Source organism: Cryobacterium sp. 10I1 (genome assembly GCF_035019805.1).
Classification (GTDB): domain Bacteria; phylum Actinomycetota; class Actinomycetes; order Actinomycetales; family Microbacteriaceae; genus Cryobacterium; species Cryobacterium glucosi.
Genome location: NZ_JASJVF010000004.1, coordinates 1 through 48,431, shown reverse-complemented (window position 1 = coordinate 48,431; position 48,431 = coordinate 1). Strand labels below are relative to the sequence as shown.

Annotated in this window: 44 protein-coding genes; 12 read left to right on the top strand and 32 right to left on the bottom strand. The window is 64.6% G+C overall.

All coding sequences use genetic code 11. From position 1 onward, the window contains the following. The 3 genes from QN345_RS01280 to QN345_RS01270 form a co-directional block, all read right to left on the bottom strand. Positions 1-320 (bottom strand): metal-sensitive transcriptional regulator (locus tag QN345_RS01280; RefSeq protein WP_134449034.1); only part of this gene is annotated, 320 nt, incomplete at its 3' end. Position 321: 1 nt separating this feature from the next. Further along, positions 322-624, bottom strand: coding sequence for a rhodanese-like domain-containing protein (locus tag QN345_RS01275; RefSeq protein WP_134560445.1), 303 nt, complete (start codon positions 622-624; stop codon positions 322-324). After that, positions 621-2,390: an FAD-dependent oxidoreductase gene (locus QN345_RS01270; RefSeq protein WP_323504249.1), complete on the bottom strand. Its 1,770-nt coding sequence runs from the start codon at positions 2,388-2,390 to the stop codon at positions 621-623. Before QN345_RS01270 ends, QN345_RS01275 begins: the two co-directional genes overlap by 4 nt. Before the next feature lie 92 nt (positions 2,391-2,482). Here QN345_RS01270 and QN345_RS01265 point away from each other — a divergent pair, with 92 nt between their 5' ends. Together QN345_RS01265 and QN345_RS01260 are read left to right on the top strand one after the other, a co-directional pair. After that, positions 2,483-3,787 carry an O-antigen ligase family protein gene (locus QN345_RS01265; RefSeq protein WP_323504250.1) on the top strand — a complete coding sequence of 435 codons (1,305 nt, stop codon included), beginning with the start codon at positions 2,483-2,485 and terminating at the stop codon, positions 3,785-3,787. A 68-nt stretch (positions 3,788-3,855) separates the two neighbouring features. Next, the gene (locus QN345_RS01260; protein WP_134560451.1) at positions 3,856-5,172 is read left to right on the top strand and encodes an O-antigen ligase family protein; all 1,317 of its coding nucleotides are present in this window, start codon (positions 3,856-3,858) and stop codon (positions 5,170-5,172) included. Between the two features lie 8 nt (positions 5,173-5,180). On the opposite strand, the gene QN345_RS01255 is transcribed toward QN345_RS01260, so the two are convergent. Continuing rightward, positions 5,181-6,359 (bottom strand): glycosyltransferase family 2 protein, encoded by a 1,179-nt coding sequence (locus QN345_RS01255; protein ID WP_323504251.1) that lies wholly within the window; start codon positions 6,357-6,359, stop codon positions 5,181-5,183. Between the two features lie 39 nt (positions 6,360-6,398). Then, positions 6,399-7,661, bottom strand: a complete 1,263-nt coding sequence (locus QN345_RS01250; protein WP_134449040.1) for a lipopolysaccharide biosynthesis protein — start codon at positions 7,659-7,661, stop codon at positions 6,399-6,401. A gap of 67 nt (positions 7,662-7,728) precedes the next feature. On the opposite strand from QN345_RS01250, the gene QN345_RS01245 reads away from it, so the two are divergent. Then, positions 7,729-8,640: a glycosyltransferase family 2 protein gene (locus tag QN345_RS01245; protein ID WP_134449041.1), complete on the top strand. Its 912-nt coding sequence runs from the start codon at positions 7,729-7,731 to the stop codon at positions 8,638-8,640. A gap of 28 nt (positions 8,641-8,668) precedes the next feature. Here QN345_RS01245 and QN345_RS01240 read toward each other — a convergent pair whose 3' ends face one another. From QN345_RS01240 to QN345_RS01220, 5 genes are all read right to left on the bottom strand, one after another. Beyond that, positions 8,669-10,699: a hypothetical protein gene (locus tag QN345_RS01240; RefSeq protein WP_323504252.1), complete on the bottom strand. Its 2,031-nt coding sequence runs from the start codon at positions 10,697-10,699 to the stop codon at positions 8,669-8,671. Between the two features lie 111 nt (positions 10,700-10,810). Next, complete coding sequence (locus QN345_RS01235) at positions 10,811-11,794, bottom strand: glycosyltransferase family 2 protein (protein WP_416347648.1); 984 nt, start codon at positions 11,792-11,794, stop codon at positions 10,811-10,813. A 91-nt stretch (positions 11,795-11,885) separates the two neighbouring features. Continuing rightward, the gene (locus tag QN345_RS01230) at positions 11,886-12,302 is read right to left on the bottom strand and encodes a DUF2304 domain-containing protein (protein ID WP_323504254.1); all 417 of its coding nucleotides are present in this window, start codon (positions 12,300-12,302) and stop codon (positions 11,886-11,888) included. 2 nt (positions 12,303-12,304) lie between these two features. After that, the gene (locus QN345_RS01225) at positions 12,305-13,045 is read right to left on the bottom strand and encodes a glycosyltransferase family 2 protein (RefSeq protein ID WP_416347598.1); all 741 of its coding nucleotides are present in this window, start codon (positions 13,043-13,045) and stop codon (positions 12,305-12,307) included. Position 13,046: 1 nt separating this feature from the next. Further along, entirely contained in the window at positions 13,047-14,222 is a 1,176-nt protein-coding gene (locus QN345_RS01220; RefSeq protein WP_323504256.1) for a glycosyltransferase family 4 protein, read from the bottom strand. A gap of 218 nt (positions 14,223-14,440) precedes the next feature. Between QN345_RS01220 and QN345_RS01215 the strand changes: the two genes are divergently transcribed. Beyond that, entirely contained in the window at positions 14,441-15,868 is a 1,428-nt protein-coding gene (locus tag QN345_RS01215; protein ID WP_323508369.1) for a DUF2142 domain-containing protein, read from the top strand. A gap of 32 nt (positions 15,869-15,900) precedes the next feature. Here QN345_RS01215 and QN345_RS01210 read toward each other — a convergent pair whose 3' ends face one another. From QN345_RS01210 to QN345_RS01185, 6 genes are all read right to left on the bottom strand, one after another. Then, on the bottom strand, positions 15,901-17,946 hold the full coding sequence (locus QN345_RS01210; RefSeq protein ID WP_323504258.1) for a hypothetical protein: 2,046 nt from the start codon (positions 17,944-17,946) through the stop codon (positions 15,901-15,903). A 221-nt stretch (positions 17,947-18,167) separates the two neighbouring features. Continuing rightward, positions 18,168-19,751 carry a glycosyltransferase family 2 protein gene (locus tag QN345_RS01205; protein WP_323504259.1) on the bottom strand — a complete coding sequence of 528 codons (1,584 nt, stop codon included), beginning with the start codon at positions 19,749-19,751 and terminating at the stop codon, positions 18,168-18,170. Continuing rightward, positions 19,748-20,107, bottom strand: a complete 360-nt coding sequence (locus QN345_RS01200; protein WP_323504260.1) for a hypothetical protein — start codon at positions 20,105-20,107, stop codon at positions 19,748-19,750. Before QN345_RS01200 ends, QN345_RS01205 begins: the two co-directional genes overlap by 4 nt. A 74-nt stretch (positions 20,108-20,181) precedes the next feature. After that, complete coding sequence (locus QN345_RS01195; protein ID WP_323504261.1) at positions 20,182-22,725, bottom strand: glycosyltransferase; 2,544 nt, start codon at positions 22,723-22,725, stop codon at positions 20,182-20,184. Between the two features lie 66 nt (positions 22,726-22,791). Next, the gene (locus tag QN345_RS01190; RefSeq protein ID WP_323504262.1) at positions 22,792-23,538 is read right to left on the bottom strand and encodes an ABC transporter ATP-binding protein; all 747 of its coding nucleotides are present in this window, start codon (positions 23,536-23,538) and stop codon (positions 22,792-22,794) included. After that, positions 23,535-24,371, bottom strand: a complete 837-nt coding sequence (locus tag QN345_RS01185; protein ID WP_323504263.1) for an ABC transporter permease — start codon at positions 24,369-24,371, stop codon at positions 23,535-23,537. The genes QN345_RS01190 and QN345_RS01185 overlap by 4 nt, the downstream gene beginning before the upstream one ends. A 69-nt stretch (positions 24,372-24,440) precedes the next feature. On the opposite strand from QN345_RS01185, the gene QN345_RS01180 reads away from it, so the two are divergent. Beyond that, complete coding sequence (locus QN345_RS01180) at positions 24,441-25,328, top strand: glycosyltransferase family 2 protein (RefSeq protein ID WP_323504264.1); 888 nt, start codon at positions 24,441-24,443, stop codon at positions 25,326-25,328. A 63-nt stretch (positions 25,329-25,391) separates the two neighbouring features. Here QN345_RS01180 and QN345_RS01175 read toward each other — a convergent pair whose 3' ends face one another. The 4 genes from QN345_RS01175 to QN345_RS01160 are packed head-to-tail and all read right to left on the bottom strand — an operon-like array spanning position 25,392 to position 29,009. Then, the gene (locus QN345_RS01175) at positions 25,392-26,417 is read right to left on the bottom strand and encodes an NAD(P)-dependent oxidoreductase (protein ID WP_323504265.1); all 1,026 of its coding nucleotides are present in this window, start codon (positions 26,415-26,417) and stop codon (positions 25,392-25,394) included. Continuing rightward, positions 26,414-27,160 carry a glycosyltransferase family 2 protein gene (locus QN345_RS01170; protein ID WP_323504277.1) on the bottom strand — a complete coding sequence of 249 codons (747 nt, stop codon included), beginning with the start codon at positions 27,158-27,160 and terminating at the stop codon, positions 26,414-26,416. The genes QN345_RS01175 and QN345_RS01170 overlap by 4 nt, the downstream gene beginning before the upstream one ends. Before the next feature lie 5 nt (positions 27,161-27,165). Then, positions 27,166-28,422, bottom strand: a complete 1,257-nt coding sequence (locus tag QN345_RS01165; protein ID WP_323504266.1) for a nucleotide sugar dehydrogenase — start codon at positions 28,420-28,422, stop codon at positions 27,166-27,168. A gap of 26 nt (positions 28,423-28,448) precedes the next feature. Beyond that, positions 28,449-29,009 (bottom strand): GtrA family protein, encoded by a 561-nt coding sequence (locus QN345_RS01160; protein WP_323504267.1) that lies wholly within the window; start codon positions 29,007-29,009, stop codon positions 28,449-28,451. 106 nt (positions 29,010-29,115) lie between these two features. Here QN345_RS01160 and QN345_RS01155 point away from each other — a divergent pair, with 106 nt between their 5' ends. Then, complete coding sequence (locus tag QN345_RS01155) at positions 29,116-30,423, top strand: hypothetical protein (protein ID WP_323504268.1); 1,308 nt, start codon at positions 29,116-29,118, stop codon at positions 30,421-30,423. A 169-nt stretch (positions 30,424-30,592) separates the two neighbouring features. On the opposite strand, the gene rfbA is transcribed toward QN345_RS01155, so the two are convergent. Both rfbA and QN345_RS01145 read right to left on the bottom strand, forming a co-directional pair. Continuing rightward, positions 30,593-31,459 (bottom strand): glucose-1-phosphate thymidylyltransferase RfbA, encoded by an 867-nt coding sequence (gene rfbA, locus QN345_RS01150; RefSeq protein WP_323504269.1) that lies wholly within the window; start codon positions 31,457-31,459, stop codon positions 30,593-30,595. A 2-nt stretch (positions 31,460-31,461) separates the two neighbouring features. Then, a complete protein-coding gene (locus tag QN345_RS01145) occupies positions 31,462-32,070 on the bottom strand; it encodes a dTDP-4-dehydrorhamnose 3,5-epimerase family protein (RefSeq protein WP_134558227.1) in 609 nt (202 codons plus the stop codon). A 74-nt stretch (positions 32,071-32,144) separates the two neighbouring features. Between QN345_RS01145 and rfbB the strand changes: the two genes are divergently transcribed. The 3 genes from rfbB to QN345_RS01130 are packed head-to-tail and all read left to right on the top strand — an operon-like array spanning position 32,145 to position 35,127. Beyond that, positions 32,145-33,134, top strand: a complete 990-nt coding sequence (gene rfbB, locus QN345_RS01140) for a dTDP-glucose 4,6-dehydratase (protein WP_323504270.1) — start codon at positions 32,145-32,147, stop codon at positions 33,132-33,134. After that, positions 33,131-33,985, top strand: a complete 855-nt coding sequence (gene rfbD / locus QN345_RS01135) for a dTDP-4-dehydrorhamnose reductase (RefSeq protein ID WP_323504271.1) — start codon at positions 33,131-33,133, stop codon at positions 33,983-33,985. The genes rfbB and rfbD overlap by 4 nt, the downstream gene beginning before the upstream one ends. Continuing rightward, complete coding sequence (locus QN345_RS01130; RefSeq protein WP_323504272.1) at positions 33,982-35,127, top strand: glycosyltransferase family 1 protein; 1,146 nt, start codon at positions 33,982-33,984, stop codon at positions 35,125-35,127. The genes rfbD and QN345_RS01130 overlap by 4 nt, the downstream gene beginning before the upstream one ends. Positions 35,128-35,199: 72 nt before the next feature. On the opposite strand, the gene QN345_RS01125 is transcribed toward QN345_RS01130, so the two are convergent. From QN345_RS01125 to QN345_RS01110, 4 genes are all read right to left on the bottom strand, one after another. Continuing rightward, positions 35,200-36,444 (bottom strand): hypothetical protein, encoded by a 1,245-nt coding sequence (locus QN345_RS01125; protein ID WP_323504273.1) that lies wholly within the window; start codon positions 36,442-36,444, stop codon positions 35,200-35,202. A 558-nt stretch (positions 36,445-37,002) separates the two neighbouring features. Further along, the gene (locus QN345_RS01120; protein ID WP_323504274.1) at positions 37,003-38,364 is read right to left on the bottom strand and encodes an LCP family protein; all 1,362 of its coding nucleotides are present in this window, start codon (positions 38,362-38,364) and stop codon (positions 37,003-37,005) included. After that, positions 38,361-38,828 carry a 5-(carboxyamino)imidazole ribonucleotide mutase gene (purE, locus tag QN345_RS01115; RefSeq protein ID WP_323504278.1) on the bottom strand — a complete coding sequence of 156 codons (468 nt, stop codon included), beginning with the start codon at positions 38,826-38,828 and terminating at the stop codon, positions 38,361-38,363. Before purE ends, QN345_RS01120 begins: the two co-directional genes overlap by 4 nt. Before the next feature lie 104 nt (positions 38,829-38,932). Beyond that, positions 38,933-40,069, bottom strand: a complete 1,137-nt coding sequence (locus QN345_RS01110; RefSeq protein WP_322189442.1) for a 5-(carboxyamino)imidazole ribonucleotide synthase — start codon at positions 40,067-40,069, stop codon at positions 38,933-38,935. 122 nt (positions 40,070-40,191) lie between these two features. Here QN345_RS01110 and QN345_RS01105 point away from each other — a divergent pair, with 122 nt between their 5' ends. Further along, on the top strand, positions 40,192-40,716 hold the full coding sequence (locus QN345_RS01105; protein ID WP_322136414.1) for a GtrA family protein: 525 nt from the start codon (positions 40,192-40,194) through the stop codon (positions 40,714-40,716). Here QN345_RS01105 and QN345_RS01100 read toward each other — a convergent pair. Together QN345_RS01100 and QN345_RS01095 are read right to left on the bottom strand one after the other, a co-directional pair. Further along, on the bottom strand, positions 40,672-41,232 hold the full coding sequence (locus QN345_RS01100) for a PH domain-containing protein (RefSeq protein ID WP_322136415.1): 561 nt from the start codon (positions 41,230-41,232) through the stop codon (positions 40,672-40,674). The two genes, QN345_RS01105 and QN345_RS01100, sit on opposite strands and share 45 nt — an antisense overlap. Positions 41,233-41,239: 7 nt before the next feature. Then, complete coding sequence (locus tag QN345_RS01095; RefSeq protein ID WP_322189441.1) at positions 41,240-42,121, bottom strand: biotin--[acetyl-CoA-carboxylase] ligase; 882 nt, start codon at positions 42,119-42,121, stop codon at positions 41,240-41,242. 175 nt (positions 42,122-42,296) lie between these two features. Between QN345_RS01095 and QN345_RS01090 the strand changes: the two genes are divergently transcribed. Both QN345_RS01090 and QN345_RS01085 read left to right on the top strand, forming a co-directional pair. Further along, positions 42,297-43,910, top strand: coding sequence for an acyl-CoA carboxylase subunit beta (locus tag QN345_RS01090; protein ID WP_416172932.1), 1,614 nt, complete (start codon positions 42,297-42,299; stop codon positions 43,908-43,910). Between the two features lie 9 nt (positions 43,911-43,919). Next, positions 43,920-44,183 (top strand): hypothetical protein, encoded by a 264-nt coding sequence (locus tag QN345_RS01085; RefSeq protein ID WP_322189440.1) that lies wholly within the window; start codon positions 43,920-43,922, stop codon positions 44,181-44,183. 254 nt (positions 44,184-44,437) lie between these two features. Here QN345_RS01085 and QN345_RS01080 read toward each other — a convergent pair whose 3' ends face one another. The 4 genes from QN345_RS01080 to QN345_RS01065 form a co-directional block, all read right to left on the bottom strand. Further along, a complete protein-coding gene (locus QN345_RS01080) occupies positions 44,438-45,478 on the bottom strand; it encodes a hypothetical protein (protein WP_322140663.1) in 1,041 nt (346 codons plus the stop codon). After that, complete coding sequence (locus QN345_RS01075; protein WP_322189439.1) at positions 45,478-46,794, bottom strand: sensor histidine kinase; 1,317 nt, start codon at positions 46,792-46,794, stop codon at positions 45,478-45,480. The genes QN345_RS01080 and QN345_RS01075 overlap by 1 nt, the downstream gene beginning before the upstream one ends. Then, positions 46,781-47,485, bottom strand: a complete 705-nt coding sequence (locus tag QN345_RS01070; protein WP_322189825.1) for a response regulator transcription factor — start codon at positions 47,483-47,485, stop codon at positions 46,781-46,783. Before QN345_RS01070 ends, QN345_RS01075 begins: the two co-directional genes overlap by 14 nt. Positions 47,486-47,602: 117 nt before the next feature. Then, the coding region (locus QN345_RS01065; protein WP_416347647.1) for a class I SAM-dependent RNA methyltransferase at positions 47,603-48,431 on the bottom strand (829 nt) is incomplete at its 5' end.

The following is a 48,431-nucleotide window of genomic DNA, read 5'->3' as shown; positions in this document are numbered from 1 at the left end:
CAGGCGAGGGTGAGGAAGAGTTTCTCGAGCTCGTCGACCGTGAGCGCGTTCGGGGTGTCCGGGTTGTCGATGCAGTCGCGCATCGCGGTGGACACGATCACGAAGCCCGCCTTGTCGAGGGCGCTCGACACCGCGGCAAGCTGGGTCACGACGTCCTTGCAGCTACCGCCGGATTCGACCGCGGCGATCACCGCGCCGAGCTGGCCCTGGGCCCGGCGCAACCGGTTCAGGATCTTCTTCTGGTTCGCGGCGTGCGCGGCCCCCTGCACAGCGGTGGGCTGAACGGCGGCATCCGCTACGGCGACAGTTTCAGTAGTCATCTCAGGCCTTTCCGGAAACGGGCAGCCCGGCGCGCTGCCACGCGTCCATGCCGCCGACGACGTTGATCGCGTCGATGCCCTGCGCCGCGAGGAAGCCGGTCGCCTGGGCGCTGCGCCCGCCGAGGTGGCACACCACGTAGACGGGGCCCGTGCGCGGCACCTCGTCGACGCGCTGCACGAGCTCGCCGAGCGGGATCAACCGCACTCCCTCGGCGTGGACAGTGTCGTATTCGGACTGTTCGCGCACGTCGACGATGGCGGGGTGGTCGAGCGCGGCGAGTTCCGTGACAGTGATTTCCTTCATGCGACGATCCTTTCGGTGGAGAGAGTGGGAACTACGGGGGAAATAGGAGGAGCAGGAGCGACCGCGGCGCGGGGCGACGCGGCGAGCGCCGCGGCCCCCGCCGCCCAGGTTTTGTAGCCTCCATCGAGGTTACGCACCTCACGGCCGAGCTGGCTGAGCAGCCGCGCGGCGGTGTGCCCGCGCTGCCCGACCTGGCAGTGCACCACGAGCGGCCCGGCCGGCAGGTCGCCGAACCGGTCGCGGAGCTCGTCGAGCGGCACATTGATCGCCCCCGGGATACTCCCGGCCGCGAACTCGCCCGCCGTGCGCACATCGACCAACGCCTCGCCCGCGGCGAGCGCCGCGGCCAGTTCGTGCCACTGCAGGCTGCGGGTGGTGCCGGCCGCGAGGTTGTCCGCAACGTAGCCGAGCTGGTTGATCGGGTCCTTCGCCGAGCCGTACTGCGGCGCATAGGCGAGCTCCAGCCGACTGAGAGCGGATGCCGTCAGCCCGCCGGCCATCGCCGTGGCGATCACGTCGATCCGCTTGTCGACCCCGTGACCGCCCACGATCTGAGCGCCGAGGATCGCGTCCGTCGCGGCATCAACCAGGAGCTTGACCGACATCTGCTCGGCCCCCGGGTAGTAACCGGCGTGGTCGCTCGGGTGGGTGTGCACGACCCGGTGCCCCCGGCCGGAGGCCAGCAGGCGCCGTTCACTCCAGCCGACCATGGCGACGGTCGTGCCGAAGACGCCGACGATCGCGACGCCGAAGGCCGGCTCCGCGGCGACGGAGACCCCGGAAGCGCCGGCTGCGCTGTCGGCAATGCTGTCCGCGGCGGCGCGGCCGTGCCGGTTGGCGAGCCCGGCCATCGCGATCCGGGTCGGCCCGCCGCTGATCGCATCGATCTTCTCGGCGCCGTCGCCGACGGCATAGATGAGCGGGTCGCTCGTCCGCTGGGTGTCGTCCACCCAGATCGCACCGCTCTCGCCGATCCGCAGGCCGGCCGCAGCGGCGAGCGAGGTGTCCGGGAGCACTCCGGTCGCCTCGATGATCAGGTCGGCCGCGACATCCGTTCCGTCGCTGAGCAGCACGCGCCCGGCGGATGCGCCCCGCACCGAGGTGTCCACCCGCACGTCCACGCCGTGCGCTTTCAGCACCGCGGCAACCGGGGCCGCCATCTCGGGGTCGAGCGGCCCGAGCACCTGGCCGGCGAATTCGACGGCCGTGACCTGCACGCCGCGCAGGACGAGGTTCTCGACAGCTTCGAGGCCGATGAAGCCGGCGCCGATCACGACGGCGGCGACCGTGGCGGCGGGGCCAGTGACGGCGGAGCCCGGCCCGGACGCGCGCGTGAGGAGCGCGGTGATCTGGTCGACGTCGTCGACCGTGCGTAGGGTGTGCACCGGCAGGTCCGACCCGGCAGGGAGCACGCTGCGGGTCGTCGCCCCGGCCGCGAGCACCAGACGGTCATAGCCTTCGGTCGTGACGGTCCCCGTCACCGTGTCCCGCACGCTGACCGTCCGGGCCGCACGGTCGATGCCGGTGACCTCGTGGTCGATGCGCACGTCGAGGCGGAAACGACTCGCGAGTGACTCGGGCGTCTGCAGGAGCAGCGCCGACCGGTCTTCAATGAGGCCGCCCACGTAGTAGGGCAGCCCGCAGTTCGCGAAGGACACGTAGTGCCCGCGCTCGAATACGATGATTTCTGCCGCTTCGTCGAGCCGGCGCATCCGCGTCGCAGCGGACATGCCGCCCGCCACTCCGCCCACAATAAGAATCTTCATGGCTGAACTATACCCCCATGGGTATAAAAATGTCTGGGTGGCTGTGTGCTCGACAGCAGCCGGGCGGGAACCCCGGCAGTACTCTAGGACTCATGCCCGCCGTACAGAGCCGTTTCGTCGTCCGGTCCTTTGCGACGCTCGTGTTCTTCACGGCCCTCGCCGGTCAATTCTGGCGCAACCTGCTCGGCTGGTGGGGCTTCGGCGCCATCGCGGTCGTGGTTCTCGTCGGCAGCGTGGTGTTGCTCGTGCGCCTGAAGCCGGACTGGGTCTGGTCGAAGTTCCCGCGCTCGATCGGCGTCTTCCTCGTGATCACGACGCTGTCCATCGCCTGGTCCTTCTACCCGGGCGCCTCGGCCATCGGCGTCGCCGTGCTCTGGGCCACGACGATCGCCGCGCTCTTCCTCGCCCTCGTGCTCAGCTGGGCCGAACTGCTCCGCACCCTGGCCGCGGCGCTTCGCTGGGTGATCGCCCTGTCGCTGCTCTTCGAAGTGATCGTCGGCGCCTTCGTGCGGCAGCCGGTGCTCCCGCTCTGGGTGTCCTACCCCGGCGAGAAGATCCCGGACGCGTTCTACTGGTCCCGCGGCCTGCTCTTCCACGGCGGCCCGATCGAGGGCATCGTCGCCAACCGCAACCTGCTCGGTTTCGTTGCTCTCCTCGCGGTCATCGTCTTCGCGGTACAGCTCGCCGCCCGCACAGTCCGGCGCGGCTGGGGCATCGCCTGGCTCGCCGCCGCCGCGGTCGTGCTGGTGCTGACCCGCTCTGCGACCGTGACCCTCGCCGCAGCCTTCGTCGCGATCGTGCTGATCTTCGCCCTCTGGACCCGCAGCCGCGGCCCGCAGCGCCGCCGTCCCGTCTATGTCGCCGCCACGGGCCTCATCGTCGCCGGCGGGGTCGCGGTGGCAACCCTGTCGCCGTGGCTGCTCAGCCTCTTCGGCAAAAGCGAGGACCTCACCGGCCGCCTCGACATCTGGGCGAGCGTCACCGGCCTCGCCGTGCAGCGGCCGGCATTCGGCTGGGGCTGGGTCAGTTACTGGGTGCCGTGGGCCGAACCCTTCGCGGGCCTCGCGAACCGCAAGGGCGTCGTCTACCTGCAGGCGCACAACGCCTGGCTCGACGTCTGGTTCCAGGTCGGGGTGATCGGCCTCATCGCCTTCGTCGCGATCGTCGCCGGCGCCCTCTGGCGGTCCTGGTTCCTCGCGGTCGACCGGCCGCGCACGACCGTCTCCGACACCGCCCCGTACACCGTCTCCGCCCTGCTCCCGCTGCTCCTGATGGCCGCGCTCATCGCCCAGAGTGTCGCAGAGAGCCGGCTGCTCATCGAATACGGCTGGGTTCTCCTCGTGCTCGTCAGCGTCACCACCAAGAGACAGCAGGCCTTGAACCGGCCGATGCCCTAGGCATCCGTGTGGCTGCGAAACACGCCAGACCGGGCGGGGCGGATGCCGGCGGGTAGCCTAGGAAGCCCATGAACTCCCGCGCGCACTCCCCCGAACTACCGAGGGCACTCATGCGGCTCTTCCGGGGCCCGCACTTCGCCACGGCGCTGACCCAGGCGACGATCGCGACAGCGTTCGGCTCGGTCTTCCTGCGCGGGCTGGTCGGCTGGCCCGGCCTGATCGGCGTGCTCGGCGGACTCGTCGTGCTCGCCGCGTTCTCCCTCGTCGCCCGCAGGAAACAGATCGAATGGCACGGGCTGCTGCCGATCTCGATCCTGGTATTCCTCGGCTGGTGCGCACTGTCCTTGCTCTGGACCGGGTACCCGTTCGCGACGGCGATCGGGCTCATCTACCAGCTCGCCTTCGCCTTCCTCGCGCTCTACATCGTGCTCGCGCGCACCATGATCCAGATCGTGCGGGCGACAGGGGACGTGCTCCGGGTGCTGCTCGCGACCTCCGTCGCACTCGAGATCGTCGCCGGACTGCTGCTCGACGCGCCGATCCGGTTCCTCGACATCCAGGGGCATCTTGACGAGCTCGGCCCGATCCAGGGCATCTTCGGCTCCCGCAACGCGCTCGGGTTCGCTGCCCTCATTGCGGGCGTCACCTTCGTCATCGAGCTACGGACCCGGTCGGTGCGGCGCGGGGTGGCGATCGTCTCGCTGATCGGGGCGACCGCCTGCCTCCTGCTCACCGGGTCTCCGGTCATCTTCATCGTCGCGGTCTTCGTCGGTCTCGCCGGTCTCGCCCTGACCTGGCTGCGCAACACCCCCCAGCCGCGCCGTCGGCTGCTGCAGTTCGCCCTCCTCGGCGTGACCGTCGTCGCCGGGGTCGTCGCGTTCCTCACCCGCGGGGCCATTGTCGAAGCGCTCAACGCCCGCAGCGAATTCGGCGTGCGCGCGACCCTGTGGCGGGAGATGTGGCGCCTCGTGGGGCTGCACCCGCTCGAGGGCTGGGGCTGGTCGGGCCTGTGGCCGGGGACCGCGACCCCGTACGGGTGGCTCGACTTCAGCACCCGCCGACACTACGAGACCGGACTGAACGCGTTCCTCGATGTGTACTTCCAGCTCGGCCTGATCGGCTTCCTGAGCTTCCTGGTCCTCGTCGTGCTCGCCTTCTGGCGGTCCTGGGTGCTCGCCTCCAACAAGCGCACCCTCATCTACGCGTGGGCGCCGCTCATCCTCGTGGTGCTGATCGTCACGAGCCTCGCGGAGAGCACTGTTCTCGTGGAGGCCGGCTGGCTACTGCTCCTGATCTGCGCCCTCACGGCCGCGCAGGGCAAGAGCTGGCGCAGCGGACTTCAGCCCAGGCCCCGCCCGCCCGAGACCGACGACGGGGCCGAGTAGAGCTGTCGCTAGCGGGGGCGACGGATGTCGATGGACAGGATCCCGAGGAACATCCCCGACATCGCGGTCTGGAACCCGAGCATCATGAACAGGGCGGCCGGAACCGCGAGCCGCATCGTGTCGACGGGGTCCTGGGCGCCGAATCCGGAGGCGGCCCAGACGCTCAGCTGGAGGATGGCAACGGCGAAGCCGATCACGAAGAGGATCAGGCCGACGATCACGCCGCTTTCGAGGCTCGCCCGCTGGGCGAACCGTTCGAAGGCCCGGCTGCGCGGCAGGTGGAAACCCTCGTGTTGCGCGTAGAGCTTCGTCAGAAGCGCAAAGAGCATCGCCTGGTAGCCCACGACGGCGAGCGCTGCGAGATAGACCTGGCTGGACACGTCGAGGCCCACGGTGCCGATCTGCACCGGTCCGAAGGCGAGCAGGATGGAGCCGAGGATTCCGAGGGCGAACGCGACGGAACCGGGGATCAGGAACAGCCAACGCGGGTTGAAAAGCAGCAGGAACCGGAGGTGGCGCCAGCCGTCGTGCCAGCTGCGGAGGTGCGGCGGACGGCTGCGGCCGTCCTTCTTGAGCGTCGTGGGCACTTCGCTCACCCGGAGGCCGTCGAGGGTCGACTTGACGACGATCTCGCTGGCGAATTCCATGCCAGTCGTGATCAGGCCGAGGTCGAGGATCGACTGCCGGTTGAAGCCGCGCAGGCCGCAGTGGAAGTCGCGGATCTCCGAGCGGAACAGCATCCGCCCGATGGTCGAGAGCACGGGATTGCCGAGATATTTGTGCAGGGGCGGCATGGCGCCGGGCTCGATGCCGCCGCGGAACCGATTGCCCATCACGAGTTCGTCGCCGGCCCTGAGCCGTTCGACGAATTGGTCGAGGGAGCTGAAGTCGTAGCTGTCGTCGGCGTCACCCATGATCACGTAGGTACCTTTGGCTGCTTCGATGCCGCCCATCAGGGCGTTGCCGTAGCCCTTGGCCGCGACGTCGACGACGCGGGCGCCGTGCTCGATCGCGATCTCCTGCGATCCGTCGGTGCTGCCGTTGTCGGCGATGACGACTTCTCCGCGGACTCCCGACCGCGCCAGGTAACCCTGGGCTTTGTCGATGCAGATCGCCAGCGTCTCGGCCTCATTCAGGCACGGCATGACGATGGACAGTTCGAGCTCGGCGACAGACGTGTCGGACATCATTTCCTTCGGGACGGCGGTTACAGCTAATCCTTCACCCTAGACGAGTGGAACACGGATGCCGCGCGGGGCATCCGCCTGCACGCGCCCGAACGATGCGGCGATGACCCACACTGCGGTCACGGTATACCCGGAGATGACTCCGGCCACGGCCGCCCACGACCCGGTCAGGACCGGCGTGCCCGCGACCATGACGATCAGGCCAACGACCAGGCCGACGACCGAGGCGGCCGTCGCAACCCGGGTGCGCCCCGTCGTCAGCAGGTATGCCGTGGCGACCAGGGAGATCGAGAAGGCGAAGACGCCGATCAGGAGGAAGGCCATGATCGGTGCGGCTTCCCGGTAGGTCGCGTGGAAGACGACGTCGACGACGATCGGGCTGGCGAGGGCGACAGCTCCGAAGACGGCGCCGAGGCCGAGGAACATCACTCCGAACACCATCAGGTACCGACGCCGCGAGGCGACCCGATCGGCCGCCACCCACTCGGTGAAGCGCGGGATGAGCACCTGGGTGATGGCCTGGCTGAGCATCGACGCGGGGGTGGCGAGCGACATCGCCGCGGCGAACAACCCGGCCGTGAGCGGTGGCTCGACGATGAATACAAACACCATCGCGAACTGGATCAGCCCGTTCGAGGCGAGCAATCCGAGGGAATTCCAGGAGATGAACTTCAGGATGCGCGCCGGCTCCAGCCCGCTCTCCTGCCGGAGCTCGTCGTGGCCGAGGTGTGCGCCACGGAGCGAGTGCAGCGCGAAGACGGCGTAGCCGATCGCGATCGGCCAGAGGAGCGCCCCGGGAAGGCGTGTCACCAGGACGATCGTGAGGAGCCCGATTGTCGTCGCCGAGGAGATCACGTCCCAGATTGCCGCAGACGTGATCCGGCCGAGGCCGACCTCGATCCCCCGCGCGAGGACATAGCCGGACCACGTCACGATCAGCACCCCGATCGCGATGGTGTCGCCGATGTCCGCCCCGAGCGCGATCATGGCGACAGGAAGCCCGATCAACAGCATTCCGGCGCAGGAGATCCAGAACGAGCGCTGGATCAGGCGGAGGGCGGGAACAGGAGAATGGCCGAGTGCACGCTCGTGCGCGAGGAAGTGCGCTGCCGCGTTTCCCGCCCCGGTCGGCCAGAGCAGCGAGAGGATCAGGGCCAGGGCGATCCAGGCCGAAACGTGAGCCAGATCCTCCGGCCCCATCACGCGGCCGATCAGCACCGTGTAGGCAAAACGGGCCAGTCCCTGAGCGAGGACACCACCGGTGGAGATGGCTGCCTGGGACATGAGCGAAGATGGTTTCACCTGTGAATGCTACTCGGCGAACACGGAAGCAGCGGTTCCGAAACCGGATGCCGCGAGGGAGAACCGCGTGACACTCGACATCATGATGCCGTTCTACGGCCGCGTCGACCATTTCCGCATTGCCGTGGAGAGCGTCCTCGCGCAGACGGATCCCGACTGGCGTCTCGTCGTCATCGACGACTGCTATCCCGACGTCACGGCCGGCGAGTGGCTCGTCGGCCTCGCAGATCCGCGGATCGTCTACCGGCGCAACCCGGTGAACGCGGGCATCAACGTGAACTTCCAGGCCTCGATCGACCTGGCCGTGAACGAGTGGCTGACCATCTTCGGCTGCGACGACGTGATGCTGCCCGGCTATGTCGCCCGGGTCAAGGCGCTCGGCCAGGCGCATCCGACCGCGGACTTCATCCACCCGGGCACCCGGGTCATCGACGGCGACGGCCGGGTCTACCGGCCGCTCGTCGACCGGATGAAGGCGCTCTACCGCCCGCACGTGCGCGGCACCATCGAGCTGGGCGGCGAGAAGCTCGCCGTGAGCGTGACGAGGGGCAACTGGATGAACTTCCCCGCGATCGCCTGGCGCCGCTCGGCCGTTGCCGCGGTGGGGTTCCGGCCGAACCTCTCGGTCATCCAGGACCTCGGCCTCGCCCTCGACGTGGCGTTCCAGGGCGGCAGCCTGCTGCTCGACGACGAGGTCGTCTTCGAGTATCGCCGCCATGCCTCGAGCGTCTCGTCGTGGCGGGCGGCGGAGGGCAGCAGGTTCGTCGAGGAGCAGCGCTTCTTCCGGGCACTCGCGGCCGAGTTCGAGGAGCACGGCTGGCCTCGGGCGGCCCGCACGGCCCGCTGGCACATCTCCTCGCGGATCAATGCCCTCACGCGCCTGCCCGAGGCCGTCTCCGCCCGTCAGACGGCCGGCATCCGCATTCTGGCCAGGCACGCCCTCGGCCTGAGCCTCGCAGAGCCAGCCGAACGCCGGTAGGTGCCGGCGAGAGCCGGGCGGCGTGTTTCTAGCGCGGGACGACCTGGTAGATCTCCAGGGTCGCCTTCGGCAGCTCGAAAGCCTGCACGGGCTTCAGGCAGGTCGAGTCAAGACGGTGATCGTCTGCGAGCACGTAGCCCACGTTCGCCTGTGCGAACACGGAGCAGGCGTCGAAGGTGACCCGGATCTGGTCCTCAGCGGGATTGGAGACCACGGGCTCCCCGGGGCCCGCGACCCAGCTCACGCCGGCGAGTCGGTTCCACTGGAAGGCGTACTGGTTCGCCGGGTCGATGACGCCCCACATCGCGCGGGAGGGTGCACCCTGGAAGCCGTTCTCCGCACGCACGCCGGACTCCAGCAGCACCGCAGTCGTGAGTCCGCCGCCGATACCGACCCAGGTCTTCGGCGCCGAAGCGTCGAGGGCGACGACGGCCCTGGACACCGCCGTCTCGCGCAGATCGAGCACCCCGCTGTAGATCGGGTTGGTCAGGCCAGAGCCGGCGATCGTCACGATCAGGAACGCGGTCGCGGCGAGCCTCGGCTGACGCCGCGCGGCGAAGTAGATGGCCGCCGCTGAGAGCAGCGCCCAGAGCCACCAGAGCTGCACGGCCTCGAGCATTCCGGGGAGGTGCCGGATGGCCACGTATCCGATCGCGGCCTGGGAGAGCGCGAAGAGGCCGGCCGAGATCGCGGCGATCCAGAAGCCTGCGCGCACCCGGTGTTCGTCGAGGTAGCGCAGCACGTAGGCGAGCAGGCCGAGGGACGCAAGCCCCATGCCCAGCCGCACGCGGTTCTGGCTGGTCTTGTCGAGCAGCAGGAGCCGTGCGATCGCATCCCATCCGGGCACGTACAGGTAGGCGAGCAGCAGCAGGACCACGGCGGTGAGCCCGATGAGCGTCCAGGGCAGCATCCGCTTCGCCCTGGCCTGCCTGAACACGATCCAACCGACGACAGGCAGCAGGTAGATGCCGATGTAGAAGAAGGTCGACGCTTCAGAGCCGTTCGCTCCGAGCAGGCCTGGGCGCTGCGCATTGAGAGTCTGCGTGAACGAGGATCCGATCGCCGAGGCGAAACTCAGCAGGCTGCCGCCACCGGTCGGTGTCACCCGGTTGCCCGGGTACGTGGTGCCGAGGAACGCCTCGACGGTCGTGAGTTTGGTCGCGAGCCAGAGAACCGTGACGGCGGATGCCGCAACGCCGGCCACGAGCACCGGTCCGACCCGCGAGAGCACTGCCCGCAGCCCAGGGTTCTCCCGGCGACGCTCGACCACGAGGCCGATGGCGAAGAACAACACGACAAGTACCGCCGGAACGATGAAGGGCACGTAGATGCCCGTCGCCATGACCACCGTGAGGAAGCCCACGAGGGCCGCCCAGCCCCATCGGGACCGCAGGGAGCTGCTCGAGAACGCGTGCATCAACGCCGTCATGGCGGTGAGTGCCCACACGACCGGCCACAGCGTCGTGGACAGGTACCACCACTGGAAGAGCGGGCTGTAGAGGAATCCGACTGCGATCATCGCGGAGACGCCGGGCCGCCTGGGCAGCAACGTGACGAGGAACATGTACGCGGCGGCCGCGAGCGCGAGCCCGGGCAGCCACCACTTGAAGGCGATCGCGTGGTCGACGTCCATGACCATGAATCCCCAGAGGTGCGGCCGGAAGGCCACCGTCCAGTCCACCCGGGGCAGGTCCTGCGGCAACGTCGCATCCATCCCGCCGGGGAACGTCTCGTTCACGAGCGGAAGCCCCTGCTGCACCTGGGCGATCGCCCACACGGTCTGCACGTTCCATTCATCGGACCTGGTGAGCTGTGGCGTGCCCGCGATCAGGCTCGAGTCGCTGCCGTAGGCGATCTGGCTGTGGAAGACGCCCGAGGACGACCCGTTGATTCCGAGTGCGACGAGCACGATGCCCAGGATCAGGAGCAGCGCGGGGAAGGCGAGGAGGACCCGCGTGCGCGGCAGGCCGTCCGTGCCCGGTTCGGTGAACCGCCGATAGCCGTCGCGCCAGGCGTGCAGTCGCGATCGCCCGACAACGGGCGTCAGATCCTGTGGCACGGCGAGTTCCTCCATCACTTGCGCGGAATACGTCCGCATCGGGGCCACGGGCACCCCCGGCGCCGGCCCTCACCCAGAGTAGACGATTGGTGACAGAGCCATCGAAAGGGCCTAGACGGGCTGCACAAGGTCGCGCAGCACGTCCTGGGCGCCACGCCCGAACCGGGCGTAGCGTCCGGTACGCCACTCACGGACAACGGGGAGGATGCGCGCCGCGTACGCTGCGGGCAATGAACTGCGCACGACTTCGTGGGCAAGCTTGCCTTCGAGCAGGTACAGGACGCTGGGTTCGGCGGTCGGCCCCAACAACGACGGCGCTCGCTCGGCCAATGCCCGAGCACGCGCAAGGAGCCGCCTGTTCCGCTCCGTACGTGGCGCTCGGAGCCTGCCGAGCCGTCCGGCGGTGTCGAGATTCGTGACGCCGATCTGGTTGGCATCGTGCTGGCGGTAGTCCACGAGTTGCTCGTCGAGCAGATCCATCGTTCCCGTCAGCGCCGCGACCATTGCCAGCCATTCGTCGTGCACCCAGGCCGCCGGAAACGGCCGTGCCCCCTCGAGGAGCTCGCGACGCACCATCATGGTCGCCCCCGTCACGATATTCCGCTGCACCAGCAGCTCGAGGGCCCGCCCGTCGTGTTCGAGGGCTTTGGCGACGTCGGCGACACCGAGGGTCTGCAGCAGGGTCATCCCCAGCGGATGCCCGTCGCCGTCGACCAGGCGGGCGTCGGTGTGCAACAGCACCAACTCCGGCCTGCGGGTGAATTCTGCCGTCATGAGTTCGAGCCGACGTGGATGCCAGATGTCGTCCTGGTCGCTCAGCGCCAGAATATCGCCCGAGCATGCGCCGAGGGCCTGTTCGAAGTTCCCGGTCACGCCGAGCCCGCTCGCGTTGCGAATCACCCGCACCTCGATGGCGCTCAAGGGATTGCGGGCACGCCACTCCGTCACGACGGACTCCACGAGTTCGGGGGTCCCGTCAGTCGACGCGTCGTCGGAGACCACGATCTGGGCGGGAGGCCGAGTCTGGCCGAAGATGCTCCGGAGCTGCTCCGTTACGTATGCCGCCCCATTGAACGTGCACATGGCAACCGACACGGGCGATCGCGACTCAGCGCTCGTCACCTCGGATTCCCATCACGTGGGTGACGGGCGGGCGAAATAAGGGAATCACAGTGAGCGCGCACGGTCACTTCTCCGGTGAATCAGGATTCACGCTTCGTGTGTCCGATTCCGACCCGGACTCTCCAGAAGACAGCTCTCCTTCGACTTGGCGCAAACGGAGCTCCAAGAGCGCCACCGATTCCGCGAGATTGCGGCACCTTTCCTCGACACGGGTCAGTTCCGAGCTGTGCTGGAGGCACACCAGGAACAGGATCGCAATACTGACGAAGAACACCAGATTGGTCGGAATCTTGATTCCGACCAATTGAGCCGCCCACTCGAGCGTGACTGGAAAGACACCCGCGAGGAGTGCCAGCAGTCCCGCTCCCAGCCACCAAACCGCGTGCCGTTCGCGCAGCTGCCGTCTGCGGAGTAGCTCGACAACGATCACAAGAATCACGAGCGCTGCCGCTATCCCGAGATAGTAGCTTGTAATGGTCATGGTCAATCGACGCTTCCGTGCGGGAGGTGCGCCGGTCTGATCAGTGCGAACACCAGTGCGATCATTGCGCGGCCGAGATAGACCGCGGATCGTGCCGGACTGTGCGAGGCGACTCCGCCCGAACGGGGTCGCATCGACACGGGAACCTGAGCGATCCGACAGCCCTCGCGAATGGCGATGACGAGAGACTCGATCGTGTCACCCAGATACTCCGCAGGATAGTGATCGGCGAACAATTTCACCGCTCGCGGACCGCTGGCGCGCAGGCCAGACGTCGTGTCAGTGAGCCTGGTGTGGGAGATCCGGCTCAACATTGACGAGAGCGTGAGCATCGCCCACCGGCGGGGGCCGCTAGCCTCGTAGACTCCGGCTCCCGCGAATCGCGCGCCGATCACGAGGTCCGCTTCGTCGAGCTTCGCCAATAGTGGACGGACGTCGGCCGGATCGTGCTGGCCATCCGAATCGATTTGGACGACATTGGCATAGCCGTGTTCGCGGGCGTATTTGAAGCCCAGCCGCATAGCTCCGCCGACACCCAGGTTGAAGGGAAGAACGGCAACGATTGCTCCTGCGGCACGTGCGGCTTCCGCAGTGGTGTCCGAGGACCCATCGTCGACGACTAGGCAGCCGACGCCGGGGAGTTGACTGAATACCTCCTGGACGACGTCGCCGACGGATTCTTCTTCGTTGAACGCCGGCATCACTATCAGTGTTTGCTCCAGCGTCGTCTTCACAGGGTCCATCCTAAGGTTGGCCCGCGTGGTCGGCAGGCGAGCCGAGCGCCGAGGTCGCACTCGCGACGACCGCGAGGTACTCTTGCGCGCGGGCGTGCCAGGACCAGCGCGCCTCCAGAATGTCCCGGGGAATGAGCGGCAGCGGATGCTTCAGGGCCTCCACAACCGCCCCGACGAGGGCTTCATAGGAGGAATCTGCAACCTCGCGGATCGGTCCGCCGTCTGCGCGGAGCGGCTGAACAGAGGGGACAGGGAAGGATACGATCTGCGCGGCTGTCGCCGTGGCCTCGAGGAGGGTGATCTGGAAGCCCTCAGCAAGTCGGCTGGGGTTCACGAGCACCGAGGAGTTCAAGACCGTCCTGATCGTCTCGACTGGGGCATGTCCGTGAAGCGATACGAACGTATCAATTCCTCGAGACTGGATTCGCGCCTTCAGCGCGGGCAGGTCAGGCCCGTCACCCAGGATATGCACCGACAGGTTGTTGAACCCCTTTTCGTCTATCAGTTCCGCGGCCAGGTCGATGAAGTCTTCCCAACCCTTGCCACCGACGAGGCGGCCGAGGAAGGCGATCCCTGTTGGTGCGCGATTCGCTACGACGACAGGCCACTCCTCAAGCCGGAGCGCGTTGTGAAACACCTCGGCCTTCACTCCCGCGAGCACGTCAACGAACTGGATGACGGGCTCGGAAACGGCAAGGACACAGGTAGCGCCCCGGAGCACGGCGCGCCCGAATGTGAGATCGACGATCCGGGAGGCGAGCTGAATCGCCCTCGACGGTGACTTGACGAAACCCGCGCCATGCTCGGTGTGGATCACGGGGACGCCCATTCGGCGTGCCGCCCGCAGCCCGACGAAGGACATCGGAAAGAAGCGGGTATGGGTCGAGACCACCGTGACGCCGAGCCGGCCGAGCTGGCGGCTCAGCCGTCGTGAAGTACCCCACATGGGAAAAGAAATCACGGATGCGATCGGCAGGTGCATCCGGAGCCTGATGACCCGGACGCCCGCCTCTGTGACGTCCGAAGCCTCGGGAGCGAGAGAAACGACCGTGACGGTCGCCCCGGCGTCCTTGAGTTCGTTCGCCAGTTGGAACACATGACTCTCGAGCCCCCCCAGTCTGGGGGGGTAACTATTGACGATAATCGCAATGTGAACGGCTTCACTATGGGTGTCTTCGACGTCCAACGTCTACATTCCCCCTGCTTTGACCAGCCTCGGAACGATTCTATAGGTACGGCCGCGAGCGCGACGCTCATCATTACAATGGAATGACTGCGGAGGCAACAACCCTTGCTACCGACCGAGGATGCGCCGGCCGGTAAGCTCACGACGTGACTCAGGCGACGCAGCAACGCACTCGAACGAGACTTCTGGCAACGATTCTGACACCGATCATCGGACTTATGGCGCTCCTGAGCTGGGCAGTGGCCTCACCGGTTGGGGCTAGCCCGGATGACGACTACCACCTGAACAGCATCTGGTGCGGAGACGGCATCCGCGAGGGACTCTGCGCGCCCGGTCCGACGGATGACGAGCGTGTCGTCCCCGTACCTCTGGCGGCCTCGCCCTGCTTTGCTCTCAAGCCGAATCTCAGCGCTTCCTGCCAGAAGGACGGGCTGACCTCCGGCGGTTACGCGTCGGTCGCGACCAAACGCGGCAACTGGACAGGCGACTACCCGCCGCTCTTCTACGCGGTGATGGGCGCCTTCGCCGGTCAGGACATTCCCCTCTCCGTCATTCTTATGAGGGTGTTCAACGCTGTGCTCTTCGTGGGCATAACCACTGCCCTCTACTTTCTGCTGCCGTTCAGGAGACGCCCGATTCTGGCGTGGAGCCTCGCTATCACGCTGGTGCCCCTTGGCATGTTCCTTATACCGTCCACCAATCCCAGCAGCTGGGCCCTCATCTCTGCGGGAACGCTCTGGATCGCTCTACTGGGATTCTTTGAATCGAGTGGTCAACGACGCCTCGGCCTCGGTCTTTTGGCTACCCTGGCGACCGTGATCGGAGCCGCAGCCCGTGCTGACGCCGCCATATACGCCATCCTCGCGATCGGCGTGGTCGTGATGCTCTCGGCACGGCGCGAACGACGATTCATCGTGTCGTTGGCACTGCCCATTGCGCTCGTGTTGATCGCAGGGTACTTCTACTTGTCGTCCGGCCAGTCCTCGATCGTTGAATCCGGGCTCGTCTCCGGCAACGTTCGAGGAGACTGGAAGCAACTGCTATTCGTGAACATCTTGAACGTGCCGACCCTCTGGGCGGGCGCCCTGGGTTTCTGGGGAATCGGCTGGCAGGACACTGTTCTCCCAAGTGTCGTGTGGGTTAGCACGATCGCAGTCTTCAGCGCGCTCGTCTTCACCGGAATGCGCACTATGGGTCGACGAAAGGGTTTGGCGACGGCTGGAATCTTCGGGGCCATGTGGGCCATCCCCACGTATGTCCTTGTCCGCTCCCATGCCTACGTCGGTGAGCAATTCCAGCCCCGATACATACTGCCGCTGATGATCTTGCTCGCCGGGCTCGCCCTCTTCAACTCGAATGGCCGTGTCTTGAAGCTCGCCAGATTTCAAACGATCCTCGTTGTCGTGGCCCTGAGCCTGGCCAACTCAGTCGCCCTGCATTTCAACATCCGCCGCTACGTCACCGGCGCCGACGCGATCGGCTGGAATTTGAACGCCGGCGTCGAATGGTGGTGGGCCGGCGCGCTGTCGCCGATGGCCGTCTGGGCCATCGGGTCAGTCACATTCGCGGGGGTGGTCGCGGCGTTGTTCTGGCGCCTCCTCTCACCTGCTCAAGCAGAGACGCATACGTTCTCGCGGGTGAACTAACGACGAACGGGACCAACTCGGCCTTTCTCGTCCTATCCCGTGACAACTTTACAGCCGAGGAGCGCGTTCGAACCGGGGCCGACATTGATTGCGTACACGCAAACGTTGTGGGATCCGAGAGTGATCGCGGTGGTGAAACCGTAACCATGATTGGGACCGTATGCCGGGTAGACGGCTGCGAAGTCCAGACGTTCGTTGGGCGCCGTGATCGGCGTTCCACTCGCATCGACGTAAATGTGCACCGGGATCGGCTGAGCGGTATCGGGGTCATAGGCCCACCCTGAAACCGAGAGCTTTCCGTTAGTGGCGGAGAGCGAATCGATGACGCCGACCGGCGAGCCGCTCATCGCCGTCACTGTTTTGCAGCCCAGCTCCTGATTCCCTCCGGGACTCACGACATCGATTCCGTAGGAGCACACTCGATGGACGCCGGGCGTTGCTGCGAAGGTGATCGCGTAGCCATGCGACGAGCCGTAGCCGGGGTAGGCGGCGGCGACATCGGGCCGTGATCCTGTGGCCGAGCCTGCAACTCCGCTCGAGTCAGAGTAGACGTGCACGGGTATTGATGCCGTTGTATCGGGATCGAATGCCCACCCGGCTGCGGTGATCGTTCCGGGGCCGACGGACACCACGTCAAGGGTTCCAACTGGCGCGCCACTGAGAACTGTGACGGTCTTGCAACCCAGGAGGGTGTTGGACCCGATTCCGGCAGATTCAATCCCGAATGCACAGACCGTGTGCACCCCCGGGGCGACAGTGAGACTTCGACTGTAGCCGTGCTGTGGCCCATACCCGGGATAGATCTGAGCAACGTCGGAACGGGAGTCGTCTGCAACGAAAGCCGCACCTGCGGAGTCTACATAGATGTGGACTGGGATCGATGCCGACGTGTCGGGGTCAAAAGTCCAGCCCGTCACGGTGATGGCGCCCCGGGACGCGCTCACAGAGTCAAGGACCCCCTGTGGGGAGCCCACCTGAGCGACGAGGTCGCTACACGTGAACAGCGTATTTGTTCCCGGGCCCTGATTGATCCCGAAAACGCATACGTGCTGATTGCCCGCTGTGGTCGTTTTGAGCGTGACATCAAAGCCGTGCGCGGACCCGGCCGACGGCCACATCGCGCCGACGTCTGGTCGATTGTTGCTCGCAACGATCGCCGTGCCGACACCGTTGACATAGACATGCACCTGGATGGAATCCGATGTGTCCGGGTCAAACGCCCAGCCGGCGACCCGGATGCCACCGGGTACGGTCGTGAGAATATCGACACTGGCGACGGGGTTCCCCGCCGAGTTGGGCGAACCGAACCAGTTGTTGTAATAGACCCAGAAATTGCGATTTCCATAGGAGGAACAGCTGTCGCCGGTACCGCCAAGGTTTGCCAACGCTGCGGCGTCCGGCTGATATGGCGTGTAATAGTACAAAGCTGCCGTGGCGTTGTTCTTGATCTGAATCGGGCTCGATCCACAAGCAGTATTGGGGTGGTACTGAATGTTTGACATCTGTCCAACGTGCAGTGAAGTGTGGGATCCGAGTGGATTGCCGTACCAGGCAAATTGCCGAGCGGCCGAGAACACCTGGATGAAGAATCCGTAGTAAGCGGAGTCACACGGCGCCGTATCCGGGCAGCCCTGCCCGAGGGCATTTCGAAGTTCCGAAGCAGAGGGAGCATTGTCCGTCACCAGACCTTGTTCCTTCTGCAACGTGACCAACAAGACCTTCGCGCTGATCGTGCAGGCCTGCTGAACCTTGTAGATGATCCGCGCAGCAGACTCGCCGGCTTCGCCTGAGTATGTTGCGCAGGTGCCGAAGCTGAGTGTCGTTGTAGGGGTGTCCACCCGAAGCACGTTCAGACACAGCGAATTCTGGCAGGTTCCAACCTTGGCATCCAAAAAAGCCTGGATCTGATCCTGTGACATTGCGTCGCGGACATAGAAATTCTGGTCGGAGATGATATATCCGGGATCGAACTGGCTGCCGCTGAGGGCTTGCGCAGGTTGCGGCATAGCCGTGAGAACAGTCCCGATCAGGCCGACGACCACGAGGGCAGTCAGCATTCTTCGTGCTTTGTCGAGCATGTCCGTGCCTCCGGTACCGACCGTGCGTCGTCAGCACGGCATCAGGTGGGCAACATTCTCTCGGGAAGGAGGACACGACCGCACGGGCAACACTACGCGAGGGGAAGCACATTTGGGGACTTCCCAGGCTGGGTTCCCCCGCTTAGGGGGTATGGTCTACCACCGACCCTGAGGGCACAAGCAAGCTGTCCTCGCCACGGGAAGGTACGAACACCCTGAAGCTAAAACAGGTAGGGATCTCGTCCCGGCCGACCCCATCGCTCGAAGATCATCTTGTCCTCAAAGGAATGCACCGTCGGGTTCCGTGACCGTGACTCAAAGTGGAAGAGCTCCAGGTTCGCGAGCCACACCAGCCGGAAGCCCGCTTGGTCAACCTTCTTGCAGAGGTCGACGTCGTTGAAGCTTCCGGGGAACAATTCGGAGAAACCGCCGATGGCCGTGAAGACCGAACGAGGCATCGCTACGCACGCAGCAGTGAGGCCCGACGATTCACGGTTGACGATGAGGGAACAAAATGCGCCGAAAGAGTCCTGCTCTGAGCCCATGTACGCATGTGTGAACTGACCCATGTGATGGAGGTGTCCCGCATGCTGAATGAAACCATCCTCAAACAGCAGTTTTGCACCGGTCATTCCCACGTCCGGCTCGTTGAGTGGAGAGATCAAGTCGCCGATGAACTCGTCGCTGATGACCTGCGTATCGTCGTTGAGAAAGATGAGCACATCCCCGCGTGCCGCAAGAAAGCCTTCGTTGCATTTGCGGCTGAAGTTGAACGGACGATCGAAGGGCACGAGCGTGAGCCTGTCCCCCGCAATCTCGACGAGGTCCGTGAGCACTTCAGCAGGGGTATCGGTGTCATGGACCACGACGATTTCGAGGTCCTCGTGGCGCGTCTTGGCAAGCACCGAACGCACAGCTTCGACAACGAATACCCGCCGTTGGCCCCAGACAAAGCCAGCAGTTCCGCGGGTCGGGATGATTACGCTCACAGAACGCTTGAGCTCTGGCTCTCGCTCGATCCGATATGTGCCTGAATTCACCCCTCGGTAGGCAACGCCAGCTATACCGACTCGAGCGAGGTGGGCGTTGACGGCGCGAACGCCGGCATCCCACGTGTATGGCTTGTTCGCAGGGTCAGCGGCCGTCGAACCGGCAATGACACGCCAATGGTAGAGGACCTCTGGGATGTGGACGATTTGGCGAGCCTGTTCCGTCACGCGTAAAACAAGGTCGTGGTCCTGCGAGCCCTCGAACTCTGATCGGAATCCGCCGACTTCACGGACCAGGTCGGTGCGCAAGACAGAAAGGTGACCCGTGTACATCTGACCGCGAAGTCTCTCCGGGGACCAGTCGGGCTTGTCAAACTGGTCGTAATACTCCCCTCCGGCTCCGAGCTTGTCTTCGTCAGAATAGACATAGTCGGCACCGGGGGTCTTGCGGATCACCTCGTACATGAGTTTGAGTGCACGTGGCGCAAGAAGGTCATCGTGATCGAGCAATGCGAGGAAGGTGCCTCGGGCTGCGTCGATCGCATCGTTGGATGCCTGAACGATTCCGCCGTTCGATACGCGCTCGATCACTCGAATTCGTTCGTCCCTCTCCGAAGCTCTGCGCAAGAGCTCTCGAACGGCAGGGTCTGGTGAACAATCGTCGACAAGGACAAGTTCCCAGTCCCGAAAGGACTGGCCGAGAACGGAGTCGATGGTTTCCTGAAGGACGTCGACGGGCGCGTTGTAAACCGGTGTAAGTACCGAGAAGAATGGGTTGCGCAGTGTGCTTGTTTGGGCGGGGGCCGGCTGGCTCATTTGAGAAAGCGCCTCTTGGCACGCTTAGCTAGCGCGACTGGTGCTATCACCATGCGACCGATTCGCCATGTTGTCGAACCCCTCGTCAGTGCGAGGTCCTGTGCGCTTCGATCCCGAATACGCATAATCTCCGCCTCGGCACGGTCACGTTCGTGGATGAAGTCGATCCGAGCCTGAACCAGTTCGGCTCGAAGCCCGAGCTCCATATCCCTGCTGATGAGCTGGGCATGGGTCGAATCACGCAGGCTTGCAACCAGCAGGTCCCGCTCGCGACGTACTTCAGCGCATTCCGGATCGCTACACCGTGGCGGGTTGGTCTCTGCGGCACTCATCTTCACACTCTCGTCGCTTTTCATTTCAATTTTCAGCTTACCGATTGGATGCGTATGGCCCGGCTAGCAGTCACCGTTGCATACTCCCCATTAGGGGGCTATTCGCCAGCGGCCTTCTTGCGCGCTTGCCTTGCCTGCACGCGTTCGATGACTGCGCCTGGTCCACCTTGCCGGAAGTAGTACGCGACCCGTCCGAAGTCACGACGAAGCCCGGTGTGGCGAACAACCTCAAGTTTCGGAGTCTTCTGCGCGCCCAGCTTGCCTCGCTTGTCCTTCTTCTCGACAGCCAGCTTCTTATCAGCAGCGTGTTGGGGAGCTCGGCAGAATTCCACCAGCGGAGCGAGTGCCTTGTCCCAGGTGAAGGATTGGCGAACGCGGGCTACGTTATTGCGCGCAGCCAAGACTGATTCATCATCGTAGAGATAGGTCGCGATCGCCGCTGCAAGAGCGTCAACATCTCGTTCGGGAACTGCGGCCCCCAGCGATTCGCCGGCTACCAGGCTTCCGAAGGAATCACCATCCGTCGTCACGATAGGCAATCCAGCCCAGAGATAATCGAGAATTCGGGTCCGGAACGAGAACGTCGTTTCGACGTGCTGGAAGTGGGTCGACACTCCGAGGTCAGCCTCAAGAAGGTAGTCCTGCCTGTCCTCGTACGGCACCCACGTCTCATTGAAGAAGACGTGCTTCCCAGAGAGTCCAAGTTCATCGGAGAGTGCCCTTGCCGCGCCAACGACCTCCATCTCCGGCACAAGCGGGTTCGGGTGCTTGACGCCCATGAAGAAGAGTCGAATGTTGGGGTGCTCCACGGCAAGCTTCGCGACTGATCGGATCAGCGTGTTCGGATCGAACCAGTTGTAGATCCCCCCACCCCAGATGATGATCTTGTCGTCCGCTCCGATTCCCGGAACCACACCACGCATTGCCGGGTGGAGATGCACAGGTTCTTCTGAGGGGATCCCAAAGGGTGCCACTGCAATCAGGGTATCGAGGTCGTTGTCCCGCGAGTAGGTGTAGGGGTTGACCCGCCCGAGCGCGGAGAGCTGGCCGAGCCAGAAGTGCCGCTGTCGTTCGCTGGCGCAGAGGAAGAAATCCCCGAGGAGAAGCTGGTGGTTGAGGGCATCCTTCGCCTCGGTGACCTGCTTGTCCCAGAGAGCCAGTGTCTGGCCACGGCCCTGTTCCAGCTGCTCCAGCTGGAGCGGGTCGTACACGTCAACGACGAGCACCTTCTTGGACGTCTCAAGGCTGGGGAACAGTTCCAGGGCGTGTCCCTGCACGATGATCACATCGGCCCATTTTTCGTGTTCGTCGACCGAGCTGGGGTGGTGATGCGAAATAACGCCGACCTCAACCATGTCGTCCAGGGCCACAGCCTTCGACATGCTCAGGAGGCGTACGTCGTGATCTTCCGACAGGAGCTTGGCGATGTTCCACGCCCGGATAGCCGGGCCTGCCATCCTGTAACCGACGGGGTCGCCCGTGATGACAAGAATGTGCCGGCGGCCGACAATGCTCAACTGACCGAGATTGTCCACGATCTTTTCGTAGCCACGGAGATAACCCTCGATCGGATAGGCGGGCTCGTCAGTGTTGCCGAAGAGGCTCTTCAACTGCCGGTCCGACACAGCACGGGTCTCCTGCACTTTCGCACGGGCCGCACGCATTTCGGGAAGCAATTCGACGAACTGGTCGACTGCATAAATGCCGGCCATCGTCTGCTTGGAGATCGGAAGAGTCGCCTCATCATCGTTGCCGGGCTTGCGAATATCGAGGGACGTCGAGTCCAGACTTCCGCGTGCCACAGCTCGCCGTGTAGCCAGGAGGAGCGCGCCGGGGAAGACCTGGGCAAGAGACTCATCGTCGAGATTCTTGTACAAGGTGTAAAGCGCGTTCCGCTCGAGAAGATAGGTCTCGCGAAAATTGCCGAACTTGTTCATCGAGGCGTGGTGCTTGTGGAATGCAAGCGACTTGGGTTGGAACCGGAACCGATACCCGAGAAGGTTCAGCCGCCAGCCGAGGTCGACATCGTCATAGAACATGAAGAACGAATCATCGAATCCGCCGAGCTCATGGAAGACCGACGAGCGGATGAACATCGCGGCGCCGGTGCCGAAGAGCACGTCCTTTTCGTCGTCCCAGGCTCCGCGATCGGTCTCGCCGGCGTGCGGCTTGTAACCCATGCCATACCAAGTGATCGAGCCGTCAATATAGTCAACCTTGTCGCCGTCCCAGTCCAGAACTTTGCTAGCGACAGCGCCGATGTTCGCTCCGCCGGAGAACGTGGCGATTGCTTCTCTGATCCAGCCGATATCGGGCCGGGCGTCATTGTTGAGGAAAGCCACGAATTCGCCAGTAGAGCGGGCCACGCCGAGATTACACCCGCCGGTGAATCCCGTATTAATCTCGGATTCGACGAGAACGACGTCTCCTGCTATGTCCTGAAGTCGGACCAAGCTGTCATCGCCGGATCCGTTCTCCACGACGATGATCTCCAAGAGCTCCCTCGGCCAATCGAGTTCAAGAAGACCGCGCACACACTCGATCGTGTCTTCAGCACCCCGAAAGTTGACGAGAACGACGGACACGACACCTGGACGTTGTTTCTTCAAAAAACACACCTCGTTGAATTGGACGGCAACCACAGGAGTCTACCAAGCTGTCGAAAACGCCCGGACTCGGACATTTCCCCAGTGGCATGGGCGGGATGTCTAGGCTGCGGCGCCCCCGGGCAAGGACGCGAGATAGGAGTCGATCGTGGCCTGAGCATCCCCATCCGTGACGAGCTCGCCGTGGTTCAACCACGCAGCACGGTCACACATATCGCTCACCATACTCATGGAGTGGCTGACCAGAATGACCGTTCGGCCGGCGGTCTTGAAATCGATGAACTTCTGCTTGCACTTCTCTTGGAATTCCGCGTCACCAACGGCCAGCACCTCGTCCACAACCAGAATGTCCGGATCGACGTTGATGGCGATGGCGAAACCCAGCCGCACATACATGCCCGAGGAATAATTCTTCACGGGCTGGTCGATGAACTGCTCCACACCGGAGAAGTCGACGATCTCATCGAACTTTCGAGTGACTTCCTTCTTGGACATCCCGAGGATCGACCCGTTCAGGAAGACATTCTCCCGCCCGGACAGCTCCGGATGGAAACCGGATCCGACCTCGAGCAGTGCAGCAATCTTGCCGCCATACGTTATTGAGCCCTTCTCCGGGGCGTAGATCTTGGCAAGACACTTCAGAAGCGTCGATTTCCCGGATCCGTTGCTTCCGATCAAGCCGAATGTCGAGCCGGTCGGTACCTCAAAACTCACGTCCTTGAGCGCCCAGAAGTCCTCATGGATGGAACGTCGACCGCGCATGACCGCGGATTTGATCGACTGGTTTCGCTCGTGATAAAGCCTGAACTTCTTGCTCAGGTGATCAACGGTAACTGCAATCTCATTCATAGCGCTTCCGCCAGACCTTTCTCGCCCTTGCGGAAGAACCAGACACCAACGACAAGGGCCACAGCGGACCACACCACGCAGAGGAGGAAGTCCTCGCCATTTGGCCATCTGTTGTCGTAGAGTAACTGCCGGAATACCGCCACAAACCGCTCCAAGGGATTGATTCGGTAGATATCAAGAATCGTAATCGATGTTCCGAAGAGTCCTCCGTACTTGTTCGACTGATCTTCGACGAGGCTAATCGGGTAGATCACGGGAGTCAGGTACATCCAGATCTGCATGACGATTCCGACGAGGTACTGAGTATCCCGGAAGTGAACGTTTGCCACAGCGAGAACCAGTGCGACTCCGGCAGAAAATAGGGCCAGGAGAACCATCATCAGTACGACCAGAGGAACCCAGGGCCACACGAAGGAACCGCAGATGACCAGAACGATAAGGAGAACGCCCATTTCGAAGAGCCAGTTATAGCCTACGGAGCCCACCTTGGAGAGGGGTAAAACAATTCGGCTGAAGTAGACCTTCTGAACGAGTCCAGCGTTGCCCAGGATGGACCCCATGCCCTGCTGAACCACATTCGCGAAGAATGCCCAAGGCAACAGCCCGCACAGAAGCCAGACGGCGAAGATGTTCAATCCGCTGGGGTTTCCGGGCGGAGGTGTCACTCTGAGGATGAACGCGAAGACAATGGTGTACACCAACATCGTCGCAAGCGGATTCACCAGCGACCACAGCTGGCCAAAAATGGTTCGCTTGTATTGGCCTCTGATCTCACGGAGGGTGAGATTGGCCAGCAGTTCTCTCGAATCAAGAACTTCTTTCAAATATCGCATGTACCCTCGCTGAGCGGCCGGTCGGGATGGCCGCAGATCAATCTAGCCTAGAACTATGATGGGAAGCCTATGGCCACCGAACTGAACCCACCCGTCGCAGCAGCGCGCGTGGCCGTCGTTACGGTGAGCTACGGCTCCGAGCTGGTCCTCCGTCCCTTTCTGGCGTCTCTGTCGCGAGCAGCAGTGGTGCCTCTCAGGGTGCTGGTCGCGGACAACAAGCCAAGCGCGGCCCCCGCTGACGTAGCATCCATTTCCGCAGACTTTGCAGCGGAGTATCTCCCGATGGAATCGAATCGCGGATACGGCCACGCCATCAATGAAGCGGTCAAGAAGTTGCCGCCTGAGATCGAATGGGTTGTTGTGAGCAACCCCGATGTTGTCGTTGCCCCGGGGAGTATTGACTCTCTGCTGGCCACAGCTGAATCCGATGCCGCGATCGCCGCGATCGGCCCGCGAATCCTCTCCTCCGACGGTGAGGTGTATCCGTCGGCACGGGCCATCCCGTCTCTCCGCTCCGGTGTCGGCCATGCCCTCTTCGCGAACATCTGGCCGTCCAATCCCTGGACCCGACGGTATCGACGTGACAGCACCACGGTCCTGATCCAGAGAGACGCCGGGTGGCTCTCAGGCGCGTTTCTGATGGTTCGCCGTTCGGTTCTGGATCAGCTGCATGGCTTCGATGAGAGCTATTTCATGTATTTCGAAGATGTGGACCTTGGCTATCGCATCGGCAGGCTCGGCCTCCGCAACGTCTACCTTCCGAGCGCTACCGTCGTGCACACGGGCGCACATTCCACGCATACGGAATCTTCTCGGATGATCAGGGCACATCACGACAGCGCCAAACGATTCCTCTTTAAGAAGTACCCCGGACCGTTCCTGTGGCCGCTGCGAGTCGCGCTGGCACTGGGCCTGGAGGCACGTTCGCGTGTCGCCGAAAGACACACGCGCCTGTAGCTGCGCGCTGAATCGACAACGCCCTGCTCGAGTCCGGAGACTCGAGCAGGGCGAAGGTTTCGGTTAGATTCGACCGTCTTCGATTGCGGTCTGAATCCACGGGATGACCTCATCGAGCATGTCATCGAGGGACGTCGCCGCCTCGAACCCGAGGAGGTCTCGGGCCTTGGTCACGTCGGGGACGCGCTTCTGCACGTCGTGCTCGAATCCTTCGTCGCTGATGAAGCTGATCGGCGCATCCGGTCCCTTGATCTTGCGCCAGATGACCTCCGCGAGTTCCTTGACGTTGTGTCCGGCCGGGGTCGACATGTTGAAGTCGTTGTTGATCGCCGCCGGATTCTCCAAGCTGCTGACGATACCGCGTGCAAGGTCTCCGCCATAGGTATAGTGACGGACCTGGTCACCACTCCCGAGAATGTGGATCGGGTCCTGACCGCGAACGATCTTCTGTACGAGGTCCGGAACGACGTGGCTCATGGCGAGCTTCACGTTTCCGGAATCGATCTCGACATCGCCCAGCGCACGGGTCTCGCCGATTCCCACACAGTTGAACGGGCGGAGAATCGTGTAGGGCAGCTTGTACTGGTCCCAGGCTGCGATGGCGAAGTACTCGACCGCGAGCTTCTGGAATCCGTAGGAGGACAGGGGCGGCGGTACGAGGCGCTCGTCACCCTCCTTGCTCGGCCAGCGGTCCGTGGACTCGAAGACCATCGAACTCGACATGTACGTGACCTTCTTCAGGCGACCGGCTTTGTGCGCCTCAATGGCGGCGTCGACCGAAGACGCGATGATGCGCTCATTCTGAGCGAGGAGGTCATACGGATAGGTGTGGAAATAGGAGATTCCACCGATCAATGCCGCGCCGGCGATGAAGTGGTCTGCGTCCGAAAGGAGACGGGTCATCAATTCGGTGTTCTGGACATCGTCAACGAAGAGTTCGTAGTTCGGGTTGGAGTCGTAGGACTTGACGACTTTTCCATACTTGGAATAGTTGTCCACTCCGACGACCTGGTAGCCCTGTCGAAGCAATTCCTCAACGATGTAACCACCGATGAAACCGGCAGATCCTGTGACGACTACTTTTTTCATACTGTGCTGTCCTTCTTCTTGGTTGAGTTGAGCTGATCGACGGTCAGACGCGGGCCGAATGCGAACCGGTACCACTTGAGGTACTTGGGAATCCATTTCGCCAACTTGAAATTAGACTCCCCTGCGGTGCGATCGAGCCAGATGGTGGGAATTTCGGCAACCGGAAGTCGGAGGCGCCGAGCTTTGGCGGTGAGTTCGATTCCAATTTCAAAACCGTCCCTGCTATCGATTCCGACGGATCGGACGAAGTCGGCGTCATAGGCCTTGAATGAGTTGGTAGCGTCCCTGGTTCCTGAATTGGTCAGGAGGTGCAATGACTGTCCCGCCATCCTGGAGAGAAAATTCTTCAGCCGAGGACCGCCCACCTGCTGGCCACCTGCCATATATCGCGAAGCTGCGGCCACCACAACTCCGCGCTCCACGAGCATCACGAGGTCATCAATCTGACGAGGGTCGTCACAGCCGTCGGCCATTGTGACGACCACAGTGGGGGCAACGGCGTGATCGATCCCATATCGAATCGCATACGCCGGCCCCCGTCCGTAGTCGTTGACCAGGTATTTCACGAACGGAACGATCTCCGAGTAACGCTCGACCGGGCCGATCGTCGTGTCCGTGTCCGCGTCGACCACAATGAGTATCTCGGCATCGCTGTGAACGGCTGCGACAATACGGTCCAGTCCGACCACGATGTCCTCACCCTCGTTGTAAGCAGGGATGACGATTGAAACGCGAGGTGCCACCTGAGTCAAACCAGCACTCCGTTGCCGAGCAGGTTCCAGACGTCGGCGACGGGCTTGTCCGTCCGAATTCCGCGGTACTCCGGATGCGGGGTGGCAATCACGAGGATGTCGGCCTTCTCCAGTACCAGATCGAGCGGGAGCAGAGTGTCATCGGTTTCCTCACTGACGTACGGGTCCGTACCGAGGACAGCCTTCGCTTTGAATTTCAGAACCCGACGGAGCTTGTACGAAAGGCTCGAACGGATATCGTCGGATCCCGCCTTGAAAGACATTCCGAGTATCCCGACGGTCATCGTCGACAGATCGAAGCGCTTTTCCAACTGGCTCACGACATACAGAGGAAGTCCTTCATTCACCAGCATGGCCGAGTGGCCGAGGGTGAACGTGTTGTCGCTGAAGGCGGCAAGCTGCATGGTGTCCTTGAACAGGCAGGGGCCGGCTGCGAATCCGGCACCCGGCATGTCACTCGCCCGAGGGTAGTCCTGGGTGAGGCCAGCCCTGATCCGTTCGAAGTCGAGTCCGCGGTTGTTCGCCATCATGTAGAACTGATTGACCGCGGCGAACTTGATGTACCGCCACGTGTTCGTGAAAAGCTTGGCGAGCTCAGCCTCCTCAGGTTCAAGGTGCACGATTGTCTCGGTCAGTGTGCCGAAGAGTTCGGCTGCACGACTACGACCAGACTCGGTATGTGACGAAACGATCTGAGGCAGGCTGAACAGTTCGGTCATCGCACGGTGCTCTGCAATACGCTCCGGGCAGAACGCCACCTCGATATCCACGCCAAGATCCGCGATCATACGTTCGACGAGTGCCGTGACGCCCGGATAAACGGTGCTCCGAAGCACGAGGAGCTGGCCATCACGGAAGTAAGCGCTGCATGAACCGAGAGCGTCGGGGATGGCGTTGGGATCGGGGTTGAGGTGTTCGTCAACCGGTGTCCCGATGACAACGATGATTGTCTGTGCGGTGGCGACGATGCCGGCATCAGTGGATGCGACCAGCTTTCCGTCAGCGAGGGCTTGGGTGAGCATGGGCTCTGCGCCGGGCTCGACGAACGGCATAGTTCCCGCGTTGACAGTCGCAACTGCTTTTTCACTGAGATCGTAGATGCCGACCCGAGCGCCGCGGCTCGCGAGTGCGATTGCAAGGGGAAGACCAACGTGTCCAGCACCTCCAACGACAACGACGTCGTGCTCGAATTGAGATGTCAAACGAATCGGCTCCTTGGTTTGTGCAGGCAAACGCCCGCGAGTGATGGACATGTCCACCCTAATCTAAGGCTCCGGCCTTACTTTCCTGCCGGCACGGCACTCGCCGCGACGGCGTTGCTTTCGCTGACGTCCTCGGATTCCAACTCCGCCCGGAGTGTCCGGGCGGTGAGACCGTCCGAACGAGTGGGTGCATAGACCCAGAACCGGTAGAGGAGAAAACGGAAACTGGTGGCGATCACCAGTCCGATGACGTTCGCCGAGATGTTGTCGGCGAGGAGGCTGGTGAACCCGAATACGTAGTGCGAGAGATAGAGGCAGAAGAGACTGATCCCCATGCCCACCAAGGCAATCACGCTGAATTCGACGAATTCGAGGATGAAATTTTCCCTACGGTGCTCCCGGAACGTCCAATAACGGTTGCCCACCCACGTCACGACCGTGGAAATGGTGACCGAGACGATCTTCGCTCCGAGCGGGCTCTGAAAGAAGTGATCCTCCCCCAGCGCTCCAACACTCAACAGGTTGAAGACGCCGACATCGATGGCGTAACCCAGTAGTCCGACGACGCCGAACTTGAGTGCGTATCGCAGAATCCGCTCGTATAGAACGAGGGCCGCGCGGTGCAGTGATGACGCCACGAGACCTCCGAGGATGGTTGATTGGCAACTTTGGTATGCTACCAGACCCCCGCCGCGGCAGGCCGCCGTCGATGGCCGTGCCCTAAGTTCGATATGTTTGCAGCACATGTCCAGATACGAATCAAATCCCGGTCTCGCTGCGCGAACGGTGCCCAGGTGGCTCATCGGACCGCAGGCTGTTCACTACTTCGCACTCGTCGCCAGTTTTGTGCTGATCCTCTTCATTGGTAGAACCCAGTGGTTCTTCGGCGACGACTGGGCCATTCTCGCCCCCAGGCTCGACACAGATTTCATGCTCCCTCATGTCGGTCATTGGAATCTCATACCGGCCGTATTGTTTCCACTGCTCCGCAACTCGATCGGACTCGACAGCTACCTGCCGTTTCTCGCCCTTGCTGTCATCGCTCATCTCGCAGTGGTGCACGTGGTCTGGCGAATTCTGAGTCGGATCGGTGTGCTTCCCTGGCTCGCGACGCTGCTGAGTATCTTTCTAATGCTCCTCGGCGCCGCTTCTGAGAATCTCCTCTGGGCATTCCAGTTTGGGTTTATGGGAGCGATCGCGCTCGGTCTGGGCGCGATCCTTCTTCTCGACCGCAAACAACTCACCATCACTGCACGAGTATCTATCATCGTGCTGTCGGTCCTCGCGCCCATGTTTTCCGGAACCGCGATTCCCGTCTTGGTTGCGGCCGGCCTCGTCGGATGGTTCCGGCATGGCTTTCGGCGCACAGCCTTTCTCCTCCTTCCCGCAGCTGTCATCTACCTCTCCTGGTACTGGGACTTCGGCAGACTCTCAGCTGTGCCCGCGTCCGGGATACATTCAGTGGCGGATGTCGACTCGGCACTGCAGTTCTTCTTCGCAATGTTCGGTGTCGGTTTCGGGCATGCCCTTCCCCTCATCGTGCTTGGCGTCATTCCGTGCCTGGCAGTGGTCAGCTGGTTCTTCGTCAGCGTCCGCATCGGAGTTCGCTCGCCTCAGCTGATCGCCTATGCGCTTGCAATCGGTTCTGTAGTGTTCGCAGCACTCACGACGTACTCCAGGATGAACCTGGGCATTTCAACGGCCGGATCCAGTCGCTATGCATATGTGTTGATCACTCTCCTCGTTCCGGCATTTGGGGTCATTTTGAACTCCGCATCAATCAAAGGACGAGTTCAGAGGGCACTCGTCTATGCTCTCGTTCTCTGCCTTATCGGCTTCAATGCCATGTTTTTGAGGGATGACGCGCATCGGCAGGCGGACCGAGAAGCGACCAGCCGCGCCCGGATCGAAGGGGCTCTGACCCAGATCAAGAACGGCCAATTCGACCCGGCAGAATTATCGAAGCCGATCGACGATCAGTGGTCTCCGGACTTGCTTGGCTCAGATTTGACGTGGCTCTACGAGCACGGTCAGATCACCCCGGCAAAATAGCACTGCCGCGCTAGGTACACCCGGCCGGGACGTTGGTGACACTTCGGGCTTGTGCCCACGGCCGCCGGCCTCATCAAACCGCACTGCTGCTACAACACCGAACGCATCCACACCGGCATCGGAACAACCCCCATCAGTCGAGTGGCACCAACGTCATGACTCAGTACAGCTAGACGGAAGCGACCAGGCTGCTCAAGTACTTCCCGTAGCCGCTTTTCTGGAGAGGGGCCGCGAGCACGGCAAGCTGCTTGGTATCGATCCAGCCGGCGCGCCAGGCGATCTCTTCGATGCAGCCGACCTTGTGGCCTTGGCGGTCTTCGATGACGCGCACGTACTCGGAGGCCTGCATCATCGACTTGAAGGTGCCGGTGTCGAGCCAGGCGGTGCCGCGATCGAGAACCTGGACCTGGAGCTTGCCTGCCTCGAGGTAGCGCTCGTTGACAGTGCTGATCTCCAATTCGCCTCGAGCGCTGGGCTCGATGGACTTGGCGATCTCGATGACGGAGTTGTCATAGAAGTAAAGACCCGGAACCGCGTAGTTGCTCTTGGGCTTGGCCGGCTTTTCCTCGATAGAGATGGCGGTCATGTTGTCGTCGAATTCGACGACGCCATAGGACGTGGGGTTACTGACGTGGTAGGCGAAGATGCGTGCCCCGTCTATTTCGGTGTTGTTGCGCAGGGCGGAGCCGAGGCCGGCACCGTGGAAGATATTGTCGCCGAGGACAAGGGCGACGCTGTCGTCGCCGATGAACTCCTCGCCGATGATGAACGCCTGGGCGAGACCGTCCGGGGATTCCTGAACGGCGTACTCGATGCGGATGCCCAGGGTGGAACCGTCGCCGAGGAGGGCCCGGAACTGGTCGTTGTATTCCGGGGTCGTGATGACGAGGATTTCCTTGATCCCGGCCATCATCAACGTCGACAAGGGGTAGTAGATCATGGGCTTGTCGTAGATGGGCATCAGCTGCTTGGAGATGCCCTTGGTGATCGGCCACAGGCGTGTGCCGGAGCCGCCGGCGAGGATGATTCCGCGCATGTCTAGTTTCCTTCGTTCAGTGCCGCGTAGAAGGCCTTCGCGTCTGCCCAGGTCGGGAGAAGCCCGTTCGCGGCGGACTCGGCCAGCCCGGGGGCGTCGGTGTCTTTCGGGGAGAGCAGGAGTTCGCCGGCCTCGGGCGGGAACACCAGGCCGATGTCGGTGTCGAGCGGGTTGATGCCGTGTTCGCGGCCCGGGTTGAACGGGGCCGTCACGAGGTAGCTGACGGTGGCGTTGTCGGTCAGGGCGACGAAGCAGTGCCCGATTCCCTCGGCGATGTAGACGGCACGACGGTCGGTGTCATCGAGGAGGACGCTGTCCCACTGGCCGAACGTCGGTGAACCGACCCGGATGTCGATGATGTAGTCGAGGACGGCGCCATAGGTCGCGGTGACGTACTTGGCCTGGCTCGGCGGAATGTCCGCGAAGTGGATGCCGCGCACCGAACCACGCTTGGAGACACTCGTATTCGCCTGCACCACGTTGAGCTTGTGCCCGATCGACTCCTCGAGGCGGTCGAACCTGCCCCATTCCAGGAACACCCCCCGGTCGTCGCCGAACTGCTTCGGAGTGATTTCGTAGGAATCGGGGATGGAGAGTTCGCGGATCTGCACGCGCAGAAGTCTACCAAGCGGGTACCGGTAGCATTGAAGCGATACTTTCAGCAAACGGAATGGTCACCTCTTATATGAAGATCCTCGTTACCGGCGGCGCCGGTTTCATCGGCTCCAACTTTGTTCGTCGCACCATCGAAGACGCCTACCCGGGTCTGGAAGGGGCCGAGGTCGTCGTCCTGGACGCTCTGACGTATTCGGGCAACCTGGCCAACCTTGCGCCGATCGCCGATTCCCCCCGGTACTCGTTCGTGCACGGCGACATCCGCGACGCGGCGTTGCTCGACACGATCTTCCCGTCCCTGGACGCGGTTGTGCACTTCGCGGCCGAGTCACACGTGGACCGGTCCGTGCGCGACGCCTCCATCTTCGTCGAGACCAACGTTCTCGGCACCCAGCAGCTCCTCGACGCCGCGCTCCGCCATAACCTGGCCCGGTTCGTGCACGTGTCCACGGATGAGGTCTACGGGTCGATCGCGGAGGGCTCCTGGAACGAGGAACGCGCCCTGGAACCCAACTCCCCGTATTCCGCGTCCAAGGCCGGCAGCGACCTGCTCGCCCGCTCATACCACCGCACCCACGGGTTGAACGTGTCGATCACGCGCTGCTCGAACAACTACGGCCCGTACCACTTCCCCGAGAAGGTCATCCCGTTGTTCGTGACGAACCTGATCGATGACAAGCACGTTCCCCTGTATGGGGCGGGCAACAACATCCGCGACTGGCTGCACGTGGACGACCACACCCGCGCGATCGCGATGGTCCTCGTCGGCGGTCGCGCCGGAGAGATCTACAACATCGGCGGCGGCACCGAACTGACCAACCTCGAACTCACCCAGCTGCTGCTGGACTCCACCGGCAAGGACTGGTCCTACGTCGACCGGGTCGCTGACCGACTCGGCCACGACCTGCGCTACTCGGTGGACATCACCAAGATCCAGGCCGAACTCGGCTACGCCCCGCAGGTCCCCTTCGAGAAAGGCCTCGCCGACGTCGTGCAGTGGTACCGCGACAACCGCACCTGGTGGGAACCCCTCAAGGCCCGCGCAGCACTGAGCTCATGACCCGGTACCTGATCACCGGCGCCGCCGGGATGCTCGGCCGCGACCTGCAGAAAGCCCTGACCGGGCGAGACGTGACCGCATTCGACCGTGGCGAACTCGACATCACCGATGAAGCCGCCGTCCAGGCGGCCGTCACCGGGTTCGACGTCGTGATCAACGCGGCCGCGTACACGAAGGTCGACGACGCCGAAACGAACGAGGACGCCGCCTACCTGCTGAACGCGGTCGGACCGCGCAACCTCGCCCGCGCCGCGAAAGCAACCGGTGCGCGCCTCGTGCAGATCTCTACCGACTACGTCTTCGAAGGCAACGCCGAGTCCCCCTACCAGGAGGACGCACCCGCCGCACCGATCTCCGCCTACGGGCGCACCAAGGCCGCCGGCGAGGAATTCGTCCTCGCCGAGAACCCGGGCAAAACCTACATCGTGCGCACCGCATGGCTCTACGGGAAGAACGGCCCGAACTTCCCCAAGACCATGCTGAAGCTCGCCGCCACCCACCCCACCCTGAACGTGGTCGAGGACCAGGTCGGCCAGCCCACCTGGACCGTCGACCTCGCCACGCAGATCGTCGCCCTGCTCGACGCGGATGCCCCCGCCGGCATCTACCACGGCACCAACTCCGGTGTCACGAGCTGGTTCGGCTTCGCCCAGGCCGTACTCGAAGCCAACGGCCTGGAACCCGCCCGGGTGCACCCGACCGACGGGGCCTCCTTCGTGCGGCCGGCACCCCGCCCGGCCTACTCCGTACTCGGCCACGATGCCTGGACCACAGCCGGACTCACCCCCATGCGCGACTGGCACGACGCCCTCACCCAGGCCGTGGCCGAAGGCGTCCTCGAAACCGAATGATCACACTGCGGGTTATCGTCGACCAGATGATCGCGCCGGTTCCCGGCGGGATCGGTCGATACACCGAGGAGCTGACCCGGGCGCTCATCGCGAGCGCTCCGCTCAACTGCGAGGTTGAGGGGATCGTCTCCGCGTCGCAGCCCGAGCAGTACGCCGCCATCGAGGCGGCCCTGCCCGGGCTCGCCGGGCTCTACAAGACAGCACTCCCCCGCCGAGAGCTCGCCGCGGCGTGGCAGCTCGGGGTGACCACTTCCCCCGGGCCCGGCATGATCCACGCGCCGGGCCTGATGGCTCCGCTGCGCCGTCACGACCGGGTGAACGACCACACGCAGGTCGCTTTGACCGTGCACGACGTGCTCGCATGGACGCATCCTGAGGCACTGACCCCGACGACCGTTGCCTGGACGAAAGCGCGGATGAAGCGGGCGCGGAAGCACGCGGACGCGATCGTCGTGCCGAGCCATGCCGTCGCCGCGCAACTCGCGGAGATCGTCGACCTCGGCGACCGGGTGCGCGTCATCGGGGGCGCCGTCGGCACCGGCTTCCGGCTGCCGTCCAACTCTTCGGCCACTGAGCTGCTCGCCACGGCACTCGACCTGCCGTCCGAATACATCGTGACCGTCGGAACGCTCGAGCCGCGTAAGGGCGTCACAGCCCTCATCACGGCCCTCGGCCTGCCCGGCGCTCCGGACCTTCCCCTGATCGTCGTCGGACCGGGCACCTGGGGCGAAGTCGACCTCGGTTCCGTCGCCGAAGAGGCCGGACTCACGCCGGGACGGGTGCGGGCGATGTCCGCGCTCACCGACGAGGAACTCGCCGTCGTGATCGCCCGCGCGAACGTGCTGGTCGTCCCGAGCCTCGAGGAGGGGTTCGCGCTGCCCATCATCCAGGGCTTCCACCTCGGCACCCCGGTCGTGCACTCCGACGCTCCCGCTCTCCTCGAGGCAGGCGGCGATGCCGGTCTCGTCGTCGAGCGCGAGGATGCCGCCGGGTACCCCGAACGCCTCGCCGAGGCAATCGCCCGGGTCCTGACCGACCGGGCCCTCGTCCAGAGGCTGCGCGTCTACGGCGGCGACCGGGCGAAGGCTTTCAGCTGGCGGGATTCGGCCGAGCGTGTCTGGCAGCTGCACGCCGACCTGTAGGTGCCGAGCAAGGCATCCACGCACACAGTCTGTGAAACCGTTGGCCGTGGGCGCCGGTCTCATCCCTGGTCACTAGCGGGCGCCGCGCACCACGTCGCATGTCGTCAGGACTTTCCATCCACCAGGTGCGATTGGCAACCCAACGGCCTGCGATCCTGGGAGCGTGCGGCACGCCTGTTGAGCCTCTGCGACTTCAGCAACCCACGCACGCTGTGGTTCCCGAGCTGTTACCGCAAAATCAGGTAAAGCAATGATCGAAAGAAGCGCTATCAGCACGACTCCAGCGGATGCGCCCACGATGAGGCTCTTTCTTCGCTGCTTCCATACTGCCGCCGCCGCCGCCAGGCTAATGAGAACCAAAGTTATGGGAAGTATGGAGTATCGACTGCCCTCCCAGGTGATACCGGTGGCGGGATCAAACTTCGTAGTCCACCGGATTGACGCGGATGCGGCGAAGAAGACGAGTGCGGTGCCCGTGGACAAGAACGCGAGACCGCCCAGCTGCCCACCGCGCAGCATAGTCCAGACCACCGCCGTTAGAACGAGAATTATGGCCATTAACAGGGAAAGAACTCCCCAGCTCAGGTATGCCGCCGCCGCCCCCGACTCGCCACTCAGTCCAACGAGGAATACCCGGAAGATGGTCGAGCGGACCAACCCTGGAACGGTCGGCAGCGCCCTGGCCTCACCCAAACTCGAGCCCAAGACCACTTCGAGTTGTATGCCGAGACTCACGAGATAGATCACAGGGACAACCAGCTGGCGCGGACTCCGCAATGCAATGAGTCTCACGAGAACGATCGGCAGAAAGACTCCAGACAAGGGATCGCTGAGAACGGCAAGAGCAACGACGACTCCTGACGCGATCAGAATCGCCGGATGATGCTGGCTCGTCACAAGCACGACGATCAGCCCAACTAGAAGATACCAATGCGAATTCGCAAGGCTGCCAATGACCTCGACGTTTGCGATGGGCAACGTGACAACGCCAAGCCAGACAGCGAACCTGGGTACTTTGGCCGGTATCCGTGGCTGAAGCAATATGTAGACGAAGGCTGAAACGAAGGCCGTCAAAAGGCACGCCGCGACGGTCAAAGCTAGGGGAACATAGGCCAATGGCACAACGTTCACCGCGATCGAAGCAACTATTCGAGGGAAGGCGTGCATGTACCCGGCGTAGGGCTCGAGAAATGACGCCAAAGGACTGCCTTCGAGAGCCCGGGCAACGAAAACCGCGCCGTCTTCGGCCCATAGAACATTGCGGGAGCCAGGGGGTAATCGACTGTAGGTGGTGATGAAGCCCAGGATGAGGAGCACAAGCCAAGTCGGCACAAACTTCAGCCAGGTCGAGTGAGCGTCTTCGGGGCCGAAGAGCCAATCACCTATCGGTCGAAGACGCCGTTGCGCTCGGGATACCCGAGTCCGCGCGCCTGAAACGATCCGCGGCCCCTGGGCTAATAGCCTCATGGCGTCCTGGTTTCCAACATCGCGACTCTGGTCCCTTGTTTCACGGTATTCCCGAGCACGTACACGGGTGCGTCGTGTCCTCTGTCCGCGTCGCAGGCTGCCATTTTCGCCGCACCGAGACGCCCTCCAGTCGCACGCAAGAGAACATCAGGCAGATCTTCACAAGTGTGTCAATGCACGGCGGAAATCATGAGGCCCTTGTTCAGCGCGGCGGGACGGTCGAGGTTACCATTCTTCCACGCCGCTCAGTAGGCGCCGTACTCGCAGCCGGAGTTGCGCATGCCGACGGTCAGGGGATGACTGGGGTTCTCGGCGGTGACGCGCCAGATGATCTCGGTGTCGGTATCGGTCTCACTGCACTCGAACGCCGTGGTGCGGCGGGTCCAGAATGGGGAGAAATGGATACCGCTATGGGGTGGGTGTCGCCGTGGCCGGGGTGAGGGCGGCGTCTATCAGTGACCTGATCACGTCGTAGTCGGGATTCTCCGGGTCGACGTTGTTCGCCGGGGTCAGCTCGACCGTGTTGATCGGGTGGGTCTTGGACTTGGCGGCGAGCGTCACGAAGTAGCCGAGCATGCTCTGCGGGATGTCGGTCTTGACGACCTGGGACCCGGCTGAGGCCACGGACTCGAACTTGGCGAGCACGTTGGCGGGGCTGGCCTGGGCGAGGATCGCCTCCTGAAGCTGGTGCTGGCGCTCCATGCGACTGTAGTCGCTCGTGCCGTGCCGCGAGCGGGCGTACCAGAGTGCGTGGTAGCCGTCCATGTGCTGCATGCCCGGCTCGAACCAGAACAGCACGGTGGTGAAGGTGTCGTCGGTGTGGACCGGCACGCGTTCGGTCACGTTGATGTCGACGCCGCCGAGCGCGTCGATGAGCTCGGAGAAGCCCTGCATGTCGATGAGCCCGTAGTACTGGATGGTCAGCCCGGTGATGCCCTCTGCGGCGTCCCGCATGCCCTCGATACCGGGCTCGCTGCCGGCATCGATGGCCTTCGGGTACATCTCGGGGCTCTTCAGCTCGACCTCGGTGTAGATCGAGTTGAGCATGCACGCGTCGACCCGGCAGGTGTCGTGGTATCCGTATCCCTTGGGATACTCGGCGGCGAGCGGGGAATTCGCTACGAAGGGCACGTATGCGAGGTTGCGGGGCAGGCCGATCATGGTGACCTGGCCCGTGGTCGCGTCGATGCTCGCCACGGTGATGCTGTCCGGGCGGAGACCAGACCGGTCGGCTCCGGCGTCGCCGCCGAGAAGCATGATGTTGTAGCGCCCGTCAACCGGAGGGACCGTCGGCCCGGCCACGAAGACCGAGGACAGGAAGTCGCTCGCCGTCGCGGCGACGTAGGCGCCGTAGCCGGCCGTTCCGGCGATGACGACCATGATCACGGTCGCGAATCCGGCGATGAGGGGGCGGGCACCGGGGCCCGCCTTGACGAGGCGCACGAGCCGGAGGGTGTCGAGGGTCAGCACGACCCAGACGATGCCGTAGAACACCAGTACCGCTGCGGCGACCCAGAGCCCGATCGAGTTGGTGAAAGCCGTGAGCACGAACTCAGGCCAGAACAGGTAGGCGAGCCCCACGATCACGACAAGGCCGATCAGGGTGAACGTGCAGCGCAGGCCGAACCGGCCGAGGCTGCGACTGCCGGCGAGCACTTGCGCCGAGCCGGGCAGGACGACGTTCAGCAGCACGAGCCACCAGGCCCGTTTTGTCATCACACGGGCGGACCCGGATTCCGGGTTCCTGATCGGATTGGTGGCGATGCTCATAGCTTGGCTTGGAGATCCGAATTCTTCTGTTCGACCTGTGCGGCAAGGTCGAGTGCGTAGGCGAGGAGCTTGTCGTGCAGGCCGGCGTCGGAGAGGGCCAGGATCTTCACGGCGATGAGCGCCGCGTTACGGGCCCCGCCGATGGAGACGGTCGCGACAGGCACTCCGGCCGGCATCTGCACGATCGAGAGCAGGGAGTCGAGGCCGTCGAGCCGGCTGAGTGGAACGGGAACGCCGACCACGGGAAGCGCGGTGACGGCGGCGAGCATGCCGGGGAGGTGCGCTGCACCGCCGGCGCCGGCGATGATGACCTTGAGGCCGCGCCCGTGGGCGTCTTCGCCATAGGCGATCATCTTCCTGGGCGTGCGGTGCGCGGACACCACCTGGACTTCGTAGTCAATCCCGAAGTCGCGCAGGAGCTGCGCGGCGTCGCTCATAACCGGCCAGTCGGAATCGGAGCCCATGACGACGCCGACGAGCGGCGCGTGCGGCACCGGGGGCGTTTCTCGGTTCTCCGACAGCGGGGTGGTTGCTATGGGGTTCTCGGGCACGCAGTCGATCTTAGGTGTCAGTCCTGAAAAAACGCCGCAGTGGCACGCGCTTCATAGGCGACGTCGTCCAGATCCGCCCCTCCCACGGTGACATGGCCGACCTTGCGGCCGGGTCGCGGGTCCTTCCCGTAGTTGTGCACCTTCGCCGACGGATGCGCGGCGAAAGCCGCCGGATACCGATCGGCGAGCGTGCCTTCAGCGGGTCCGCCGAGGATGTTCACCATCACCGACCACTCGTCGCGCGGCGTCGTCGCACCGAGCGGGAGGTCGAGGACGGCACGGAGGTGCTGTTCGAACTGGCTCGTGGTCGATCCTTCGATCGACCAGTGGCCGCTGTTGTGCGGGCGCATCGCCAGCTCATTGATCAGGAGGCGCTCATCCGTCGTCTCGAAGAGCTCGACGGCCATCACGCCGCACACGCCGATGCCCTCCGCGACCCTGACGGCGATGTCGGCGGCGACCGCCGCGAGTCGTCCGCTCGACAGCGGCGCGGGGGCGATCACTTCTGCACAGACGCCGTCGCGCTGCACGGTCTCGACGACGGGCCAGACGGCGACCTGGCCGGACGGGCGCCTGGCCACGAGCTGGGCCAGCTCCCGGGTGTACGGCACGTGCTCCTCGACAAGCAGGGCGCCGCCGTTGGCGTCCTCGGCGAGCGCGATGAACCAGTCGTCGACCTCGTGCTTGTGCGTGACCACCCGCACGCCCTTGCCGTCGTAGCCGCCCCGCGGCGTCTTGACAACGGCGCGGCCGCCGTGGTCGGCGATGAAGACGGCGAGCTCAGCCGTGTTCTCGACAGCCGCCCAGTCCGGAACCGGGAGCCCGAGCTCGCCGAGGCGCCGGCGCATCTCGATCTTGTCCTGGGCGAAGACGAGGGCCTCCGGTCCCGGGCGCACGGTGACCCCGCGGGCGACGAGTTCACGGAGCACGGCCTGGGGCACGTGCTCATGGTCGAAGGTGATCACGTCGACGGTCTCGGCGAAGGCGAGGACCGTGTCGAGGTCGTGATAGTCCCCCACCCTCGTCGCGGCGAGGCCGGCCGACATGCCGTCGGCCTCGGCCAGGACACGCAGGTCGATCCCGAGGTTCACCGCAGCGGGGATCAGCATCCTGGCCAGCTGGCCGCCCCCGATTACGCCGACTGTCGTGCTCATTTCGTCACCGATTTCTGTGCGACCCTTCATTTTCGGACGCACCGATTTTCAGTCTGAGGCGGTGTACGCGCCGTAGACTCGTGGATTGTTGTTCTATCTTCGCCCATAGACCGGATGGATGTATGCCGATTACCTCGGGAAAATCAGCACGGCTCGTCGCCCTCGCGATTCAGATCGCGAGCTTCGGCGCCGTGGGACTCGTCGGCTTCGCCGTCGACTTCTCGGTGTTCAATCTGCTCCGCACCACGGTCTTCGATCCGCACCTGGTCCACGCCGGGCCGATCTACGCCAAGGTCGTCTCGACCATCCTCGCCATCGCCGTGAACTGGATCGGGAACCGGTACTGGACCTTCGGCAAGAGCCGCCAGTCCCAGACCCTCCGCGAAGGAATCGAATTCTTCGGCGTCAGCCTCGTCGGTATGGGCATCGGACTCGCCTGCCTGTGGGTGAGCCACTACGTGCTCGGCCACACCAGCGTCGTCGCCGACAACATCTCCTCGAACGTGATCGGCCTCATCCTCGGCGCGATCTTCCGCTTCGTGCTCTACCGCTACTGGGTCTTCGCCCCGCACCGTCGCGTTGTCGCTCCGGTGACGGCGAGCCTAGCGACCATTCCAGATGGTCGTCTGGTCGGCAGCGAACGCTGATTCCTCGCGCCGCCGCGAATCGAATCCGGTCTGCGACTGCTCGATGAGGTCGTGCAGCACGCGCTGCACCAGGGTCGCATTGGGAACGTCCTTCAGCACGAGCGGCCGTTCGGAGCCGGAGGCGATGATCACGTCGCCGGAACCGCTCAGGGTCTGCAGCCAGGTCGTCCGCACCCTCACGTCGTAGCCACGGCTGTGCAGCAGCTCCTGCCGGGTCCGCACGAAGAAACCGCGCCGGAAGATGATGCGCCGGGTCGTGATCGTGTACCGCCGGTTCAGCCAGGACGCGAGCGGCAGGAGCCAGACCAGCACGACGACCGCAGCCGCGACCCAGAGCAGGGCGCTGTCCTGCCACGGCTCCGCGAGGTTGCCGTAGAAATACCCGGTTGCCGTGCAGACGCCGACCAGCGCAAGGGTCGGCCAGAGCAGCACGCGACCGTGCGGGCGCAGCGCGGCCACGACCCGTTCGGCCGGAGCCCCCGGATCTGCCGGGCCCGTCCCCCTGTTGTTCGTCATGACCCTATTAATACCTCAGGTGGGTCACATCGCCCGCCGCGACGGCCTGCGGCTCGCCGGTGGCCTGGTTCTCCACGATCAACCGGCCCGACTCGTCGAGCGCGATCGCGACCCCGACGAGGTCGTCACCGCCGGGCAGTTGCACCCGCACCTTCGAGCCGAGGGTGCCGCACAGTGCCGTGACGGTGCCAAGGAGACCGCTCGCGACCGGGTCCCCGTTCACCGCGAGGAACTCGGCCGTGAGACGGGAGAGTTCGATGAGGTAGCGGGCGAGCACGGCATCCGCCTCGGGGGCCCGGCCGGTCACGAGCAGCAGCGAGGTCGAGGTGAGCGTGGGCAGGTCGTGTTCGTCGAGCGAGAGGTTGAGGCCCGTGCCGATCACGAGCCCGCGGGTGTCCGGCAGCAGCTCTGAGAGGATGCCGGACACCTTGTAGCCGTCGATCAGCACGTCGTTGGGCCACTTCAGGGTGACCTCGTGGGCGGGGTGTTCACCGTCGTCGGGGCCGGCGGCCGACGTGCCGGCGGACGGGGCGCCCGCGACGAGGCTCGCCTCGACCTCTGCGCGCACGGCGATGGTCATCGCGGCGCCGGCGAGGAGCGGGAACCAGCCGAAGCGATCCACCGGGAGCGGGGTGCCCTCGCCGGCGCCTGTTCCGACGAGCGGGCGCAGCAGCACGGAGATGGCGAGCGACTTGCCGGTGGGGGCGAGCCAGGTGCGGCCGAGCCGGCCCCGGCCGCGGGTCTGGTTGTCGGTGACGACGGTCGACAGGTGCGGCCAGCCGGCGGCATCCGCCCCCGTCGCGTGGCCGACGAGCACGTCGTTCGTGGACCCGGCCTCGTCGAGGTAGTCGAACCGGCTCACCGCCTCACGGCTGAGTGGAAACTGCATCTGACCTACTTCCGCTTCCTGCAATTCTCCCGGAAGATGCCCCCGATGCCACATTTTGAACCGAATTTGCGGAATCTGCAGGAGTTATGCCCGCCCGGGGGAACAGAACGGCCAGCGATCGGGCCGGGTTTTGTAGGGTTTCGTCAACGGTCCGGGCCGAGGGCTGGCCGGTAGAGTGAACGGCGTGAGTGACAATTCGCCCGTTTCGGGACCAGATCTGTACACGACGGCTGGAAAGCTCGCCGACCTCAAGATTCGCTATCACGAAGCCGTGACCGCGAGCGGTGAGGCGGCGATCGAAAAACAGCACGCCAAGGGCAAGATGACCGCGCGCGAGCGTATCGAGCTCCTTCTCGACCAGGGCTCGTTCGTCGAACTCGACGAGTTCGTGCGCCACCGCACCCACGGCTTCGGCATGGAGAAGAAGCGGCCGTACGGCGACGCGGTCGTCACCGGCACCGGCACGATCCACGGGCGCCAGGTCGCGGTCTACTCGCAGGACTTCACCATCTTCGGCGGATCGCTCGGCGAGGTGGCCGGCGACAAGATCATCAAGGTGATGGACCTCGCCCTCAAGACGGGCGTGCCGATCATCGGCATCCTCGACTCCGGCGGAGCGCGCATCCAGGAGGGTGTCGTAGCCCTCGGCAAGTACGGCGAGATCTTCCGCCGCAACACCGCAGCCTCCGGCGTCATCCCGCAGATCTCGATCATCTGCGGCCCCGCCGCCGGTGGCGCGGTCTACTCCCCCGCACTCACCGACTTCGTGATCATGGTCGACAAGATCAGCCAGATGTTCGTCACCGGCCCCGACGTGATCAAGACCGTCACCGGCGAAGACGTCGGAATGGAGGAGCTCGGCGGCGCGCTCACCCACAACAAGGTCTCCGGTGTCGCGCACTACCTCGCGAGCGATGAGGCCGACGCGCTCGACTACGCCCGCACCCTGCTCGGTTTCCTGCCCGACAACAACCTCGCCGAGCTTCCGGTCTTCGACAGCGACGTGGAGCTCGAGACGACGGATGCCGACCGCGCGCTCAACACGATCATCCCTGACTCGCCGAATCAGCCATACGACGTCAAGACCGTGATCGAGCACATCGTCGACCGCGGCGACTTCCTCGAAACGCAGCCGCTGTTCGCCCCGAACATCGTCGTCGGCTTCGCCCGCGTCGAGGGCCGGTCCGTCGGCATCGTCGCCAACCAGCCCAACGCCATGGCCGGGACGCTCAACATCCAGGCCGGCGAGAAGGCCGCCCGTTTCGTGCGGTTCTGCGACGCGTTCTCGATCCCGATCCTCACCCTCGTCGACGTTCCCGGCTTCCTGCCCGGAACCGATCAGGAGTGGACCGGCGTCATCCGCCGCGGCGCGAAGCTGCTGTACGCCTACGCAGAGGCGACGGTGCCGCTCGTGACCGTGATCCTGCGGAAGGCGTACGGCGGCGCATACATCGTGATGGGTTCCAAGCAGCTCGGAGCCGATATCAACCTCGCCTGGCCGACCGCCGAGATCGCCGTGATGGGTGGCCAGGGCGCCGTGAACATCCTCTACCGCGCCGAGATCAAGAAAGCCGAAGCCGCGGAGGAGGACGTCAACGCCGTGCGCACCCGCCTCGCCAACGAGTACACCTACAACGTCGCGAGCCCGTTCCTCGCCGCCGAACGCGGCGAGCTCGACGGGATCATCGAGCCGGCAGCCACCCGGGTCGCCATCACCAAGGCGCTGCGTGCCCTGCGCACCAAGCGCTCGAGCCTGCCGCCCAAGAAGCACGGTAACATCCCGCTGTAGGGAGCGACCATGGCAGACGAAGAGAACGCCCGACCGGACGCACCGGAGGACACCCCCGCGGATGCTCCGGCGCACCTGCGGTTCCTGACCCGCGGCATCAGCCCGGTCGAGGCCGCGGCCGTGTCCGCCGTGCTGCACGGCCTGCTCCGCGAGGAGACCGGCAGCCTGCACAAGAAGCCGACCGGCGCCCGCAGCGGCTGGCAGGCCGGCCAGCGGGCCATCCGGCCGCCCTTCGTGTCCGGGCAGAGCAGCTGGGGCGAGTTCCGGGCCTGAACCGTCCGGGTCCTGGCCGGTCCCCCTAAATGCCGACTTTTGAATTGCGAACGGCTCGACCACTATAGATATTGCTAGGTGTCGCTCACTGAGTTACACAGCCAGAATTCGTCGACTAGGGTAAGCAGGCGAATTCTGGGGGCACGTCAGGGTGACATTCGGGTTGTCGCCCTGGCACAACGTAAAAAGGGGACCAGCCTTCGGGTTGGTCCCCTTTTTTTTGCGTTCCGGGCCGGTCCGTTCCCCGCAGGCCCTCAGGCGCCGAGGGCGGATGCCGTGGCCGGGTCTCTGGGGATCTCGAGCCAGAGGTCGACCTCGGGCTCCGGTGAGTCCTGTCCCAGGGCGCTCAGCCGGGCATCAGCACTGCTGAGGCCGACCACGGTCACGGCCGTCGCCGACCCTTCCCCCGCGGTGCGTGCGATGATCGTGTCGGCCGTCGATTCGCCGATGGCGGCGGCGAGCTGATTGAGGACGGTTTCGAGCTCGGCACCGTCGAGGTCGTCGATCGTGCCCTCGTCGAGAAGCGTCACGATGCCGCCACGGCGCCTGGCCGTCATCACCTGCTCGCGCACGGCGTCGTTGAGCAGCTTGCGGCCGCGGATCTCGTCCCGCACGGCGGCTTCGAGGTAGCGGCACTCCTGGCGGTCCTCCGCGTCGAGCTCGCCGCGCTTGTCGATGATGCGGCGCAGCATGGGGGACGCGAGGCGCAGCGTCTGCGCGAGGCGCACCTGGCGTTCGAACAAGTGCGCTTCCTGGGCGGCCTGCCACTCCGTCGCCTCCCGCTCCGCGAGCGCATACTGGCGGGCGTCACGCCCCGCCTTGGCGAGGGCGCGGGCGAGGAGGACGGCAACGGTCACCCAGACGACACTCCCGATCACGCCCATGTCGAGCAGCTGGGCCGGGCCGGCCCAGATGATCGTGTGCACGACGAGCGCGCCGACACCGACCCAGGCGAGCGCCGTTCGGCGGCGCGTCGCCGTGATCGTCATGAGAGTGCCGACGGCGGCGACGTACCAGGTCGCGTAGCCGTTCCTTGCGGAGCCGTCGAGCTGGCTGCCGACGAGGAGCGGGATCACGACGCAGACCGCGACGTTGAAGAAGGCGAGCGCAAGGCCCATCCGCATCGGGCTCGACGGCCAGAGGCTCAGGACCGTCGCGAGTGCGTAGAGCGCGAGCGCGATGATCGTCGGTCCCGGGGTGCGCGGCAGGTCGATGGAGTAGATGCCGAGCACGACGTGGTACGCCGAGAAGAGGCCGGCGAGGAACAGGACGAGCCCGCGCGGGACGGTGATCATCAGGGGGTCACCCCGCCGTCCTTCGGCCACTCGATGGTGATCGTGGTGCCCTGCCCCGGCGTGGAGCACACCGACACGGAGCCGCCGACGCTCTGCATCCGCTCCGCGATCGAGATGCGCAGGCCGAGGCGCGCGCTCGGGACGAGGGCCGGGTCGAAGCCGACGCCGGTGTCGGAAATCTGGATGGTGCATCCGCCCTGGCTGTTCGCACTCATCGTCAGCACCCGCTCGGGATCGGGCGCACCTGGGCCTGCGCCGGCGTGCTCCACGCTGTTGGCCATGGCCTGGACGGAGGCCGCGAGGATCGCCTCGGAGACGTGCGTGGGCACGGCGAGCTTCGGGATGGAGCACTCGACGATCGTGAACGGCCGGGCGAGCCGGGAGGCCGCGAGGCGGATCTGCCCGGCGAGCTCGGAGAAGCTCACCGTGCTGTCGTCGACGGCCGGGGTGATCGCTGCGTCCGTGAGGCGCTGGAGGGCGTCGGTGGCCATCCCGGAGGCGAGCTGCGCGGCCTTCGGGCTGCCGGCGGCGGCCGCGGCGAGGAACGTCGCGAGCACGCTGTCGTGCACGATCGAGTCCACCTGCACGCGCTCGACCTCGGTGGCGTGCTGGCGCACGGCGTTCGCGTACTTGTTGAGCGCATTCGTCTGCGCGGCGTCGACGGAGGCTGCCGTCTGCCGCAGCATGAAGATTATGATCAGGAGGACCTGGCCGAGGAGCGTCGCGTAGACGGCGTCGAGGGAAGCCAGCAGCGCATCCGCGTCACCGCCGGAGGGCAGCGAACGCACGATCCCGTAGGCGAGCGGGGCGGCGAAGGTGTACGCGCACGCCCAGCCGAGCGGGAACGAGATGGCCGCGCACGAGGTCGCGACCGTGCAGACGTACCAGAGCCAGGGCTTCCCGTCGAGGACGGCCGCCGGGTCCCGCATCAGGAACGGCCACCCGATCAGGGCGACGAAATACACGAGTGCAACGGCGCCGGTCGTGATGCGCACTCCGACCTTGGTGATCGAGGCCACTACGACGGCTGCGACCGCCACGGCGAGGGCGACCGGCATCGCGACGCCCATGACCGGCAGCCGCAACGGGATCTGCTGCAGCATCGCCGGGAGGGCCTGCAGGGAGAAGACGACGGCGACCCCGGCGACGGACCGGGAGATTACGACCTCGATCCGGGACCGGCTGATCGGGTTGCGGGGCTGGCGGATGCCGGGCGCCCGGATGCCCTCCGCCGCGACGGGTACGAGTTCCAGGCGGTCGGGAGGCAACCGTGTCGGGAGCTGCGGGATCGTGCCCGCTGCTTCAGCCGCGGCCATCTCCGCCATCCGGGTCCAGCCCCGGCAGGATTCCGTCTTCAACGGCCCGGCGCAGCAGGTCGACCTTCGTCGGCGCGGGACGCCCGACCTCGACGTACTTCACGCGGATCCGGTCGAGGTACTCCCGCGCGGTCGAGTGCGCGATGCCGAGCTGCATGGCGACCATCTTGAGCGGAAGGCCGGAGGCGTAGAGGTGCAGCACGTCCCGTTCCCTGCGGCCGAGCTGGGCCTTGGCGAAATCGCGGTCGGCGTCGATCGCGGTCGCCCATTCGAGGTTGTTGAGCACGTCGCCGCGTGCGACCGAGGCCACCGCGGCCATCACTGTCGTCGTCGGCGACGACTTCGGGATGACGCCGGCGGCGCCCGCAGCGAGGGCCTCGCGAACGAGGGCGACCCTGTCGGCGATGCTGTGCACGAGCACCGATGCGCCCGTGCTCTGGGCCAGGTGCACGTTGTCGGTGACGAGGGAGCCGTCGCCGAGGGAGAGGTCGAGCACGATCACGTCGCAGGGACGTCCGCCGATCCCGTCGACGAGTCCCTGGACGGTCGCCGCGGTTGCGACGACCTCGTAACCGACGTTCTCGCAGGCGGCCTGGATGCCGAGGCGGACGGATTCGTGATCGTCGGCGATGCCCACCCGGACCGGGTGGTCGAGCGGCGTACGCGCTTCAGCGGCGTGCGTCGAACCCAGGGTCGCACCGGCAGGGCCGGCGGGGGCATCCGCCGTCGTGGTCGGAGAGGTCGCGGGTGTTGTCGGGTGCGTCACTTGTTCCTACATTCTTCCATTGCACGTACACGTCAACGATAGCTATTTGGACAGCAGGGCGACGGCTTCGACGTGATGAGTGTTCGGAAAGAGATCGAACGCGCGCAGCTTCCGCAGCTCGTATCCGTGCCCGTTGAGGAGGGCGATATCGCGGGCGAGGGCGACGGGATCGCAGGCCACGTACACGATCTGCTTCGGGGACAGCACCGCGAGCTGGTCGATGACCTCGTGGCCTGCGCCGGAACGCGGCGGGTCGAGGACGACGGTCGCCGCCTGGTGCTTCGCCCGTTCGGCGGCGCTCGCGTCCCGGACCAGGCCGGCCAGGAAGCGGTCGACCCGGTCGGTGCGAACGCTCGCTCCGACCCATTCCGCGAGGTTCTCTGCGGCGAAGTCGGTCGCGTGCGCGTCGCTCTCGACGGAGGTGATCCGGACAGTGCTGCCGAACTTGTCACCGACGGCCGCAGCGAGCAGCCCGACGCCGCCGTACAGGTCGAGGTTGGTGGCACGGGGGTCGAACAGCTCGGGATCGATCAGGTCCTGGACGGCGTGGTACAGGGTGTCCGCAGCGCGGACGTGCACCTGCCAGAACCCGCCGGCGTCGAGACGGAATTCCCGGTCACCGACGACCTCACGGATCAGGGTGCGCGGGGTGGCCTTGGGCTTACCGCGCGCGTCCGGCTCCGAGACGAGGATCTGCACGGTGCCGAGGCTCGGGGAGACGACGTCGACTGAAGCCGCTCCGGGGAAACGCTGGTCGAGCGGGGCGGCCGCTTCGAGCATCCGCTCGGCGAGGGGAAGATCGCCGACGGGGATCACCCGGTGGGAGCGGGCCGCGTATGGGCCGACCGTGCCGTCTTCGTCGACGTGCAGG

Bases quoted from the DNA above. Each gene is read 5' to 3' on its own strand.
- QN345_RS01190 (WP_323504262.1), bottom strand. From the start codon at position 23,538: ATGAATGAGATTGCAGTTACCGTTGATCACCTGAGCAAGAAGTTCAGG.
- QN345_RS01205 (WP_323504259.1), bottom strand. From the start codon at position 19,751: ATGAGCCAGCCGGCCCCCGCCCAAACAAGCACACTGCGCAACCCATTC.
- QN345_RS01165 (WP_323504266.1), bottom strand. From the start codon at position 28,422: ATGTCCATCACTCGCGGGCGTTTGCCTGCACAAACCAAGGAGCCGATT.
- QN345_RS01100 (WP_322136415.1), bottom strand. From the start codon at position 41,232: ATGACGAACAACAGGGGGACGGGCCCGGCAGATCCGGGGGCTCCGGCC.
- rfbD (WP_323504271.1), top strand. From the start codon at position 33,131: ATGACCCGGTACCTGATCACCGGCGCCGCCGGGATGCTCGGCCGCGAC.
- QN345_RS01210 (WP_323504258.1), bottom strand. From the start codon at position 17,946: ATGCTCGACAAAGCACGAAGAATGCTGACTGCCCTCGTGGTCGTCGGC.
- QN345_RS01110 (WP_322189442.1), bottom strand. From the start codon at position 40,069: ATGAGCACGACAGTCGGCGTAATCGGGGGCGGCCAGCTGGCCAGGATG.
- QN345_RS01260 (WP_134560451.1), top strand. From the start codon at position 3,856: ATGAACTCCCGCGCGCACTCCCCCGAACTACCGAGGGCACTCATGCGG.
- QN345_RS01185 (WP_323504263.1), bottom strand. From the start codon at position 24,371: ATGCGATATTTGAAAGAAGTTCTTGATTCGAGAGAACTGCTGGCCAAT.
- rfbA (WP_323504269.1), bottom strand. From the start codon at position 31,459: ATGCGCGGAATCATCCTCGCCGGCGGCTCCGGCACACGCCTGTGGCCG.
- QN345_RS01120 (WP_323504274.1), bottom strand. From the start codon at position 38,364: ATGAGCATCGCCACCAATCCGATCAGGAACCCGGAATCCGGGTCCGCC.
- QN345_RS01230 (WP_323504254.1), bottom strand. From the start codon at position 12,302: ATGACCATTACAAGCTACTATCTCGGGATAGCGGCAGCGCTCGTGATT.
- QN345_RS01085 (WP_322189440.1), top strand. From the start codon at position 43,920: ATGGCAGACGAAGAGAACGCCCGACCGGACGCACCGGAGGACACCCCC.
- QN345_RS01200 (WP_323504260.1), bottom strand. From the start codon at position 20,107: ATGAAAAGCGACGAGAGTGTGAAGATGAGTGCCGCAGAGACCAACCCG.
- QN345_RS01130 (WP_323504272.1), top strand. From the start codon at position 33,982: ATGATCACACTGCGGGTTATCGTCGACCAGATGATCGCGCCGGTTCCC.
- purE (WP_323504278.1), bottom strand. From the start codon at position 38,828: ATGGGCTCCGATTCCGACTGGCCGGTTATGAGCGACGCCGCGCAGCTC.
- QN345_RS01075 (WP_322189439.1), bottom strand. From the start codon at position 46,794: ATGGCCGCGGCTGAAGCAGCGGGCACGATCCCGCAGCTCCCGACACGG.
- QN345_RS01265 (WP_323504250.1), top strand. From the start codon at position 2,483: ATGCCCGCCGTACAGAGCCGTTTCGTCGTCCGGTCCTTTGCGACGCTC.
- QN345_RS01105 (WP_322136414.1), top strand. From the start codon at position 40,192: ATGCCGATTACCTCGGGAAAATCAGCACGGCTCGTCGCCCTCGCGATT.
- QN345_RS01095 (WP_322189441.1), bottom strand. From the start codon at position 42,121: ATGCAGTTTCCACTCAGCCGTGAGGCGGTGAGCCGGTTCGACTACCTC.
- QN345_RS01175 (WP_323504265.1), bottom strand. From the start codon at position 26,417: ATGAAAAAAGTAGTCGTCACAGGATCTGCCGGTTTCATCGGTGGTTAC.
- rfbB (WP_323504270.1), top strand. From the start codon at position 32,145: ATGAAGATCCTCGTTACCGGCGGCGCCGGTTTCATCGGCTCCAACTTT.
- QN345_RS01215 (WP_323508369.1), top strand. From the start codon at position 14,441: ATGGCGCTCCTGAGCTGGGCAGTGGCCTCACCGGTTGGGGCTAGCCCG.
- QN345_RS01270 (WP_323504249.1), bottom strand. From the start codon at position 2,390: ATGAAGATTCTTATTGTGGGCGGAGTGGCGGGCGGCATGTCCGCTGCG.
- QN345_RS01080 (WP_322140663.1), bottom strand. From the start codon at position 45,478: ATGATCACCGTCCCGCGCGGGCTCGTCCTGTTCCTCGCCGGCCTCTTC.
- QN345_RS01275 (WP_134560445.1), bottom strand. From the start codon at position 624: ATGAAGGAAATCACTGTCACGGAACTCGCCGCGCTCGACCACCCCGCC.
- QN345_RS01180 (WP_323504264.1), top strand. From the start codon at position 24,441: ATGGCCACCGAACTGAACCCACCCGTCGCAGCAGCGCGCGTGGCCGTC.
- QN345_RS01255 (WP_323504251.1), bottom strand. From the start codon at position 6,359: ATGTCCGACACGTCTGTCGCCGAGCTCGAACTGTCCATCGTCATGCCG.
- QN345_RS01225 (WP_416347598.1), bottom strand. From the start codon at position 13,045: ATGGACCCTGTGAAGACGACGCTGGAGCAAACACTGATAGTGATGCCG.
- QN345_RS01155 (WP_323504268.1), top strand. From the start codon at position 29,116: ATGTCCAGATACGAATCAAATCCCGGTCTCGCTGCGCGAACGGTGCCC.